The sequence below is a fragment of the Streptomyces sp. NPDC002701 genome, from assembly GCF_042889045.1.
Lineage (GTDB): Bacteria > Actinomycetota > Actinomycetes > Streptomycetales > Streptomycetaceae > Streptomyces.
In genome coordinates this window covers 56,194-111,279 of record NZ_JBIAQL010000020.1, presented here as the reverse complement: position 1 = coordinate 111,279, position 55,086 = coordinate 56,194, and the positions used below count along the sequence as shown (strand labels likewise).

General features: G+C 67.6%; 47 protein-coding genes and 9 pseudogenes (1 of these 56 only partly in view). 23 read left to right on the top strand and 33 right to left on the bottom strand.

Translation table 11 applies throughout. The features are described from left to right. Nucleotides 1–401: 401 nt before the first annotated feature. Nucleotides 402–614 (bottom strand): hypothetical protein, encoded by a 213-nt coding sequence (locus ACFYXC_RS34195; RefSeq protein ID WP_389556127.1) that lies wholly within the window; start codon nt 612–614, stop codon nt 402–404. Between the two features lie 79 nt (nt 615–693). Then, entirely contained in the window at nt 694–1,005 is a 312-nt protein-coding gene (locus ACFYXC_RS34190; RefSeq protein ID WP_389556125.1) for a DUF6233 domain-containing protein, read from the bottom strand. Between the two features lie 379 nt (nt 1,006–1,384). On the opposite strand from ACFYXC_RS34190, the gene ACFYXC_RS34185 reads away from it, so the two are divergent. Then, nucleotides 1,385–1,849: a hypothetical protein gene (locus tag ACFYXC_RS34185; RefSeq protein ID WP_389556123.1), complete on the top strand. Its 465-nt coding sequence runs from the start codon at nt 1,385–1,387 to the stop codon at nt 1,847–1,849. Nucleotides 1,850–2,687: 838 nt separating this feature from the next. Here the strand turns inward: ACFYXC_RS34185 and ACFYXC_RS34180 are convergent. The 5 genes and pseudogenes from ACFYXC_RS34180 to ACFYXC_RS34160 all read right to left on the bottom strand — a co-directional run bounded on the left by ACFYXC_RS34180 (nt 2,688) and on the right by ACFYXC_RS34160 (nt 6,244). Continuing rightward, nucleotides 2,688–3,233 (bottom strand): hypothetical protein, encoded by a 546-nt coding sequence (locus ACFYXC_RS34180; RefSeq protein WP_389556121.1) that lies wholly within the window; start codon nt 3,231–3,233, stop codon nt 2,688–2,690. Between the two features lie 40 nt (nt 3,234–3,273). Next, a pseudogene (locus tag ACFYXC_RS34175) lies at nt 3,274–3,351 on the bottom strand (hypothetical protein); the annotation flags it as partial. Nucleotides 3,352–3,534: 183 nt separating this feature from the next. Next, the gene (locus ACFYXC_RS34170; protein WP_329826216.1) at nt 3,535–3,996 is read right to left on the bottom strand and encodes a cupin domain-containing protein; all 462 of its coding nucleotides are present in this window, start codon (nt 3,994–3,996) and stop codon (nt 3,535–3,537) included. Nucleotides 3,997–4,013: 17 nt separating this feature from the next. Next, the gene (locus ACFYXC_RS34165) at nt 4,014–4,970 is read right to left on the bottom strand and encodes a helix-turn-helix domain-containing protein (RefSeq protein WP_389556119.1); all 957 of its coding nucleotides are present in this window, start codon (nt 4,968–4,970) and stop codon (nt 4,014–4,016) included. 341 nt (nt 4,971–5,311) lie between these two features. Further along, complete coding sequence (locus ACFYXC_RS34160; protein WP_389556117.1) at nt 5,312–6,244, bottom strand: NAD(P)/FAD-dependent oxidoreductase; 933 nt, start codon at nt 6,242–6,244, stop codon at nt 5,312–5,314. Between the two features lie 95 nt (nt 6,245–6,339). Between ACFYXC_RS34160 and ACFYXC_RS34155 the strand changes: the two genes are divergently transcribed. After that, nucleotides 6,340–7,245, top strand: coding sequence for an AraC family transcriptional regulator (locus ACFYXC_RS34155; RefSeq protein ID WP_389556136.1), 906 nt, complete (start codon nt 6,340–6,342; stop codon nt 7,243–7,245). 1,145 nt (nt 7,246–8,390) lie between these two features. Here ACFYXC_RS34155 and ACFYXC_RS34150 read toward each other — a convergent pair. The 9 genes from ACFYXC_RS34150 to ACFYXC_RS34110 all read right to left on the bottom strand — a co-directional run bounded on the left by ACFYXC_RS34150 (nt 8,391) and on the right by ACFYXC_RS34110 (nt 16,205). Beyond that, nucleotides 8,391–8,849 carry an ester cyclase gene (locus ACFYXC_RS34150; protein WP_389556115.1) on the bottom strand — a complete coding sequence of 153 codons (459 nt, stop codon included), beginning with the start codon at nt 8,847–8,849 and terminating at the stop codon, nt 8,391–8,393. Next, on the bottom strand, nt 8,846–10,321 hold the full coding sequence (locus tag ACFYXC_RS34145; RefSeq protein ID WP_389556113.1) for an FAD-dependent oxidoreductase: 1,476 nt from the start codon (nt 10,319–10,321) through the stop codon (nt 8,846–8,848). The genes ACFYXC_RS34150 and ACFYXC_RS34145 overlap by 4 nt, the downstream gene beginning before the upstream one ends. A 71-nt stretch (nt 10,322–10,392) precedes the next feature. Then, complete coding sequence (gene dmpG, locus ACFYXC_RS34140; RefSeq protein WP_389556111.1) at nt 10,393–11,406, bottom strand: 4-hydroxy-2-oxovalerate aldolase; 1,014 nt, start codon at nt 11,404–11,406, stop codon at nt 10,393–10,395. Next, nucleotides 11,403–12,335, bottom strand: a complete 933-nt coding sequence (locus ACFYXC_RS34135; protein WP_389556109.1) for an acetaldehyde dehydrogenase (acetylating) — start codon at nt 12,333–12,335, stop codon at nt 11,403–11,405. The genes dmpG and ACFYXC_RS34135 overlap by 4 nt, the downstream gene beginning before the upstream one ends. After that, the gene (locus ACFYXC_RS34130) at nt 12,332–13,138 is read right to left on the bottom strand and encodes a 2-keto-4-pentenoate hydratase (RefSeq protein WP_389556107.1); all 807 of its coding nucleotides are present in this window, start codon (nt 13,136–13,138) and stop codon (nt 12,332–12,334) included. The genes ACFYXC_RS34135 and ACFYXC_RS34130 overlap by 4 nt, the downstream gene beginning before the upstream one ends. Before the next feature lies 1 nt (nt 13,139). Beyond that, nucleotides 13,140–14,075, bottom strand: coding sequence for a 2,3-dihydroxyphenylpropionate 1,2-dioxygenase (locus ACFYXC_RS34125; RefSeq protein WP_388923680.1), 936 nt, complete (start codon nt 14,073–14,075; stop codon nt 13,140–13,142). Then, the gene (locus ACFYXC_RS34120; RefSeq protein ID WP_389556106.1) at nt 14,072–14,950 is read right to left on the bottom strand and encodes an alpha/beta fold hydrolase; all 879 of its coding nucleotides are present in this window, start codon (nt 14,948–14,950) and stop codon (nt 14,072–14,074) included. Before ACFYXC_RS34120 ends, ACFYXC_RS34125 begins: the two co-directional genes overlap by 4 nt. Further along, a complete protein-coding gene (locus ACFYXC_RS34115) occupies nt 14,947–15,321 on the bottom strand; it encodes a cupin domain-containing protein (protein WP_388923686.1) in 375 nt (124 codons plus the stop codon). The genes ACFYXC_RS34120 and ACFYXC_RS34115 overlap by 4 nt, the downstream gene beginning before the upstream one ends. A 128-nt stretch (nt 15,322–15,449) precedes the next feature. Further along, nucleotides 15,450–16,205: an SDR family oxidoreductase gene (locus tag ACFYXC_RS34110; protein ID WP_389556104.1), complete on the bottom strand. Its 756-nt coding sequence runs from the start codon at nt 16,203–16,205 to the stop codon at nt 15,450–15,452. Between the two features lie 201 nt (nt 16,206–16,406). Here ACFYXC_RS34110 and ACFYXC_RS34105 point away from each other — a divergent pair, with 201 nt between their 5' ends. The 4 genes and pseudogenes from ACFYXC_RS34105 to ACFYXC_RS34090 form a co-directional block, all read left to right on the top strand. Beyond that, on the top strand, nt 16,407–17,174 hold the full coding sequence (locus ACFYXC_RS34105; RefSeq protein WP_389556102.1) for an IclR family transcriptional regulator: 768 nt from the start codon (nt 16,407–16,409) through the stop codon (nt 17,172–17,174). 125 nt (nt 17,175–17,299) lie between these two features. Beyond that, the gene (locus tag ACFYXC_RS34100) at nt 17,300–17,764 is read left to right on the top strand and encodes a cupin domain-containing protein (protein ID WP_389556100.1); all 465 of its coding nucleotides are present in this window, start codon (nt 17,300–17,302) and stop codon (nt 17,762–17,764) included. Nucleotides 17,765–17,767: 3 nt separating this feature from the next. Next, nucleotides 17,768–19,330 (top strand): flavin-containing monooxygenase, encoded by a 1,563-nt coding sequence (locus tag ACFYXC_RS34095; RefSeq protein ID WP_389556098.1) that lies wholly within the window; start codon nt 17,768–17,770, stop codon nt 19,328–19,330. Between the two features lie 141 nt (nt 19,331–19,471). Beyond that, nucleotides 19,472–20,030 (top strand): annotated as a pseudogene (locus tag ACFYXC_RS34090) (IS5 family transposase); the annotation flags it as partial. A gap of 19 nt (nt 20,031–20,049) precedes the next feature. Here the strand turns inward: ACFYXC_RS34090 and ACFYXC_RS34085 are convergent. Together ACFYXC_RS34085 and ACFYXC_RS34080 are read right to left on the bottom strand one after the other, a co-directional pair. Further along, on the bottom strand, nt 20,050–20,547 hold the full coding sequence (locus tag ACFYXC_RS34085; protein WP_389556096.1) for a hypothetical protein: 498 nt from the start codon (nt 20,545–20,547) through the stop codon (nt 20,050–20,052). Nucleotides 20,548–21,090: 543 nt separating this feature from the next. Beyond that, entirely contained in the window at nt 21,091–22,089 is a 999-nt protein-coding gene (locus ACFYXC_RS34080) for an STM4015 family protein (protein WP_389556094.1), read from the bottom strand. Between the two features lie 940 nt (nt 22,090–23,029). Here ACFYXC_RS34080 and ACFYXC_RS34075 point away from each other — a divergent pair. Then, the gene (locus ACFYXC_RS34075) at nt 23,030–23,392 is read left to right on the top strand and encodes a hypothetical protein (protein ID WP_389556092.1); all 363 of its coding nucleotides are present in this window, start codon (nt 23,030–23,032) and stop codon (nt 23,390–23,392) included. Between the two features lie 441 nt (nt 23,393–23,833). Here ACFYXC_RS34075 and ACFYXC_RS34070 read toward each other — a convergent pair whose 3' ends face one another. Continuing rightward, nucleotides 23,834–24,355 (bottom strand): hypothetical protein, encoded by a 522-nt coding sequence (locus ACFYXC_RS34070; RefSeq protein ID WP_389556091.1) that lies wholly within the window; start codon nt 24,353–24,355, stop codon nt 23,834–23,836. Nucleotides 24,356–24,449: 94 nt separating this feature from the next. Further along, nucleotides 24,450–25,424 (bottom strand): alpha/beta hydrolase family protein, encoded by a 975-nt coding sequence (locus ACFYXC_RS34065; RefSeq protein ID WP_389556089.1) that lies wholly within the window; start codon nt 25,422–25,424, stop codon nt 24,450–24,452. 492 nt (nt 25,425–25,916) lie between these two features. Here ACFYXC_RS34065 and ACFYXC_RS34060 point away from each other — a divergent pair, with 492 nt between their 5' ends. Further along, on the top strand, nt 25,917–26,537 hold the full coding sequence (locus ACFYXC_RS34060) for a helix-turn-helix domain-containing protein (RefSeq protein WP_389556088.1): 621 nt from the start codon (nt 25,917–25,919) through the stop codon (nt 26,535–26,537). A 91-nt stretch (nt 26,538–26,628) separates the two neighbouring features. Here ACFYXC_RS34060 and ACFYXC_RS34055 read toward each other — a convergent pair. The 4 genes and pseudogenes from ACFYXC_RS34055 to ACFYXC_RS34040 form a co-directional block, all read right to left on the bottom strand. Beyond that, nucleotides 26,629–26,754, bottom strand: a pseudogene (locus tag ACFYXC_RS34055) (IS5/IS1182 family transposase); the annotation flags it as partial. A gap of 105 nt (nt 26,755–26,859) precedes the next feature. Further along, nucleotides 26,860–27,036: a hypothetical protein gene (locus ACFYXC_RS34050; RefSeq protein ID WP_389556087.1), complete on the bottom strand. Its 177-nt coding sequence runs from the start codon at nt 27,034–27,036 to the stop codon at nt 26,860–26,862. Between the two features lie 672 nt (nt 27,037–27,708). Continuing rightward, complete coding sequence (locus ACFYXC_RS34045) at nt 27,709–29,787, bottom strand: NPCBM/NEW2 domain-containing protein (protein WP_389556085.1); 2,079 nt, start codon at nt 29,785–29,787, stop codon at nt 27,709–27,711. Between the two features lie 258 nt (nt 29,788–30,045). Next, a pseudogene (locus ACFYXC_RS34040) lies at nt 30,046–30,282 on the bottom strand (transposase); the annotation flags it as partial. A gap of 112 nt (nt 30,283–30,394) precedes the next feature. Here ACFYXC_RS34040 and ACFYXC_RS34035 point away from each other — a divergent pair. Further along, nucleotides 30,395–31,668: pseudogene (locus tag ACFYXC_RS34035) on the top strand (IS701 family transposase). Nucleotides 31,669–32,453: 785 nt separating this feature from the next. Here ACFYXC_RS34035 and ACFYXC_RS34030 read toward each other — a convergent pair. From ACFYXC_RS34030 to ACFYXC_RS34020, 3 genes are all read right to left on the bottom strand, one after another. Next, nucleotides 32,454–32,819 (bottom strand): hypothetical protein, encoded by a 366-nt coding sequence (locus tag ACFYXC_RS34030; RefSeq protein WP_389556084.1) that lies wholly within the window; start codon nt 32,817–32,819, stop codon nt 32,454–32,456. Next, nucleotides 32,816–33,079, bottom strand: coding sequence for a hypothetical protein (locus ACFYXC_RS34025; protein ID WP_389556082.1), 264 nt, complete (start codon nt 33,077–33,079; stop codon nt 32,816–32,818). The genes ACFYXC_RS34030 and ACFYXC_RS34025 overlap by 4 nt, the downstream gene beginning before the upstream one ends. A 694-nt stretch (nt 33,080–33,773) precedes the next feature. Next, nucleotides 33,774–34,802, bottom strand: coding sequence for a helix-turn-helix domain-containing protein (locus tag ACFYXC_RS34020; protein WP_389556080.1), 1,029 nt, complete (start codon nt 34,800–34,802; stop codon nt 33,774–33,776). A gap of 124 nt (nt 34,803–34,926) precedes the next feature. Between ACFYXC_RS34020 and ACFYXC_RS34015 the strand changes: the two genes are divergently transcribed. Both ACFYXC_RS34015 and ACFYXC_RS34010 read left to right on the top strand, forming a co-directional pair. Further along, nucleotides 34,927–35,991, top strand: a complete 1,065-nt coding sequence (locus ACFYXC_RS34015; RefSeq protein ID WP_389556078.1) for a methyltransferase — start codon at nt 34,927–34,929, stop codon at nt 35,989–35,991. 280 nt (nt 35,992–36,271) lie between these two features. After that, nucleotides 36,272–36,439, top strand: coding sequence for a hypothetical protein (locus tag ACFYXC_RS34010; protein WP_389556077.1), 168 nt, complete (start codon nt 36,272–36,274; stop codon nt 36,437–36,439). Nucleotides 36,440–36,523: 84 nt separating this feature from the next. Here the strand turns inward: ACFYXC_RS34010 and ACFYXC_RS34005 are convergent, their stop codons facing one another. Next, nucleotides 36,524–38,923: a right-handed parallel beta-helix repeat-containing protein gene (locus tag ACFYXC_RS34005; protein WP_389556076.1), complete on the bottom strand. Its 2,400-nt coding sequence runs from the start codon at nt 38,921–38,923 to the stop codon at nt 36,524–36,526. 355 nt (nt 38,924–39,278) lie between these two features. Continuing rightward, the gene (locus ACFYXC_RS34000) at nt 39,279–40,274 is read right to left on the bottom strand and encodes an aldo/keto reductase (RefSeq protein ID WP_389556134.1); all 996 of its coding nucleotides are present in this window, start codon (nt 40,272–40,274) and stop codon (nt 39,279–39,281) included. A gap of 141 nt (nt 40,275–40,415) precedes the next feature. Between ACFYXC_RS34000 and ACFYXC_RS33995 the strand changes: the two genes are divergently transcribed. From ACFYXC_RS33995 to ACFYXC_RS33960, 8 genes are all read left to right on the top strand, one after another. Then, a complete protein-coding gene (locus ACFYXC_RS33995; RefSeq protein WP_389556074.1) occupies nt 40,416–41,435 on the top strand; it encodes a zinc-binding dehydrogenase in 1,020 nt (339 codons plus the stop codon). Continuing rightward, the gene (locus ACFYXC_RS33990) at nt 41,432–42,193 is read left to right on the top strand and encodes an SDR family oxidoreductase (protein ID WP_389556072.1); all 762 of its coding nucleotides are present in this window, start codon (nt 41,432–41,434) and stop codon (nt 42,191–42,193) included. The genes ACFYXC_RS33995 and ACFYXC_RS33990 overlap by 4 nt, the downstream gene beginning before the upstream one ends. Nucleotides 42,194–43,087: 894 nt before the next feature. After that, nucleotides 43,088–44,458, top strand: coding sequence for an ABC transporter substrate-binding protein (locus ACFYXC_RS33985; protein ID WP_389556071.1), 1,371 nt, complete (start codon nt 43,088–43,090; stop codon nt 44,456–44,458). A gap of 1 nt (nt 44,459) precedes the next feature. Next, the gene (locus tag ACFYXC_RS33980; RefSeq protein ID WP_389556069.1) at nt 44,460–45,413 is read left to right on the top strand and encodes a carbohydrate ABC transporter permease; all 954 of its coding nucleotides are present in this window, start codon (nt 44,460–44,462) and stop codon (nt 45,411–45,413) included. Between the two features lie 2 nt (nt 45,414–45,415). Beyond that, entirely contained in the window at nt 45,416–46,318 is a 903-nt protein-coding gene (locus tag ACFYXC_RS33975; RefSeq protein ID WP_389556067.1) for a carbohydrate ABC transporter permease, read from the top strand. Between the two features lie 10 nt (nt 46,319–46,328). Next, the gene (locus tag ACFYXC_RS33970; RefSeq protein WP_389556065.1) at nt 46,329–47,543 is read left to right on the top strand and encodes a mandelate racemase/muconate lactonizing enzyme family protein; all 1,215 of its coding nucleotides are present in this window, start codon (nt 46,329–46,331) and stop codon (nt 47,541–47,543) included. Further along, the gene (locus ACFYXC_RS33965) at nt 47,527–47,865 is read left to right on the top strand and encodes an L-rhamnose mutarotase (protein WP_389556063.1); all 339 of its coding nucleotides are present in this window, start codon (nt 47,527–47,529) and stop codon (nt 47,863–47,865) included. The genes ACFYXC_RS33970 and ACFYXC_RS33965 overlap by 17 nt, the downstream gene beginning before the upstream one ends. 41 nt (nt 47,866–47,906) lie before the next feature. Further along, nucleotides 47,907–48,698, top strand: a complete 792-nt coding sequence (locus ACFYXC_RS33960; RefSeq protein WP_389556062.1) for an amidohydrolase family protein — start codon at nt 47,907–47,909, stop codon at nt 48,696–48,698. Here ACFYXC_RS33960 and ACFYXC_RS33955 read toward each other — a convergent pair. Then, nucleotides 48,683–49,465 (bottom strand): FadR/GntR family transcriptional regulator, encoded by a 783-nt coding sequence (locus tag ACFYXC_RS33955; protein WP_389556060.1) that lies wholly within the window; start codon nt 49,463–49,465, stop codon nt 48,683–48,685. The two genes, ACFYXC_RS33960 and ACFYXC_RS33955, sit on opposite strands and share 16 nt — an antisense overlap. 9 nt (nt 49,466–49,474) lie before the next feature. On the opposite strand from ACFYXC_RS33955, the pseudogene ACFYXC_RS33950 reads away from it, so the two are divergent. Next, nucleotides 49,475–50,023: pseudogene (locus tag ACFYXC_RS33950) on the top strand (IS110 family transposase); the annotation flags it as partial. A 179-nt stretch (nt 50,024–50,202) separates the two neighbouring features. On the opposite strand, the pseudogene ACFYXC_RS33945 reads toward ACFYXC_RS33950, so the two are convergent. Both ACFYXC_RS33945 and ACFYXC_RS33940 read right to left on the bottom strand, forming a co-directional pair. Beyond that, nucleotides 50,203–50,316: pseudogene (locus ACFYXC_RS33945) on the bottom strand (transposase family protein); the annotation flags it as partial. Between the two features lie 268 nt (nt 50,317–50,584). Next, nucleotides 50,585–51,109 (bottom strand): GrpB family protein, encoded by a 525-nt coding sequence (locus ACFYXC_RS33940; RefSeq protein WP_389556132.1) that lies wholly within the window; start codon nt 51,107–51,109, stop codon nt 50,585–50,587. Nucleotides 51,110–51,199: 90 nt separating this feature from the next. On the opposite strand from ACFYXC_RS33940, the pseudogene ACFYXC_RS33935 reads away from it, so the two are divergent. Further along, nucleotides 51,200–51,547, top strand: a pseudogene (locus tag ACFYXC_RS33935) (transposase family protein); the annotation flags it as partial. Here the strand turns inward: ACFYXC_RS33935 and ACFYXC_RS33930 are convergent. Beyond that, a pseudogene (locus ACFYXC_RS33930) lies at nt 51,546–52,028 on the bottom strand (alpha-L-fucosidase); the annotation flags it as partial. The pseudogenes ACFYXC_RS33935 and ACFYXC_RS33930 sit on opposite strands and share 2 nt — an antisense overlap. 530 nt (nt 52,029–52,558) lie before the next feature. Between ACFYXC_RS33930 and ACFYXC_RS33925 the strand changes: the two are divergent. Both ACFYXC_RS33925 and ACFYXC_RS33920 read left to right on the top strand, forming a co-directional pair. Next, entirely contained in the window at nt 52,559–53,623 is a 1,065-nt protein-coding gene (locus ACFYXC_RS33925; RefSeq protein WP_389556059.1) for a sugar ABC transporter substrate-binding protein, read from the top strand. Nucleotides 53,624–53,670: 47 nt separating this feature from the next. Then, a protein-coding gene (locus tag ACFYXC_RS33920; RefSeq protein ID WP_389556058.1) for a sugar ABC transporter ATP-binding protein crosses the window boundary here: on the top strand, nt 53,671–55,086 show its 5' portion. It continues 150 nt past the right edge of the window; only the first 1,416 of its 1,566 coding nucleotides appear in the window; its start codon is at nt 53,671–53,673; its stop codon lies beyond the right edge, outside the window.

Here is a 55,086-nt window from a genome sequence, read left to right as displayed (position 1 = left end):
CCCGGTACGACAAACTCGCCGTCCGCTACGAAGCGACCGTGCTGGTCGCAGCCATCAACGAGTGGCTATGACCAGCACTTTCGCAACAGGCCCTAGTGGCAGTCCATCAACCCGACGGAGCCGCAGCCATCGACGGCCGACTCGATGCGCAACTGCTGGAGAGGGTGCTCAGGGGCCTCAGGAGATTCTGACCGACATGCGGTTTGCAGGCGTCGACGTACAGCGCGCCCCCTACCTGCATGACGAGCGAGAGCATCATGGACCCACGCGGCGGAAACCGTGAGCAGCAGGCGTGAGGCAGCTCTTGGCGGCCCGTGGCGTATGTGCGCGATCGTTTCAGTACGCGTCACCGCGTGACGCCTGCCCATCACGCACATACGACCAGACGACGGCTCGGCCCGTCACCGCGGCAGTGCGCGGGTGTTGTGGAAGTGCACGGTCGACTCCCAGTTCTCGCGGGCAGCGGCGAGGCGCCACTGACACAGGGGCAGTCCGCCGGGGCCGTACTTCGAGGTCGGCCGTTGGCAGCCGGAGCAGGGGCCGGTGTAGCTGCTGGAGGTGGTGATGGTGGAGGGGGCGGGTTCGCTGATCGGCGGCGGGGGAGTACTGGTCATCACAGGGCGACCTGTCCGAGCGAGGAAGGGGGGGGCGGACGCCGCGGTGCGAGGCGGGCAGGTGCAGTGCAGGGAGCCGTCAACACGACGCGGTGGCAGGGGCCGGGCTGCTGGGTAACGGGATGTCGAGTGTGGTGTCGGGGGTGCTGTGGCTGCGTGCGCGTATGCCCGTGGCCAGGAGCCGGCGGGCTTCGTCCTGGCTGACGGGGCGCCGTCGTTTGCCGATGGTGTAGCAGTCACCGGCGTGGACCTCGATGGGGCGGCGCCCTTCCCCGATGCCGAGCGCGATCATCCCAGTGCGGCTGCGGGGGCCGACTCTGCCGGGCGCGTTCCTGTCCGGCTTCGTGCTGTTGTACGGCAGGACTTTCGCGTCGATGCGCTGAAGGCACATGGCGTGCCAGGTCCTCAATGTGAGCAGTCGTGCCAGGTCAGCAGGTAGGCCATCGAACACAGTCTCGCTCCTGATCCGGCAGGCGGCACGGCCCCGTCACTCGCATAATCGAATTTTGGTTCGTTACGGTGAGAGCAGGTAGCCCGGACCCTTCCCGCGCGACCTCATCCAGCTGCAAGCGGCCTTCAACCGCACCTACGACGCCCTCGCCGCACTGCGCCCCGCCGCACACCGCGCATGTGGAGCTCCGGCGGCGTCTTCTGGCTCCCCGAGGCGGTTCCATGCGGCGGCACTTCACCACAACCGCGTCCTGCTCCTGCGCGTCCTACTACTGAGCGCCGACAGGAGTCGGCTACCCCGGGGGATCAGGACGTGAGTCATGCAGAAGCACACGATCGGCCGGCACATCTCACCGTTCTTTTGGCTCCCGCGTGGTGCGAGGCGACAGCCACCCACGTCCGTCCGGCGCCTGGTGAGGTTCTGGCTGTTCGTGCTTGCCTCCGGGGCCGGGCTCACCGCGCTCGACTGGGACGATGATTTCGGCGGCAGCCACCTCATGGCACTGCTGCTCCTCTTCCATATCGTCGACGACATCGGCGACGGGGTACGGCACCGCTGGCCGGCCGCACTGGCTGCGGTAGCGGTCTTGTGGGGCGCCACCCGGCTCACCAGCGCCGTCCTGCCCGGCTCCCTCGACGATACCTGGGCGCAGAGTGTCGCCGCCGCTGTCGGTGTCACGCTCGGGCTGGCAGCGAGCGCCGCGATCACACGGCTTCCGGAACGCCGACTACATCGGCCCGCTGGGGGACACGACTCCGGGGTCGGCGGACAGGACTCTCGGTAAAGGACATGGCAGCTGACCTCGGTGACAACACATCTGCCTTTGTGACACCTAGCGCGCTTCAGCTCAGGACCGGAGGTGGCGTCTTCGGGTCGATGTCATTGGCCGTGAGTCGCTGACCATGAACGCCACGGCGAGGGCGGGAGCGAAACACCGCTCGCCCTGCATCGCGTAGCACTTCGGGCATGTGCCCTGGTGCCTGGGATCGGGCGGCTGCACAGGCATCCGGTATGTGACCATCGGCGTTCCGTACTTACCGCGCACTGTGTCCTCCAGGCTCAGCCACGCTCATCGCGTCAAGTGATCAACGCGGGCGCAACGACGTCACGTTCGGGCCGATCCCATTCGGTCGCCCGGTCGAACTATCCGCGAGGGAAGTAATGCCGCGCCCGACCATTTGATGCATCTGATGCAATTAAGCGCGTTTCAGGCAGGTCTGCGGAACCTGACCGCCGCGAACGACGCGCCACAGACTTCCCTCCCGCTCGCGATATGCCGGCCCGTTCTGCGTTCGGCCGACCGCGACGACGCAGGACCGCACGACATCGCTGCGCTTGAGGTGGTGATGGACGGGCGAGTTCATTGTCGCCACCGTCCCGTCGTACGGGCCCGGGCGTCGGACCGCGATCCGCTGCACCGCCCGCCACTTGCTTGCGCACGGCGCAGCAGCGGACGCGAGTACGGAAGCCACGCTCGGGATGCCAGCCTGTGCGGGGGTGGCCATGGAGAAACCGGAGAGGGGCGCGGCCACCAGTATCAATCGTCGGATCAGGCTGCTCAGCTTCGGCCAACGTGATGATCAGTTTGCTGCCCTTCGGGCGCTGCTCGCGCTCCAGCTCCGTCAGGGCGGGAATCGCCTCGGCCAACGGACCGTACGGGCGATGGGCAGGCGCAGGGTCCGGGCCACCTCCTCCAGGTCGGCGGTCACCGGTCGGCCCGTCATCGCCCGGAACGGGCCGGGCAGTGCGCTTCTGATCATTTTGGCCGGGGTCGGGACGATGTCGATGATGGTTCCGTCGGCCTTCAGCAGCGTTCGGGCTGTAGCGAAGGGAAGCATGCCGGGCGTGTCGAAGACGAGAGCGAAGCGTTCCGCGAGGACGGCCGGGTCGAAGCCGAAACCCACGACCGGCTCGACGCCGAGCTCGCGGGCCTCGTCGGCCGCAGGGTTGCGGCAGCTGCCGACGACCGAGACTCCCCGCGCCCGGGCGAACCGGACGGCGGCCCGGCCCACCCTGCCCAGGCACCCGTTGACGAAAACCGTCTGCCTGGGCCGGACGTCCGCCGTGGCCTGGCAGGCAGTCACGCCCGCGGTCGGCAGCGCGGCGGCCTGCTGCTCCGAAAGGTCCACCGGTTTGAGCACGACCGCCTTTTCCGTGGCCGTCACCATCTCGGGCAACGTCCCCGCGTGCCGGAACCGAGCGTGGGGCGAGTACCGCGTCGCCGGCCTTCGGGCGGGTGACGCCTGCGTCGACCGCCTGGACGGCTCCGGCGAGGTCGTGCCCCATCGCCCGAGGGAAAGGAGCGGCCGGTCATCAGCTTCATCTCGCCGTTGCGCATCTTCCAGTCCAGCGCGTTGGAAGCCGCCGCTCGGACGCGGACGAGAACCTCATCCGGACCCGGGCGTGCTGGCTCGAACTCAGCGAGCCGCATCACCTCCGGGCCGCCGTAGCGGTCGTACTGAAGGCGCTTCACGAGGCGTATTCGTCCGAGATCTCGGTCGCGTAGTTCTTCCAGAGCGGTTGCATGGTCTCGGCGTTGACCGGCTGCCCGGAATCGATCATGGCCTTGAAGTCGCGGAAGTACTGCACATACAGGTCCGGCGTGAAGGTGTTCAGCATGACCGCGTTCTCGTCGCCGACGTTGGCGAACGTGTGCGGCGCGCCGGTCGGCACGATGACCCAGGTACCCGGCCCGGCGTCGTAGTGGTCCTCGCCGACGGTGAACCGGAAAGTTCCCGCCAGCACGTAGAAACCCTCGTCATGCTGAGCGTGGCGATGCTGCAACGGGCTCGGAGTGCCCGGCGGAATGGTCACCTCGGCGAACCCCAGCCGGTGATCGGTGTGCTCACCGTTCTCCAGGATGCGGATCTGCTGCGCCCCGCTGCCGAGGATCTCGCCCTCACCGGGGCGGACGATGTTTACCTTCGCCACGACTTCTCCTATTGCTCTTACCTGCCTTGGTCACCACCATCCTTGTCCGGGCCGGCTGTGCGCGTCTTGGTCGTCCGTGCACGGTTGCTGGTCACCAGTGCGCGGGCGTTGTAGCCGTACGTCGCTTTGAAGAGCTTGCTGAAATGGGTGGGATCGGAGAATCCCCACCGGGCGGCCACGGCGGTGACCGTACGGCCGCTTCCGGTCAGCTCGGCCCGGCAGCGCTCCAGGCGGCGACGGCGGATCAGGGCCGCGACGGTGAGCGGCTGGTCCTCGAACAGCTTGTGCAGCCGGCGTAGGGATATGTGGTGGGCGGCGGCGATGCCGGGCGGGGACAGATCGGGATCGGCCAGCCGGGCCTCGATGTAGCCGACGATCCGGTCCCGCAGCCACTCGTCCGGGACCAGTTGTTCGTCGCCCAGCCGGGCCTCCAGTGCGACCGCGATCAGCTCGACGACGGCCGCCGCCGACCGCAGCGCCTCCGCCTCGCGGAACTCGGTCGCCGACCGCGCCAACTCCTGGGCCAGCACGGAGACGAGAGCGCCCGGGCCGTGGCTGCCGTCGATGCGTACGCCGATGAGCCGGTCGATCTGCGCGGGCCGGATCCGAAGCTCCCGGCGCGGAACCAGGATGGTGACGTGCGCCGCAGCCGTGCTCTCGAACCGGAGCGTACGCGTGGGATCGAGCAGTACCAGGTCGGCCGGCCCCAGTTCGGCGTCGCCGCGCCCCTGCTCGATCCGCGTCCGGCCCCTGGTCATCACCTTGACCGCCAGGTTCACGCCATCCGAGGCGTCGCGCTCGCGCCCGATGCAGGCGCTCTCGGGCGTGTCGAGGGAGACCAGCCGCAGCGGCCCGAGGTCACAGGCGGCGATCCCGCCCCGGAAGCCAGCCCCAGCCCCGGCCAGCTTGTTGACCAGCGGCGGAAACCCGCTGGCGGCCAGCTCGGCCTGGAACGCCTCAAGGTTGCCGGTCACCGGTCAATGATAGATGGCGACACTTCTGCTCGGGACCGGACCGCGCGTCGATCTACGTTCAGGCGTTACGCGCCCGGCCGGCCTGGACGTCACGATCCGGTCCTCGAACATCCCGGGGGAGCCATCGCTCCCTCGGGATGCCCCTGCCAAGGGATCAGCTGTGTCGGTTCCTGAGATGACAAGGTGAGCGCACCTTCGGAGCAGGCCAGCGTGTGGAACGTCCGCCCCTACTTCGAGCGCCCCGGACGTGATCGCCGAACTCGCTGGTGTGTTCGCCGTGCTACTGGTGGAGATGATCGGCAAGACTGGTCTGGACAGGGCGGTAACCGGGGAAGTGGGCTTCAGTGGCCTGCGGCAAGTTGCACAGCGGCGGCGGCGCCGGCCAGGTAGCCCGACGCGATGGCAGCCGCCATTGACGGCGGGACCGAGGTGGCCGCGTCCCCGGCCGCGTACAACCCCGAGACACCGGTCCGGGACATCACGTCCACCTTGATCGCCTCGACGCTGAGCATTTCGTCCGGTTCGGTCAGGGCTGCTCCGAGGTCGCGGGCCAGCGAGGAGCGCTGGTAGAGAGTCGTCTTGACCAACAGGGCCCCGATGGGGAGTTCTGTGCCGTCGGCGAATATCGCGGCCCGCAACTCGGCCCCCGGCCCGTCGAGGCCGGTGATCGGCCGCTCTTCCAGGCCCACTCCGCCGACGGCCAACTGCTCGCGCTGCTCGTCGGACAGCTCGCCGCCGTTGGTCAGCAATGTGATCTGATCACTCCAAGCACGGAGGTTCAGAGCTCCGTGCACGCCGACCGCGCCGGCGGCGACAACGCCCATGGGGCGGTCGCGGACTTCCCAGCCGTGGCAGAACGGACAGTGGAAGACCGACTTGCCCCATCGCTCGTCCATGCCGGGCAGCCGTGGGTAGCGGTAGTCCATTCCGGGGGCCAGGACCATGCTTCGGGCTCGCTCGCGACGGCCGTCGCTGAAAGTCACAGCGAAGCTTCCGTCGTCCTCCTGCACTCCGTGGGCGACTACGCCCCGGTGTACCTCGACGGACGGGTAGGCCGTCAGTTCCGCGCGCCCTGCGGCATAGAACGCAGCGGGAGAGCGTCGATCGTGTCCGAGCAGACCTCCGATGCCCGAGGCGGGGAGGTTGCTCTGCTGGCCGGCGTCGATAACCAGTGTCCTTAGCCGGGCCCGGCCGAGTGTGAGCGCGGCACTCATTCCGGCGGCCCCCGCGCCGACCACGATGCACTCCCTCGTACCGGTGTCGTCTTCTGTCATGACACCCACTGAACCAGCCGCTGACGTGCGCGGACATACACAGGTGGCGCGGCTGAATACGAGCTTGTACGGCGCATAGAATCGAGCGGGTGGACATGATCAGTCAGGCGATCTCCAGCCTCCGGGTCGGACGTGGGACCGTCCGACGATTTCGGCAATCGGGTTCGTGGGGTATGCGGTACTCCGGCTTGACCGGGAGCGGTTTCCACGTGGTCCTCCGGGGCAGCGGATGGCTCATCGCCGCCGACGCGCCGCCCGTCGCCTTGCAGCCGGGCGATGCCGTCCTGATCACGTCCGGAGCGGACCACGGGCTCAGCCACGCGCCGTGTGCACTTCACGACCTGCCACAGGTGGCGCTGAGCCTGGACCAGCCGACCTCCGGCCCCGCCGACTTCGAATTCCTCTGCGGCGCCTACCGGTTGGACCACGGCCGGGTGCACCCCTACCTCGCGGTGATGCCGGACCTGCTCGTGGTGTCTCCCGATCACGAGCGGTTCCCGGCGTTACGCCCGGTCGTCAGCCTGCTGGACGACGACGCGTCACAAGCGCAGACAGGTACAGGAGTGGCCCGGACGGCGATACTCGATCTGATGCTCTTTCACGTCCTGCGTCAGTGGATGGAGGACGAGGGCTCGAAGGACCTGCCCGCGATGTCCGATCCGGCGATCACCGCCGTGCTGCGCACCATCCACAACAGTCCGCAGACCCAGTGGACGGCTTCGAGACTCGGCGAGAGCGTGGGCATGTCCCGGGTGGCGTTCACGAGACGCTTCACCTCAGTGGTCGGCAAGCCACCCATGACGTATCTGAGGGACTGGCGACTGGGCTGTGCCGCGCGGCTGCTCCGGGAAACCGACGCATCGTTGGCCGCGATAGCCCGGCAGATCGGATACTCGACCGAATTCGCTTTCGCAGGGGCGTTCCGTCGCGAGTACGGCGTCTCACCGGGGCGGTTCCGGCAGGTGAACAAGGCACAGCATCAGCAGGGCGGCCGGAGATGACGGCAAGCATCACGCAGACTCACGCTGCGGCCTCGACCTGCCGCTCAACTTTTGGCACCATCCGGACCAAGCGGCTCGTGAGATGCGGCTCTGCACCGATGCGCCGGACAAACCCCACCTCCGGCATCCGCACAACGCCACCGGTGCGCCTGTCCGAACGGGAGACCTCGCAAGGAACCGACCTTGGCCAGCTGCCGGAGCATCCCGCCCTCGCCGGTTAGCGCAAACCCTGGGCCTGGGCGCGGTCGGCCAACTTGCACATGAGCTGGTTGTCCACCCCGTTCGCCTGCTGCGGCTCAGCAGCCTTGACGGACTGGTTCCTCGGTCACGTTGCTGCTGGTCATCGATGCATCTTCCTTGATCAGGAGTTATCACGACGTTACAGTCCCACCGGCTGGGCTGCCGTTTCAGGTCAGGAGAAGGTCCAGGGTGCGGCTCCTTTCGTTGCGCTTGACGTTCAACATCAGGCGTCGAACGAGACTTGAGCTTGGTCGACGTTGTCCCCTTTCATCGGAGGTGTAGGGGGTGTGGCTCGATCCTGTGCTCAGCGATAACGCAGCACGGAGGCGCGGATCGTGGGACTGGTCGAGCACGAGGCTCAGTGAGGCGCGCTGACGGTGGTGGCGGAGTTCCGGTCGGAGCTGTACGCATGCCTGCTTTCCCGTAGCGACGCGCTGTTGTGTATGGAGGGTCCAGTTCGCTCTCTCGTGGACCTGTCGCTCGCTCCGGAACACCGGCGCGGCCACGGGGCCCTGTACGCCGGGATCAACGGGAGCTGGATGGATGTCGTCCGACTGCGGCGGGCGGCTCACGGAGTGCACGAGCCGGACGTTCGCCGACGCCCGCCACCGGGCGGGTGTGTTGCCGAGCACGAGCGCCGTCAGCAGCTCAGCGGACGACACGCCGGCCAAGTCCTGCAACACCACCCACGAGCGAGAGGCGCTCCAGGGGCGCAATATCCGGGCCCCACGGTCTGGGCGGACCAGCGCGACGGGTCAAGCCCTCGCCGGCAGCTGCTCCGAGCCCTCGCGCACGAGCCGCCGAAACCTCTCGAAGTCCGGGCGGCTGCCGATCGCACAGGTGCTCAGCTCTGAAGCCGTCCGGCGTCAGGCCGAGGCGCCGGGCTGCTGCTGTCGCATGGCGCGTCATGCGTCGGAGATGCCGGACTCCTTGACGAACGCCAGCTCATCGCCGACGAACCACCCTTCGACGGCCTGTCCGTCACGGAACCGCAGGAAGCCAGCTTCCTCGAAGGCGAACCGGCGGCCGTTGGGCTCGATCCCGAGGAACGGCTGACTTCCGGTGAACGAACCGTTCACGGTGAAAGCACCGGCCACCAGCTCTCCATCGGCGACGCAGTGGTGGACGGTGCAGGTCCAGTCCGGGAAGGACGCCTTGATTCCGCTCAGGCCCCGCAGGAACATGCGTTTTCCCGAGAGCGCCGCGTTCGGCGGGGGCGGCGGTCCGCCGAGGAGCGCGAACGACGTGTTCAGACCTGTCCGGTGTACGACGAAGTCGTCGGCGAACAAGGCGTCGGCCAGTTCGAGGTCGGCGCGGCCGACGACGTCCTCGACGATCCTGCGGTACACTTGGGCGGGGGTCATCGCGAACTCCTGTCGGAGAAAGGGGGCTTGACGGGTCCCGTCCCGCCATGGGCGGCGACCCACCGGGTGTGAACGGCGCTCCATCGCTCGTCGGTCGAGTCACCGGCCCACGCCACGTACCCGTCGGGCCGGACCAGCAGGGCGGGGCCGTCCTTCTCACGGTGCACGACCCCCATCGAGGCCGGGACGCCCAGAGGTATGCCGACGCCTTGTTCGAGGACCAGCAGAAACCCGGGCGTGCGCAGCGCTGTGAAGAGCCTGTCCCCGTCATGGAGGGGAAGGTCCGGGGCGCGGGTCCCGGTGAGCCGGTGCTCTCCGCGTCGACGCCCGTAGGCGATGCCTATGCCGGAGAAGGTCTGCGCCGCCTTGGAGGCCGTCGGCCGTAGGCCAAGGATCAGCCGGAGCAGTCCGGTGCGCAGCAGCCGCAGGGGAAGAGGCCGTACCGTCATCGCACGGATCATCGCGCCGCTGCTGCGCAGTACGGTTCGGCCGACCGGGTGGCGTTCGGCCTGGTAGGTGTCGAGGATCTTCGGGTCGGCCCCGTCGAGGGCGGCGGCGAGTTTCCATCCGAGGTTGGCGGCATCCTGAATGCCTGTGTTCATGCCCTGGCCCCCGGCGGGGGAGTGCGCGTGCGCCGCGTCTCCGCAGAAGAAGACCCGTCCGTCGCGATAGGACGGCAGTTGGCGCTCGTCGCAGTGGAACCTCGAGGTCCACGCGACCTTCCGAAGTCCGAAGGAGGTGCCCATGACGCGCCGCAGCACTCGGCGGATCGCCTCCGGATCGACGGGTGCGTCCTTGTCCTGCTGGTCGTGCCGGTCCCATGTGATGACCCGGTACATCCCGTCGCCGAACGGTGCGAGGAACGCGAAGCAGTCCTTGGCCGCGTTCACCGTCACCAGGCTCTGCGGCGGGGTGTCGAGGTAGGCGTCGGCGAGCACCACCGAGCGCAGGAGGGAGCGGCCCGGGAACGGCTGTCCGGTGATCCGGCGTACGGGACTGTGGACCCCGTCGGCGGCGACCAGGTAGCGGCACGTCCACTCCTCGGTGACATCGCTGCGGCGCCCCACCACCCGGACCGTGTCTGCTTGTTGTGCCACGTCCGTGACCTCGACTCCGCGCTCCACGACCGCGCCTTGGGCGTGCGCGTACCGTTCGAGGAGCCGGTCGACGTTCGACTGCGGGGTGACCAGGATGCAGGGGTAAGGCGACTGCAGCCGCCTCAGGTCGATCTCTGTCTTCCCGAGCAGCCGCAGGCCGGGAGCGCAGACACCGGTCGTGGTCAGTTCCTCGGCGAGGCCGCGCTGGTCCAGGAATTCCAGTGTGCGGGCATGCACACCGAAGGCGCGGCTCAGGTCGGACGGCTGTCCTCGTTTCTCCAAGACCGTTACCGAGCGGCCCGCGCGGGCTATCTCGGCGGCAGCCGTGAGGCCGGCGGGGCCTGCTCCCACGACGACGACGTCGAAGTGCTGCACTGTGTCCTCCCGTGACATTGGACGTTGGACAGGGGTGAAGGTCGCGCGCGGTCGGCGCCGCGGGGCCGGCCTCAGTCGCCGTTGCGGGCCAGGTCGAGGGCTATGTCGGCGAGCATGTCCTCCTGGCCGCCGACCAGGCATCGCCTGCCTGCTTCGATCAGCAGCGCGCGGGCGTCGACGTGGTATCGCTCGGCCATGGTTTCCGCGTGCCTGAGGAAACTGGAGTAGACGCCGGCGTATCCGAGAGTGAGCGTTTCCCGGTCGACGCGTACCGGCCGGTCCTGCAGGGGGCGGACGAGCCGCTCGGCGGCATCCTGGAGCGCGAACAGGTCGCAGCCGTGTTCCCAGCCCTCGACGGTGGCGACGGCGATGAACGGCTCGATGGGGCAGTTGCCGGCTCCGGCGCCATGACCTGCCAGGGAGGCGTCGACGCGGACCGCGCCCTCCTCGGCGGCGCTCAGCGAGTTGGCCACCGAGAGCGAGAGGTTCTCGTGGGCGTGGACACCGATCTCGGTGCCGGGATCGAGCAGATCGCGGTAGGCCCGGATCCGCTCGCGGACACCACTCATGGTGAGCCGCCCCCCGGAGTCGGTCACGTAGACACAGTGTGCGCCGTACGACTCCATCACGCGTGCCTGCACCGCCAGTTCGGCCGCCGGCAGCATATGAGCCATCATCAGGAAACCCGAGACGTCCATGCCGAGTTCGCGCGCGGTCGTGATGTGCTGGGCCGAGAGGTCGGCCTCGCTGCAGTGTGTGGCCACCCGCACCGACCGGACGCCCAGAGCGAAGGCCCGCTTGAGATCCGCGATTGTTCCGATGCCCGGCAGCAGCAGTGTGGTGAGCCGGGCTCGGGAGATGCTCGCGGCCGCCGCCTCGATCCATTCCCAGTCGGTGTTGCTGCCGGGTCCGTAGGTGAGAGTGCCGCCGGCGAGGCCGTCGCCGTGGGCGACCTCGATGCCGTCGACACCGGCGGCGTCCAGGGCGGCGGCGATATTGGCCACCTGTTCAGGGGTGATCAGGTGCCGCATCGCGTGCATGCCGTCCCGGAGTGTCACATCCTGGACGAACAGCCGGCGGCTCATCGGACTCCCGCCAGAGGTTGGGCGGCGATCCGTTCCGCGACCGCCAGAGCCGCGGACGTCATGATGTCGAGGTTGCCGGCGTAGGCCGGGAGGTAGTGCCCCGCCCCCTCGACCTGGAGGAACACGCTCACCCGGTGCGTGACATCGGCGCTGCCGACCAGGGTGCGCACCTGCTCGGTGACCGGATGGATCTGCACCCGCTGCTTGAGCCGGTAGCCGGGCACGTACGCTGCGACCTCGGCCGCCATCTGCTCGACGGAGGCGACGACCCGTTCGTGCAGGGCGGGATCCGGATCCCCGATCAGGCACAGCACCGTGTCGCGCATGACCGGCGGTGGTTCCGCCGGGTTGAGGACGATGACCGCTCTGCCGCGCCCGGCACCGCCGACGGTCCTGATCGCGGTCGCCGTGGTCTCGGTGAACTCGTCGATGTTGGCGCGAGTGCCCGGCCCGGCCGACCGTGACGCGATGGACGCGACGATCTCCGCATACGGTACGGGCGTCACCCGTGAGACCGCGGCGACGACCGGGATGGTGGCCTGGCCCCCGCAGGTGACCATGTTGAGGTTCGGCTCTCCCAGATGCTGCTCGAGGTTCACCGCGGGCACGACGAACGGACCCGGCGCCGCCGGGGTGAGATCGATGAGACGCTTGCCGTACGGCCCCAGCGCACGCGCGTTGGCCAGGTGTGCCTTGGCCGATGTGGCGTCGAAGACGATGTCGATCTCGTCGAACGAGGGCAGCGAGATCAGTCCGGCGACGCCCTCGGCCGTCGTGGTCACGCCGAATCGCTCGGCGAGCGCCAGCCCGTCCGACGCGGGGTCGATGCCGATCATCGCGGCCATCTCCAGACGCTCGGACAGACGGAGCACCTTGATCATCAGGTCGGTGCCGATGTTGCCGGAACCGATCACGGCCACCTTTGTCATGAGGGTCCTCCGGTGAACGTGGTGCCGACGGTGCCGAGTCCGGTGATCTCAGCCTGGAAGGTGTCGCCCGCGGTCACTTCGGCCATGGGGCCGAGGGCGCCGGACATGACGATGTCGCCCGCCCGCAACGGCCTGCCGTGTGCACGGGCGGTGGTAGCCAGCCAGGCCACGGCCCGGAGCGGGTCGCCCAGACAGTCGGCGCCGGTGCCGGTGGAGACGACGTGGCCGTCCCGTCGCATCGTCATCGCGCACCCGCGCAGATCGAGTCCGTCGAGCGCACGCGGCTGCGAGCCGAGCACGAAAAGGCCGGACGAGGCGTTGTCGGCGATCGTGTCGACGATGGATATGTCCCAGCCCCGGATCCGGCTGTCCACGATCTCCAGTGCGGCGACCACATGGCCGGTTGCGGCCCTGACCTCGTCCGGCCCGACGGCGGGAATGTCCAGATCACGGGCGAGTACGAACGCGATCTCGGCCTCGATCTTCGGCTGCATCAGGCGGGTGATGTCGAGGAGTTCCCCGTCGCGGCGCGCCATGTCGTCGAACAGGACGCCGAAGTCGGGTTGGTCGACACCGAGTTGCACCTGGACCAGCGGGTTGGTGAGGCCGATCTTGCGACCGATCACACGGGCGCCTGTCCCCTCGTGCGCGGCCGCCCACGCGGACTGCACGGCGTACGCGGCGTCGAGGTCCCCCGGAGGCAGCAGGCCGCGCACCGGTGGACCGGGGCGGCCCGATATCCAAGCTCTGAGCAGTTGACGCAGCGCGTCCAGCACGTCGTGGTCGTCGGTGGAAACAGTCATCTCACATCACCTCGAAGGTGGTACCGATGCCCATACCCGTGATCCATTCCGGCACCGGCTCGTACGAGGTCCACAGCAGCGGCTTGCCGACAGCGGCCAGACCCGCCAGCCAGCAGCGGATCTCGTGGCCGCCGCTGCCTGCGTGACGCTCCAGTCCCTCGTGGCCGAGTGCGGTGACCGACGTGAGTGCGAGCGCACTGAGCTGCCTGAGGAACCAGGCGTCCCATTCGGCGTTGACCCGGGCGGACGGGTCGCCGCCCATCGCACGGACCCGGGGTTCACGGGCCGCCGCGAAGGCGTGGACGTTCTGGCGGCCGTGGATCAGCGATCGGCGCTTGTCCTCGGCGACCGATGCGTCACGGGGATCGTTGGAGGGCAACCAGTGGGACAGCCCGCCGCTCGCGGCGACGAGTACCCGGCCGGGAAAGTCGGAGCCGCGGATCGCCGCGCCCAGGGCGACGCCCAGGGCGACACAGCGGTCCATGCTGGGCAGGGGCGGGGCTGCGGTGTTGACGACCACAGGCACCATGGGGATCCTGGCGCCTGTTGTCATCATCTCGTAGCTCTGCACGATGCCGTGGTCGACGGTCAGTGCGTACGACAGCGACATGTCGAAGTTCGCCGAGGTCAGCCCTTCGAGGATCGACCAGGCGAGCGGTGAGGCCACTGGCAGGGAACCCGCCGTGCCCCCGAAGTCGCCGAATGCCTCGGCCGACTCGACACCCAGGACGAACGGCGGCATCACGTCGTAGAAGTTCGCGTGGAAGTGGTCGGGGCCGATGACGACGATCGCGTCCGGCGCCAGATCGGCCACGGCGGCCGCAACCCTCGCGCTGTCGGCGAGGAAACTACCCCCCGGCCCGGAGGCCGATGCCGGCGGGAGGAGAGTGACGAAGGGGGAATGGGACATCCCCACGAAACCGATGATCTGGCTCATGCCGGGTCCTGGTGCAGGAGGAGGAAGTCACGATGGGCGCGCAGGTAGTCGTCGACCTTCTCCCATTGCGGCCAGTGCCCGGCGTCCTCGATGACGTGCAGACGGCCGTCGGAGAGCCACCGGAGGAGCATCTCGGCCTCGTCGAGCCCGCCCGTGGGGTCGTGGTCGGTCCACAGCAGCAAGGTCGGGGCGCTGATCGCGGAGACCCACTCCGGCGACCAGGCGAAGTCCTCGCGGATACGGGGGTCCTGCAGCACCAGGGTGTTGGTGATCGCCTGGACGAAGCCGGGGCGACTGTAGACGGCGCGCCGCAGATTCACCAGCTCCTCGGTCACCATCTCCTTGTGGTGGAACAGGAACTCCACGCGGCGGCGGACCGTCTCCGGGCCCGGGTCCCGGACGGCGGCCAGGGTGCTGTCGCGCAACGCGGCCATCACCTCGGGCTTGTTGGCGATGTTGCCCGGTGTGTTCAGCACCAGCCGGTCCACCCGCCCGGGGTGGTGTGCCGCGGCCCAGGCCGCTACCCAGCCGCCGAGTGACTCGCCGGACAGGTGCGCGCTGGGCATGTCCAGCGCGTCCATGACCCCCAGCAGGTGGTCGCAGAGAACATCGACCGTGTACGGGCGGTCCGGCAGGTCGGACCAGCCATGGCCGACCATGTCGTAGGCCGTCACCCGGAAGTCGGCGGCCAGCCCCGCGAGGTCGCGGGCGTACGCCTCCAGATGCCCACCGGTGCCGTGCAGCAGGACCAGGTCGGGTCCGGAGCCGGCCCGCAACACCCGCGTGCGGACACCGTCGACGTCGACGTGCAGCACCTCGTGGTCCACGTCGGCCAGCTCGCCCCAGATGCTGATGTGCGGGGGCAGGCCGGTCATGCTGTGTCCTCCGTGAACCGGGCGCGGGCTTCGGCCATGGTGACGAGGCCCGCGCTCTGCCGGCGGGCGACGCCTAGCATCCCGAGCAGGCGGGAGTTCTCGATGGTCAGGAACTCCACCGGATGTTCCGCCGAATCGTTGTAGTGACGGTGCCAGGTCCAGGGCGGGGTGTAGACGAAGTCCCCGGTCGACCACGTGCAGGTGTCGTCCTCCACCTCGCTGTGCCCGTCACCGGCGATGACGTAGTGCACTGTCTCGTGGTGGTGCCGCTGCATGTCGGAGCTGAGGCCCGGCGGGATGGTCTGCCGGAAGATCTCAAACGTCGCGGTCGGCAGCCGGCCGGCGATGGCCAGCTCGGTCGGGTTGTGCACCTCCCCAGGTGGAAGCCGTTCAAGTTCCGCCGCATGGACCACGATCGGCCGTGCCTCACTGGGAGGCACGGTGCTGGAGATCGCTCCGAGGAAGTCCGTCATGCTGAAGCCAGGACCCGACAACGCCATCAGATGGTCTCCGTTCGTCCGCCGTCAACGGTGAGTACGGTTCCGTTGACGTAACCTGCGTCGGCTGAGGCGAGGAATGCCACAGCCGCTGCGATCTCTTCCGGACGGGCCGCACGCCCGACCGGGACATTCGCCGCGTCCTGGGCGTCGAGGTCGTCGTAACCACGGCCGGTCGCCCGCGCGCGGCTGGTCAGAATCTGTTTGCGCCGCCCGGTGGCGGTCGGGCCGGGTGCCACACAGTTGACGGTGACGCCGTGCGTCGCGAACTCCAGGGACAGCAGTTTGGCCGCCGCCGTCACCGCCGAGCGCAGCACGACGGAGGCCGCGAGGTCGGGCTGCGGCTGCCGGACCGCGGTCGAGGTCACGAACACCACCCGGCCGAACCCGCGCGCCGCCATTCCGGGCAGCACCTGTCGGGCCAGTCGCAGAGGGCCCGACAGCAGAAGCTCGAACGACGACTGCCACTGCTTGTCGTCGACCTCCAGAATACGTCCCGGGGGTGGACCGCCCGCGTTCAACACCAGGACGTCGAGGGCATCGTGCCGCCGTTCGACCTCGCTGATCGTGGCCGCCGCCGAGTCCGGCTCTGCCACGTCGCTCACCAGCCAGTCGACGGCCCCCGCGGTGCTCCGGCCCAGCCCGGCCGCCGCGTCGCGCAGAACGGCTTCGCGTCGTCCGGTGATGACCACGCGGTGTCCGGTGCGTGCGAGATGCGCGGCGGTGGCGTGCCCGATACCGGTGGCCCCACCACCCACAAGTGCTGTCCGATCAGTGATGACGGCCTCCGTGGAACATAGGGCGTGATCACTGCGGACGCGATCACGGAGATCAGAGAAGGGAAGAAGCGAAAAAGAGAAGAGAAAAGAAGAAGTTGGAGAAGAAGACAGCGGCGCGAGGGAACGGGAAGCGTCGCGTCGCAGGGATAGCCTGACCCCTACGACAACCGGGAGCCAACCATGAGTCCCACGGAGCGGGACACCGGCGTCGTCGCGGCGGGGGCTCTGAAGCGCGCGGCGGCCATCCTGGGTGCCTTCGACGCGGAGCACCGGGAACTGACACTCGCATCGCTGTCCCGGCGCAGCGGCCTACCGCGTTCTACCACGCACCGCACCGCAGACACCATGATCGAACTCGGCTGGCTGGACAAGCCGGAGCACCACTACCGGATCGGCAACCGGCTCTTCGAGCTCTCGGGCCTGGCGCCGATCCGGCACGAACTGCGTGAGGCCGTGCTGCCGTACCTCCACGACCTTCACCACGCCACCCGTACCACCGTGCAGCTGGGAGTGCTCGACGGACCACGGGTGCTGGTCGTCGAGAAGATCACCGGGCACCGGCCGATGCCGATGCTGTCCCAAGTGGGCGGTACGCTCCCGGCCTACTGCTCCGCCCTCGGACGGGCGATCCTCGCGTGGTCGGACAAGGAGACGATCGACGCCGTCATCGCGGCGGGGCTTCCGGCGCGCACCTCGCGCACCGTCACCGATCCGGTGGCGCTGCGCCGCGAACTGGCCGCTGTCCCGGCCCGCGGGTGGGCGGCGGAGCGCGAGGAGGGCAACATCGGCGTGAGCTGCGTGGGCGCCCCCGTCTTCGGCCCGCTGGGCGATGTCGTTGCCGCGCTTTCGGTCACCGGACCAACCAAACTGGTCCGGGCCGACCGCGCCGGCCCGGCCGTGCGGATGGCCGCCGCTGCCGCCTCACGCGCCTACGCTCCTCGGCGCTGACACCCGCTCCCGGAAGGTGTCCCACCCCGTGGGACACCTTCTTGGTGGAGCACCGTGTGCCCATCACGCTGTGGTCCAGGACACGCCGACCACTTGTCGGTGGGGCGACCTCGAAGGAGACGACGATGACTCTGGGCGGTGGCTACCTGCTCCCCTCGCGTGACGGCACACCCATTCCCGCGATCGGGCTCGGCATCACCATGAAGACCGATGGCAAATCCACGCGTGACGCCTATTCGCTGTTCGAGTACGCGATCCCGCCCGAGACCGACGGGCCGCCGCTGCACACGCACACCCGTGAGGACGAATCGTTCATCTGTCTGACCGGAAGACTTGACGTGACGCTCGGCGACCGGGAGTTCGTTCTGGAGCTGGGCGACTACCTGTACCTCCCGCGTGATGTGCCGCACGCCTTCCGCAACCCCTACGCCGAGGAGTCACGGGTGATCTCCGTGGTCTCGCCGGCGGGGCTGGAACGCTACTACCAGGCACTGGCCGAGCTGCCCCCGGGACCTATGGACCTGTCGAAGGTCAAGGGGATCATGGACGACTTCGGGATCCTGCTGCACGTCCAGCCCGGAGAGCGGTGAGGCATGAGGATCGGCATCATCGGCGCGGGCGTCGCCGGGCTGACCACCGCGAAAGTGCTCAAGCAGACGGGCCACGACGTCGTGGTCTTCGACACGACACCGGACGTAGGCGGAGTGTGGAGCGTGACGCGGCGCTATCCCGGCGTGTCCACACAGAGCCCGAAGCAGCAGTACTCGCTGTCCGACTTCCCCATGCCGGACGACTATCCCGAGTGGCCCAGCGGGCCGCAGGTCCAGGCATACCTCGCATCCTACGCCGAGCACTTCGGCCTCTCGCCCCACCTGCGGCTGAACACCACCGTCACCCGCGCGCGACAGATCGAGAGGGGCTGGACCCTCGAGGCCCGCGGCGCCGACGGCACGGAGGTGCTGGAGAGCGTCGACCGGCTGGTGGTCGCCAACGGCGTGTTCTGTGAACCTGCCGTCCCGGCGTACCCCGGGCTGGACGAGTTCACCGCGGCCGGCGGCCGGCTCTGCGCCGGCACCGCCTTCCACGACGTCGAAGAGGCCCGGGGCAGACATGTACTGGTGGTGGGCTACGGAAAGTCCGCCTGTGACGTGGCTGTACAGATCAGCAGGACCGCAGCCGGCACCGACGTGATCGCACGGCAACTGCTGTGGAAAGTGCCCCGCAGGATCGGCGGAGTCCTCAACTTCAAGATGCTGTTGCTGACACGGCTGGGAGAGGCCCTCTTCCGCTATCTGCGGCCGGGTGGCTTCGAACGGTTCCTGCACGGGCCGGCCAACGGGCTCCGCCGCCGCATGCTCAATTCCGTCGGTTCGGTCTCTGTCCGGCAGTACCGGCTGCGGAAGCTGGGGCTGGTGCCGCGGGGGCATATGGAAGACATCGTGAAGGGCGCCATCGGGCTGAGCACCGAAGGGTTCTTCGAGGGTGTGGCCGGAGGTGCGATCACCGTGCACCGCGATCGGACCATCACTCGCCTGCTGGCCGTGTCGGGCCGACCGCACGCACAACTCGACGACGAGACCCTCCTGCCGGCCGACCTCGTCGTCTGTGCCACAGGCTTCAAGCAAGGTGTGCCCTTCCTCGACGAGCACCTGCAGAAGCAACTCCTCGACGAGCGCGGCAACTTCATGCTCTACCGGCAGATCCTGCCGCTCGACGTCCCCGGTCTCTACTTCAACGGCTACAACTCGTCCTTCTTCAGTCCTCTGAACGCCGAGATGGCGGCGGTATGGATCGCGGCCGATCTCGCCGACCTGGTCCCGCTCCCCGACCCGCAGACCCGCCGGGACAGGGTCATCGAGCAGATCGCGTTCATGGACGGTGCCACCGACGCGCACCACTGCCGAAACACGAAGATCATCCCCTTCTCCCTGCACCACGCCGACGAAGTACTCGACGACCTTGGCCTCAACATCAGTCGACGCGTCCGCGCCGCCCACTGGCTCGCGCCTGCCGATCCCGCGGCGTACCGGCAGGTGACACCAGCACTCCTCGAACGCCTCGGCGAACGGTCGAGCGAACCCGAACCGCCGCCGACGACGGAGCGCCTCCTGTCCGACGAACCGCCGGACAAGGTACGGACCGAGGCCAAGCCCTGAGTCCGGCCTCGAAGCCACATTCGCGGCCTCCGGAACACGCAGGCTGCGGACGACACACGCTCCCTGGCGGGCCGGAAGGACCAGCATTTCACTGACCACACCCGATTGAGCGGGGCCGGGTCGCGGAGGACGTGCACTGTGTACGGTCGGGAAGAGCGGCGGCACGTCAGGCGACGGCGCAAGCTCCGTCCGAAGGAAGCCCTGCTCGGCAGGCCCCGTGGCGGGCTGACGAGCAAGGCCCATCTCGCCGCGGACCGCAAGTGCCGTCCGTTGTCGTTCGTCCTGACCGCAGGACAGGCCGCCGACAGCCCGCAGTTCGTCCCCGAGCTGCAGAGGGTGCGGGTCCGACTGCCTGTCGGCCGTCCCCGGACCCGGCCCGGACGCTGTCGCCGCGAACAAGGCATACTCATCCCGCGCCGACCGTTCCTACCTGCGTAAACGCAACATCAAGGTAGTCATCCCGGAGAAGAAGGATCAGGCAGCCAACCGGAAGAAGAAGGGCAGCCGGGGCGGCCGGCCCACAGGTCACGACGCCGGTCTCTACAAGGAACGGAACACCGTCAAGCGCCTGATCAACAAACTGAAGGCATGGCGGGGCATCGCGACTCGATACGGCAAGACGCCCGAGAGCTACCTCGCCGGCCTGCACCTCCGCGCCTCGATGATCTGGATCAACGACCTGCTGAAGGCCACTGGTTGATCACGACATCACACAGGCCCTAGTCGGGGATTCCTGGCATGCCCCATTGGGCGGCCCTGTCGCTGACTGTGGCTTGCGGGCATGAATGGCGCCATGCCGTGAGGCCCGGGGGGCGGCCCGAGCGTCCGAAGAGGAGCTGTCTGCCGTGCAGGCTCAGGCGGAGTTTCGCCAGGTCGTGCACGTTGTCGTGGATGAGGACGACGCGGACTACGTGGTGGGGGTCGTGTTCGGTGATCTGTCCGCCGACGCGGCGGAGGCGGAGTCTGGCAGGGCCGTCGGCTTCGCCCGGGACGATGCGCGCCTCGACCAGACGCCGTCGGTCCCACGCCCAGTACGCGATCTCCCCGAGTAGGTAGAAGGCACCTGCGTAGAGGACCCATGTGGCGTCCGAGTCTGTCCACAGCGCCAGGCCGAGGAAACCGAAGCAGCCAGCCGTCACCCCGATGCGCCGGAGCCGCGGAACCATCTGCATACTCTTGTCGTCCGCGTCCCAGAGCAGGTCTTCGCTGGCAGCCATGCCGCCATCATGGGGCCTGCCCGTCACCGTGGAAAGCCTGGAGTGTGCCCCAAGGACAGCTTGGCCCAAGAGACTTCGACTCAGACTGTGCTGCGTGTTGGTCCGGTCCGTGGGCTGCGCCGTGACCCCTCCAGCATCGGGGTCGATGCGGCGGATCGTGGAAGGCCGACCGCAGCGAGCAGGAACCGGTGAACCAGCCACTGACGGGCGATCCTCTGCAATTGCACCCCTGTTGCGTTTCTCGAAAAAGACTCCCCATCTCTCCGCCCAGCAGCCGATTGATCACGACATCACACAGGCCCTAGCTGGGCACGCCGCCATTGAAGCCCTGTACGGCATCGGTGCGTGGCCGGCCGCTGTGCTGCGGGACTGCACTGCATCGTGCACTGCGCGGACCTGCGCGCCGCGATCCCGACGGAGACCTGCAGCATCCGGTGGGCGGCCGCCCGAGCCGGCTGGCGATCGGCGGGCGTGCCCGGACTGGCCAGAACGCCAGGGCGGCGCCGTACGGATCCGGACCGGCAGCGCGCCCCAGCGGGATGGTCAGTAAGTGAGCGGGCCCACACTGATGCTGGGCACCGGCATGCCGTTCTCGTCCTTCTCCGCCTCGGCGTCGGACGGGTCGAGGTTGACTTCGACGCCGGCCGGTTCGAGCGCGTCCCGGACACGCTGTCTCATCGGCTCGCTCAGGTAGTTGTGGTGCAGGTCGAGCTTCCTGAGATGGGTCAGTGGTTGCCCGCTGAGCAGCGCCTCGGCGCCGGTGTCGGTCAGTGTGCCGAGCGACAGGTCGAGCACGTCGAGGTTGGCGACGATGGGCGCGGCCCCCATGGCCGCCGCGACCTCGTCCTGCATCTCGCTGTTACGCAGGGCGAGGCTCCGCAGCCGCGGCAGCCGGTTTCCGGACAGGATCCCCGCGAGGTCGGCGATCTCGCCGTCGCCCCCGTCCTCGCGCGCCCCCAGCCACAGTTCGAGATGCTCCAGCGCGGGCAGCTCGCTCTCGCCCACCCCGCGCAGGACGTGGCCGCGCAGCCCAGCGCTCTCGACGACGAGCCTGCGTAGCGCGTCGTGGCGTATGCGGGGGAACCTGAGCGGATGCAGCCCTTTCATGTCGTAGGACTCGCCAGCCCGGACCGAGAACTCCTCCAGCGTCGGATAGCTCGCGAGCAACGGCGTGACGTCGGTCTGGCCGATCCGGGAGATCCGGCACTCCTCGTCGGTGATGTCGCCGAAATAGAGGGATCGCAGCCCGGTCAGCCGGTCCCGCGCGTCCAGGAACGCCTCCATGACCTCGTCGGGTTCGGTGTCCTCCGGGTCTCCCCAGATGCCGATGATCAGCGCGCGGATGCGCGCGCTGTCCACGGCCGCGCACAGCCGCTCGAAGGTGTCCTTCCACAGCTCGCCGGAGGTCCATCGCGCGTATCCGATCCGCCAGGCCACGGCGTCGGCCTCGGGCAGCACGACGCCGGCCGCGTCCCGCTCCTCGGGGAACGTGAAGGCGGGGAGCCCGTAGAGCTCGGTGAGGTGGTCGTCCTTGACTCGCATGTGCCTGCCTGCTCCCGCCGTACGAGGTATCCGACGCGTCCAACGCCCTGGACCTACACGGCAGTTCTACCAGCCGCGAGTGACAACGCCGAGGCTCACCCTTCCGGCGGGCGCGGCTGTTGAACCGGAGCTGTCAGCCTGCCACCAGCACGGTCGGGCCTGTACTCCTAGTCAGTAGCGGCTCTTGTGGTGCGGTTGTCTGTAAGCGGTGCCGGGTCTCTCCGGTGAAGAACGTGACGAAGGGTTTCTGGCAATCGCAGTAAGTCGCCTTCCCTGAAGCCGAGTTGGGGCTGTTACCGCTGGGGGAGTACCTGTTCGCCGTGCCTCCACATGCGCATGAGTGCGAAGGGGACTGGCTGCGAACCTGTGCGTGCCACGAGCAGACGACAGGACGAGGAGAGCAGCTTGCTTAACAAGAGACGACTGGGTGTCGCCACAGCGCTGGCCATCGCGGCACTCGCAGGCCCGAGTGCCCTGGCGGACGATACGCCTCCCGACACTGAGGAGGAGTCCCCGGAGCCTGCGCCCGGGCAGCTGATCGACGCTGAACCCGCCGGGCCCGGGCTCTCCAGCCTCATGGCTGGCGCTATGTGGCTGAGGCTGAGGCCAGGGTGATCGGTGTTGTCCGAGGTACCGCTTCGTAGGTGATGCCGGTGCTGCGCGACCGCGTCCGCCCTGTGCGGGTCGATGACCACTGCCGCAGTGGTGTGCGGCCGGGGTGTGCCCGAGGGGATCGACGGCACCTCTGCCCGCACCTGGCGGCGATCCGCTGTGCGGAGGATCCGGTGCGTAGGGGTGGCGCGAGAGCGGGGTGGACACCGGCAAACGCCGTTTTTCGGTGATATGGGCCGACCCGAAAGTTACTGTTCGACGCGTTCATGCCACGTGAGAATGATGTCCGCACGGCCATGATCACCGCTCATCATCACTGGGAGACCTCATGAATGCTGCACGGAACATCCTGATGGTCCTTGCTGCGGCCGGTGCCGCTGTCACCCTGACCGCGGCTCCCGCGTCAGCCGCCCCGGGTGACACTCTGAGCATCTGTCACAGCCAGCTCACGCCGAGCGGCTGGGCCGACGTCTCGTGGTCGAGCAGTTCCCAGTGCGGCGGCTTCGAGCCCAATCGCAAGCAGATCAAGCAGTTGGACGGCTACCCGATCGGCACCGAGGTTGCGATCTGTGCCTCGACGTTCCAGCCGGCGGGCTGGATCCAGATCCGCGAGTACTACAGCCAGAGCTGCCGCTACTCCTCGGTGCCCAGCCTGAACAACAACGCCTGGACCGTCAGACGGGTCTCTTGAGTCCGGGCCGGTGCCGGGGCGGCAACAGGTCCGCGCACAATGCCGCCTCGGTACCGGCGCCGTCGTCACGCCGCTGCCACGGGAACGATTCGCCGAAGCCGCGGCCATGTTCGGCGGCCGTGTGGACCGGGCTCTCAGTGTCTGATCACATCACATACTCTGTCACTTGCCGCATGAAACCCGGTGTCCACTCCCGGGGATCAACTTCGGCGATACTCATGGATCCTCCCGTCACCACCCCGCGCACCGCACGGGGAACGGGAATATCCCGGGGCCGAGCCGAAACCCGGACCGTCTCCCGCCGTCCGCCACATCCTCGATGACCAGGGCCGACAACCCCGAGAGCATCTTCCTGCAAACGTGTTCGCATCATGCACGCTCAATGATCACGGGCGAGCACTCACCGTCACAGTCCTGCTCCGCTTCACTGTGTGGGGCCGGTCAGGCGGCTGGCACGGTGCCGGGCTGGTCATGCACGTTTGCTACCGCGTTGATCTGATCTGTGCCCGCCTGGGTGAGGAAGACCCATGTCCCGTAGACGCCCCACATGAGGCCGAGCAGCGAACTCGCGGCGTAGAAGCCCATTCCGTTGGCGGAGCCGAGGGTGGCGAACAGCCCGGCGGCGGCGATACCTGCCGCGAACACGACGAGCGCGACGACGAGGATGGGTCGCGCATGCTCGGACGTGCCACGGCGGGCTGCGTGGTCGAGCACCGAGAGCAGACTTGCGCTTGCTGCTGCGGCGACCAACAGTTCGACCCCGAGCGCCCAGGTCGGTTGCGGCAGGGTGACCAGCGATGCGGTGACTGTGGTGGTCAGGAACAGGGAGACGGTTTGCGCGGCGCGGTTGCGGTATTCCTGGGAGGTGGCGACGACGTCGAAGCGGAAGGCGACAACGATGAAGGTGAGGCCGGTGAGGCCGGCGGCGCTTCCGCCGACGGTTGCAGCGAACGTGGTCCACATGGCGGTTGCTCCTGTGCGATCCGTGCTGGGGTGGAAGGTCTCGGTGCGATGAAGTGTGGTGGGCGGCGGCCGTCGCGCCGCCCACCTCGCGGAACTACCTCGTTTCGACCTTGGCCATCGGGTCTTCACCGTTCTCCAGGGCGTTCACCGCCTTCTTCCAGGACGGGTCGGCCGAGTAGAGCTGGCTGCGCAGGTAGGCCCACACGAGAGCCCGCAGAGTCGCCACGCGCTCGGGATTTTCGTCGTCCGTCTCTGCCGCGTCGTATCCGGATATGCCACCGAAGATGTGACCAGCGCCGTACATGGTCACCATGGTTTTGTTGCCGCCGGGGCTGGCCGAGTAAGCGTCAGCACGGTAGCTGAGCCTATTGGAGAAGTTGGGGTTGAGGTCCTGATCGCCTACGACGATCAGGCTGGTGCCTGTCATCTGCTCGAAGTCGGTGTAATAGAGCACCGGGTAGTTCGTCTTCGCCCACTCGGCGAAGTGCTCGTCGTTGCCGATGCCTGGAGCTCCGATGAGCACTCCCGCCTTGACGCGGGAGTCGGAGAGGTCCTTCAGCCGGTCGTCGCCCGGGTCCAGCATCCGGGCTCCGAGGAGGAGGGAAACGGTGTTGCCGCCCAGGGAGTGTCCTACGGCACCGACACGGTCCCTGTCGATCCGTCGTTCGGCAAGACCAGGGACGGCGGCCTCGATGTCGTCGAGGCGGTCGAGGATGTTGTGCATGTCGGTGGCGCGGTCACGCCAGAAAAGGGGCGCGTCCTTGAGGCCGGTGTCGCGCAGGCCGAGGGCCGTCGAGTCCAGGTGGGTCGGTTGGATGACCGCGAACCCGTGGGCGGCGAAGAAGTTCGCCAGCGGCCCGTAGCCGTTGTAGGAGGACAGGAAGTTCGCCAGCCCGTGCCCGTGGGACAGGAGGATGAGCGGCAAGTCGGTGCCGGTCGCGGGAATCGACACCTTGACCTCCAGCGGCACGGGCCGGCCGGGAACGTCGAGGGTGACCGGATGGTAGGTGAGGACGGATTGCGCCGCGTTGACCGGGATGTTGGCGGCGTCGCTGTACGGCTTGCTCATCGGAGCCCTTTCGAGATCGGTGTTGACAGCGCTTGTCGTAACTGGTGGTAGGCATGGAACTGGCGGTCGTGGCCGCGAGCCTGATGGGCCAGGAACGGCCGCCCGGCACCTGGATCGGTGTGGACGGTGATCTCCGCAGCGGTGCACAGAGCTCGTCAGGTGTTCGTCCCGCGGTCTGACGGCAGGGGGAGAGCGACTGGCTCGACCATCGACTGTCAAGCCTCCCTAGCTCGACGGATGCACTTGTCTTACCGGGAACTGTAAGATCAACCGAACAAACCGAACTAGGGCGAAAGTGCCATGACTGAGTCCGCAATCGATGGGCGTCACAGAAGAGCACGGTTCGGAGTCGAGAGCCTGGTTGTGCGCGTTGCCGATGGTGACTTTCCGACCGTTGTGAACAGTGGGTACACTGTCAAGATCGCGCATGGCGGCTCTGCACCCCCTTTTCAGTACCTCGGGCGAACCCAGGGTCCCCCTGTTCCTGGCGCGGTGACGGTGATCGAGCCCCATGAGGTCGTGAGCTGCCTCGAGCAGGACAAAGTCGCCGCTGACGGCCAGGCCATTGTGCAACTGATGTTCATCGACGCCGGTCTCATGCCAGTCGGCACAGGCCGGCCGCGCTTTCATGAGGTGAGCTATCCAGACCGCAGCCTCTTCAACGGCATTGCTGCGCTGCACAGGGGTATGGCGCACGACGAGGACGAGTTTTATCTCGAGTCGTCGCTGATCCGCTTGCTGACCGTCCTGCTCGCCAGGCATGCGGATGCTCCCGGCGCAGCGAGTCCGACACTTCGTCCTCGAGCGCTTCGTCAAGTACGGGAGATGCTCCACAGCCAACTGAACTCCAACATCAAGCTCGACGACCTCGCGGCAGTCGCCGGTTGCAGCAAACGCCATTTGATCAGGAGTTTCCGGCAGGCTTACGGGGTTCCACCGCACCATTACCGGACCCTGTTGCGCTTGGCACGCGCCAAGTCCATGCTGGCAGCGGGACGATCCGTGGCAGAGACCGCCGCCGAGCTTGGTTACTGTGACCAGAGCCAGCTCAATCGGCACTTCCGGCGGGAGTTCGGCATGAGCGCAGGTGGCTATGCCAGGACCGTGCGGTAGGAGACCAGAAACCTCGCGGCCGAACTCACCGGTCAGGGGCATGGTAAGCGCGGACACGGTCGGGGACCTGCTGCGTGAGGAGGGCTTCAGCCAGGGCCTGACGGCCCGCGCTCAGGTGCTGCCACGCGTGCCGAGAATGTGCCGATTCCTTCAGGCAAGCGGCGAGGAAGCGGAGGGCAGAGCTGGACACGTCGACGCCGGACGGGTAGGCAAACATGCGAAGCCTCTGGTGGAGACGGTTCTCTTGGTCGCAACCCATTCACCAGGGGATTCATCCATCTGTCAGGCCAACTGCCCGGCTGGCGCGGGAGGTTGGAAAAGATCAGTGGGGACTGCCCGTCGACGAGTTGTCGTAGGTGCCGTTGGGCTTGGCACGGTATGGGTAGCGGCCGAGTTTCCGGCCGCGCCGCACTCGGTGGCCACCAAGAAGCACCACGGTGACGATGATCAAGATGAGCAGCGTGACCCCGCTGCCGGCGAGTATCAGTGCCGTCTCCATCGGCTGAGTGTATGAGACAAGGGACAGAGGGGCAGCCGAGATTCAGCCCGAAGGGGCGGCCAGCCCTCACCGCGCGCGATGTTCAGGGTGAAACCGCTCAGCGGTGTCACCGAACTCGTATGATCTCGCGGTGAAAATCTGGACGGATCGCCCTGCCAACACCGACGTCGAAGGGGTCGTTCGCCGCTCCTTCAGCCTGCTCCGAGCCGGGAGGATCCCTGAGGCGGAGCACTCATCGATCACTGCCCGGTCCGGTATGTGCTCAAGTCGTTGTGGACCGGTTCCGTTGAAGGAGTGCCGATCAGGACGAGGCGAGCGGCAGCCCTTCTGCCGACGAGTGGGAGCAGGACCTGTCCTGGCTCGGCGAACTCGATCTCGCGGACTTTCACGGGGGCTACACCGGCAGCCATGTCAACATTGAGATCACCTACCGCGCGCAGATAATCAGTGTGGCATTGGGCCTCTGGGTCAGGCCCACCGACGCCGGATGGGTCGTCACGGGACCGGCCACCTACTGGTAGAACGCACGAAAGAGCAAGCCCGAGCACCCCGCCCCTTCCCACGCCAGCCCCCCGACCTGCAGCTTCAGGTTGGAAAAGGCTGGGTGATGTGTGGGAGGGGAGGGGCGTCGCCGTGCAGCTCCCCGCCCCCTTGCGGGCGCGGGGAGCGCCGTCAGCAGGTGAGCCGGGCGTCCGCCCAGTCGCCGTGATCGGAGTTGATGCCGTCACCGGCGTCCGTGACGACGAGACGTATCGTCTGAGCACCGCTCACATCGGCCGAGAGGGACTGCGCCGCATCGGCGTTGGTCAGGACGCCGGTGGTGGCCACCTTCGTGCCATCGGCCCGGATCTCGAAGACGACGGACCCGTCGGCGCCCTCCTCGTCGTCGACACCGACCTGTGCCGTGACGGTCCGGCAGGCCCCGCCCGTGTAGAACTCGACGGTGCTGTCTGCGTGGACGCCGAGTCCGGAGGTGTACACGGTTCCGCCGATCGTGAGGGGCGTGCCATCACCCGCGGCGGCCTCGCCGTTGCTGGTGTCGCGTTCGACGGGCCCCCAGCCGTTGGTGGCCGACAGCCAGGGAAGACCGCCGAGTTTCGAAGTGCCGGAGGGTGGGGCCACCACGACAGTCGTCGTCACCGGCAGTACGTTCTCGGCCCGCTCCCCGGCCGGAGAGCGGTAGCCCGCTTTCAGTGTCAGATCGTACGACCCCGGAGGTGTGCCCGCGGGCGCGGTCACCCGCCATCCAGTGCGCAGCACCCTGCCGGTCGCCAGGACGTTCGCTCTGGTCGGTGACGTGGCCCGCACGGTCCAGCCCCTGGGCCCGGTAAGGGAGACGGAGACGTGCTTCGCCGGTGTGCGCCCCAGGTCGGTGATCGACGCCGTCAGCGCGGCGGGACGCCCCGCTTCGAGCAACGTGCCTCCGCCCAAGGCGAGTTCGACGGCCGGAGGGTTCTCGGCCCAATCTCCGCTGGCTGAGACGCGCACAAGGACTGTGCCATGGGCGGGGACGGTCGCCGAGATCGTGCCCGCCGTGTTGTAGCTCTTGTGCCGCCATAGGTCGCGTAGCGTGTAGGCATCCGCCTCGGGCAGCCCGACGGCCTTTGCGCTCGTGGCGATGCGCTGAGGGCTGCCGGTCTCATTGAAGAGGGCGACGGCGCGGCTGCCGTCCGCCAGTTCCTTGGCCACGACCCAGCGGCCGTCCTCGGAGGAGAGCACGGTGCCCTGCTTTCCGAGCGGGTCCTGGTCGACCGCTATGACCTCCTCGTTGCCGAGGATCTCGAAGGTCTCGTCGGAGGCGGACCGCAGATCCGAGCCGATGAGCAGGGGAGCGGCCATGACCGACCACATCGAGAAGTGCGTGCGGTATTCCGTGTTCGTCATGCCGCCGTTGCCGACCTCCAGCATGTCGGGGTCGTTCCAGTGCCCGGGACCCGCATATCGCGCGAGCGGGAGGTTCTGCTTCATGATCGAGAGCATCGAGCCCCAGTTGTCACTGATGTCCCCGGTGGTGCGCCACAGTTGACCGATGTCCGCCGCCCACTCCCAGGGCTTGTTCTCACCCCACTCGCAGATGCTGTATACGATGGGGCGACCGGTGGTCGCGGAGGCGGCCTTCAGGGCGTCGCGCATCGTCGTGTAGCGCTGTCTGGCGTCCACGCCCTGGTTGTTGCAGTTGTCGTACTTGAGGTAGTCGACACCCCAGTCCGCGAACTGCCGGGCGTCGCTGTACTCGTGGCCGAGCCCTCCGGGAAATCCCGCGTCGTTGCAGGTCTTCGTGCCCGCGCTGGTGTAGATGCCCAGCTTGAGCCCCTTGGCGTGCACATAATCCGCGACCGCCTTGATCCCGCTGGGGAAGCGGGCCGGGTCCGGCACCAGCTTCCCGTCGGCGTCGCGGGCGGGCAGTGCCCAGCAGTCGTCGAGGTTGACGTACTCGTACCCGGCGTCCTTGAGCCCCTTGTCGACGAAGATGTCCGCGATCCCCTTGACCATCTCCTCGTCGAACTCCGCGCGGCACTGCGTGGAGTTCCAGTTGTTGAAGCCCATGGGAGGGGTGAGGGCGAGACTGTCGTCCGGGGTCGGGTCGGCGGACGTGGCCGGTGAGGCGGACGCGAGGGCCGGTGCCCGGGCCGGTGTCTCCGGGCCGGCGGCCAGGGCGGGCCCGGCCGGCCCCAGGCCGGCGAGCAGCCCCGCGGCCAGTATTCCGGCCGCTCTTCGGTGAGTTGTACGGGTGGGAAGATGCCGCGTCATTACGTTCCTCCGTACTCGCAACAGGGTGGATGTCCGCGTTTTTACATGTCCGCGTCACTCATGCCATGTGCGTTCACGGTAGGTCCTGTCGCAGTGTGGTGGAAGAGGTGCGGTAGCGCGTGTTCGGTGTTCCGTCATGTCTCGGGATCTGCGTACTCCTGTCGGAACGTGCGTGCTCCCTCGTCCTGCGGGACGAACCCGTCGAGACCATCGCGGCGGTCACGACCGGCGCGATCGGTGTCATCCGGTGTATCGGGACCATCCGGCCAGGCGGCGCCAGCATGTCATGCCCGAGCCGAAGCCAAGTTCCTGCGACAGATGTTCCCAGGCGATCCCGGTAGGCAGCACGAATAGGATGCCCTGGAACACCAGCCGGTCCGGATGGCGCTTGCACCCTGGATGCCGGGTCCGGCGCTCGATCTTGGGCAGCAGCGGTTCGACCACTGCCCACAGCTCGTCGTCGACCTCCCCGGCTTCGGCCGTGCCACCCCGCACCCCCTCGTCGATCCTGGAGCGACCCAATCACCTCGAAGATCATTTCGTTAGGACTTCTTGATGGGACTCCGTTAGGTCTTCCATTAGTGCTGATCACGGGCTTGTTGGATGTGTGGACGCACATGAACTGAACCACGTCCGGGCGAAGTTGGCGTTGTACGTGGCGGATGTGTTCGCGTCGGTGCCGCGCAAGGACCAGCGGGCCAAGGGTGACTGCTACGTACGGGGACTGATGCTGGACGGCCGCCGCAAGTCGATCTAGGCCATGGCCTCGCGGCTGCCGGACGGCAACGAACAGAACCTGCAGCAGTTCGTGAACCAGTCGACCTGGGATCCGGTGCCGGTGCAGCGGCGTGTCGCAGAGCGCATGCTGCCGCTCATCGCCCCTGCGGCCTGGGTGATCGACGATGTGTCGGTGCCCAAGGACGGCCAGATGTCGGTCGCTGTGGCCCCCCAGTACTGCGGGACCCTGGGCAAACGGGCCAACTGCCAGGTCACGGTCAGTGTCCACGCCGCCAGTTACACCGCCTCCTGCCCGCTGCAGTGGCGGCTGTTCCTGCCCAAGGAGTGGGCGTCGGATACCGGCCGCCGCACCGCCACCCGCATTCCGCCCGAGATCACCCACCGGGAGAAGTGGCGGCTGGCGCTGGACATGCCCGATGAGCTGGCCGGCTGGGGCATGCGCCCGCCGGTCGTGGTGGCCGATGCCGCCTACGGCACCAATGCCCGCCTGCGAGCCGGCCTGGCCCATCGGGGCATCGACTACGTGCTGGCCGTCCGAGCGGACGTGAGTGCCCACTCCTTCGACACGAAGCCGGTCGCTAGGGACCGCAACGGCTCCGTCGGCTGCTGGCCCCAGCCCCGTTATCGCCGCCCCGCACCCCCGGTGGCAGCCCTTGCCGCCGGCTGGGGCAGGGAGCGTTCACTTCCCTCACCTGGCGGCAGGGCTCGCGCGGCCAGTTACGTTCCCGCTTCGCAGCCGTGCGTGTCCGTCCCGCGGGCAAGGCTGTCGAGCGTCCCATCCGGGCCGCCGCCTCGGCCGGACAGAGCTGGTGGGACGGCGTTCTGCCCGACTGCTGGCTGCTGGCCGAGTGGCCCCAAGGCGCCGAGGCGCCCACCGGTTACTGGCTGTCCAGCCTGCCGGCCGACACCCCGATCGCCGACCTGGTCCGTCTGGCCAAGGTCCGCTGGCGCATCGAGCACGACCACCGCGAACTCAAGCACGGCCTGGGCCACTTCGAGGGCCGGTCCTGGCCCGGCTGGCACCACCACGTCACTCTCGTGAGTGCCGCCCACGCGTTTCTCACCGAACAGCGTCTGGCCCCAAAAGCACCCACACCGGGCTCACTCTCTACCAGACCCTCGACGCCCTCCAGGACATCCTGAGGTGCTGGACCGGCATCTGCACCACCTGCCACCAGCCCTTGCCCAGCACGCCACACACGACATCAAGATCGAGACGGACCTAACGGAGTCCTGTCAAAGTCCGAGTGTGCGTGACATGGCAGCTGTGAGTGCGGAGGCCGCCTGGCTGCTCCTGTGGTCGGTCTGGCGGTGGTTTGATGGTGACCCTCGCCGACGGACGCCTACGTTGGTGTGCGCGGGGTCTGCTGCAGTGGTGCATGGTCATCGCTCGGGCGCAGGGGCCGTACGGAATGCTCCTGGCCAGAGGGTTGTTCCCGTAGGCCGAGACCCCGGCTGTCCGCATCGTGATGCTGCAGGAACGTGGATCGCTGCTGTCGGATTCGCGGTTTGTAAGGGCAGGCAAGCCGTGCTCGGCAGATGGGCCGGTCAAGAGCTCGTCCGTATCCTGGGCACCCTCAACGTGCTGACCCGGATTGCCGCGCTGCATCGCCGCGCCGAGGGCGCGGATGCCAGGCAGCTCCCTTTGCGGCAGGCCCGGACCGCCTTGGGCCGTCGCCGCGGCCGCGCGGCCTGTCCTTCCAAAAGGTGCTTGAACAGATGGAGGCGGAGCCCCGATCCACCGAGGAGTGGTCCGAGCTCCGTTCCCGGATCGGCGCGATGGTCACGAACTTCGTCGGCAGACCACAGAACGACCAGGCGCCTCCTGGCGGTGACCGATCTTGCGCGATGCGTCGATCGCAAAAGCTTTGGTCAATGACCAAACGCGTGTCGATGGCCGGGCGATGCTCGCCCATGGTCATGCCCGATCAGCTCGTCCAGGTCTTGATCTGCGCGGCGACCTCACGCACCGGGAGCCCGTCCCGGGCGGCGCGGGCCAAGGGGATCACGGTGTCCAGCCCAGGGCTGACTGGGAGGCCGCATGCCGACAGGTAGGCCGCCGTCACCGTGGCTGCGAACAAGAGGTTGCGCACCTCAAGGCTGGGGTTCCTCGCCAGTTCACACAGTAGCGCGGCGGCTTTGTGATGGGGCTCGGGATAGACCTCGCGGTCCAGGACCTCCGCGCGATGGCGTGCTTCGGCTGCTATTGGCACGCCGTAGTCGACGACCTGGGGGTCCCCCGGGATCTGCTGCGCCACTGCCAAGATCCAGGCGAGATCGACACGGAGATTCACGCGGCGTCCCTCGGCGCGCGATCGGCCAGCCCTTCCGTAAGTCCGGGATACCGGTCTTCACCGACCTCCTCCTCGAACGCGTCCGCGTACTGGGCCAGGAACGTCGCGGCGCCGGCCATGAAGGCGGCACGCGCCTGATTCACATCGGCCTCGATCAAGTCAGCCACGTACCCCTGCAGGGTCAGGCCGCGGCGCTTGGCCCGGTCCTCGGCTGCCGCCTTGACGGCGTCGTCCAGTCGGATATTCGTCTGCTTTGCCATACCCACCACTATAGCTAGTCACCGATACCAGCGGCTAGCAGTCGGTATCGCAGGTTCTCGCTGCCCCCCGCAAGCGAAGATCGTCTATCGCGCGACCTGGTAGACCACCGGACGCTGGGAAAACCGCCCACCGGCATGGTCGCCCTGGAATGGTGAATCACCACATCGCACCAGATCACCGGCGATAGATCAGGTTTCGCGTTCGTGCATCACGGGCTTGGACTTTGCGCTGCTCAAAGTCGGCGTATGCGCTGGTGCCGCGCCTGCTGACCGGTCCCTTACCCGCCCCCCACCCCGCCGGTCCCGCCTCCGTCCGGCCCGGGAACCCAGGCGCCCGCCACCGACGGCAGGGTCGATGCCGCGGGCACCGGCGCAGAACACGGCCCGGCCAGGGATCTGTCGGGCTCGAACCTGAGGGTGCGCACGCTGGACTGTCTGTTGGGACACGCCGCCGCTCGGCCCGCACAGCCCGATGGCGTCCTGGACCTGGTCGCCGAGGTGCTGGCCGCGTGCGCCGGCAAGGAGGCGGTCGCCACCGTGATCGGCGTGCACCTGCCGCTCCTGCTCCGCCACGTCGGTGCTCACGCTGAGCTGTACGCCCGCCACCCCAACGCCCCTCGTCGGGCGCAGCGTGGCAGGAGCGAGGGCCTGTGCTCACGGCACCCCGTCGGCCCCGTCCCATGGGCGCGTTCCGCTACTCGGCGGTGCCCCTGCCCCCGCCCCTGCCCTTGCCCGTTCCGCTGGAGCGGATGAAGTGGGTGGGCGTCTCCTTGTACCGCGCCCTGAACGCCCGGACGAAATGGCTGCTGTCCGCGAACTGCCAGCGGGCGGCGACCTCCGCCACGGTCGGGCGGCCGATTGGCGCGGCCAATTCGAGCCGGGCCTGTTCGAGGCGTCTGCGGCGGATGTACGCCGCCACTGAATCGCCCACCGAGGCGAAGGCCCGGTGCAAAGTGCGCAAGGAGACGTTGAGCTCGCTCGCCAGCGCCGACGGCGACAGCTCCGGATCGGCGAGGTGGCGGTCCGCGAGTTCCATCGCCGCCCGGGCCAGCGCGGGAGCCAATCGCGGCTCGACGTCGTCGAACTCCTGCCTGAGGGCTCCCCTGGCAAGCTCGATCAGGGCCTCGCCGGCACTCCGGGCGCCCGCCGGGGAGAGGTCGGCGGCAGTCTCGGCGACCGTGTTCGCATGGGCCATGAGCACCCGCATCTCGGCCGAGCCGACCGAGCCGAGGATCTGCCGGCCACCCAGCAGCGGTAAGAGGGCCGGGGCCGGCAGATTCAACACCTTCGCCCTCGCTCCCGGGTCCACATCGAAGGAGGCGGGCGGACCTTCGTGCCGCGCGATGAAGGACCCGGCGTCTACAAGGACGGTCTCACCACGCCCGTCAGGCCGCCCGAAGCGCCAAGCGCCGTGCGCCATCAGGTGTATCAGTACGCGCTCGCCGGCGTCGCCCTTCCCCGTGGTTTGGCCGACGTACGACTCGTTGTGGAAATCCGCGATCACCACGTCGTGTGCCTTGACGGCTTGCACGCTGATCCGGAAGTCGACCGAATTGTCGATGTCGAGGTCCTGCAAGGGCAACTCCTCGCCCACCTGTGTGTCCCATTCCTGCCGGAAGGCGGCATAGCCCTCCCGTGCAGAGCCCGGGGCGGTGACGTCGGCGGAGAAGGTCCGCCCTGGCCGACGCGCCGTCGATCCGATGGCCGACCCGTTGCTTGTCATCGTCCACTCCTCCATGGCACGGAGATCCCACAAGATGGCTCCGGGATACCTGAATCCGCCGTGACCAGCTCAGCAGAATTGGCCTGGTCACCGACAAGACGTGTGGAAGGCTTACTCAGTTCCCATGGCAGACAAGACGCAAAGCAGCGAAGTAGACGAAATCGGCGATGTCGCCGTCGATCCCGCGGCGGATGCTGCGGGCCTCATGGACATGCTCCTGGGCGTGGTCAGGATCCAGGTCCTGCACGCGTTCGCCTCACTGCGAGTCGCCGATCACGTGGCCGACGGTGCGCGCACGGCGCAGGAGGTGGCCGAACGCGAGGGCAGCCATGTGCGGGCCACGTACCGTCTGATGCGCGCGGCAGCGTCCCTGGGCGTGCTGAGTTACGAGGGAGAGGGCCGCTTCGGCCTGACCGGCCGTGGCCGGCTGCTGCGTTCCGATGTGCCGGGCTCGCTGCGCGCTTTCGTGCTGGTACAGGCCGGGCATGCGCACTGGCAGAGCTGGGGGTTGTTCCCCGACGCGGTGCGGGAAGGGGCCAGCCAGGCGAAGAAGGCGCTCGGTGCGGACATCTTCGACTACCTCGCGCGGCCGGACAACGCAGAAGAGGCAGCGCTTTTCGCCGAGTCGATGGCCGACCTGTCCAGCCTGACCATCAAGGGCGCGGTGCACGAGGCCGACACCGCGGGAGTCTCGACCGTGGTCGACGTCGGGGGAGCCAACGGGCAGTTCGTCCTGGAGCTGATGACCGCTCACCCCCACCTGCACGGTCAGGTGCTCGACCTGCCGCACGCCGTCGAGGGCGCCCGCGCTGAAGCGGCCAAGCGCGGTCTGTCCGACCGGTTCTCTGCCGTGGGGGGCGACTTCTTCGTCGGTGTTCCCGCCGCGGACCTGTACCTCTTGAAGACGGTGCTGCACGACTGGGATGACGACCGGTGCACGACCATCCTCCGCAACTGCCGGGCCGCGGTGAACGACGGCGGGCGCGTGCTGGTCGTCGAGACCCTGGTCGGTGAGATCGGCAAGCCCGACTTCGCTGTCCTGTCGGACATGGGCATGCTGGCCGTGACGAACGGGATCGAACGGGACCAGGAAGAGTTCGACGCCCTCTTCGCCGCCTCGGGATGGCGCCGCAGCAGGACCCACCCCGTGGGCCCTGGCTACTTCGCTCTGGAACTCGAAGCTGTCTGACGCCCGGGCGCCCTCCTCAAAGAGGGCGCCCGCAGCGATTTCACCTCCGCCGGGCTTCCCCCTGCACACTGGGGACCTTGACGTGGAACTTCCTCAGGGGAACCAAGTGAGCGTGAACACCCAAGGGTTGGATTGACCGGCCGGGGACAGCACAGCGGCGAAGACCGACAGGCCGGGCGGGGCGTTCTTCGTGGACTCCACCGATCCGGGTGCCGTACCCGGTGTCGTATGAGGTGCTGGACGAGGTGCGGTACCGGGAGGTTCGGACGCTCTGCCGTCCGTGTGGAACGCGCGGCTCGGCGACGTCTTTCCCCTGCCGCGCTTCAGTCGGGCCACGATCAGTGACTTCCGGGTCAGGACCCGTGCGGCCAGGGTGCGTGGCGTGGTGTTCACCGACATCCACGGCGCGTCGGCCATGCGGACCGACAGCAGCCCGGACGGCATCTAGGGCCTCGTGCGGGGCGAGCGTACGCCCCGCACGACCGGTCGGCCGCACCTGCCGCGACCTGAGGGATTGGCCGCTACGGCCTGGTCACGGTGTGACGGTGACCGCGTCGAACTGGTTGATCGTTGACTGGCTCACGTCGTGGGACGTGGAGAAGATGCCGGCGTCCTGCTTGGCTGCGGCCGAGGACAGTGTCACGGGCTGACCGATCCCGACAAAGTTCGCACCGTCGTAGGAGTACGAGGCGCCGAACGAGGTTCCGGACCGGGTGAGTTTCACCCAGACGGGGCGGAAGACGTCGACAGCGGCTCGGGTGTCGGCGTCCAGATACCCGTCGCCGTCGGTGTCCCACTGGAAGACGATGCCGTTGCGAGCGGTCACTGCGACCATGGCATACCCGGCGGACCCTCCCGCCTTGGTCATGTCGTTGCGGACCATGACACCGGACTTGGCCCAGGGGTTGGCGTCGTTGACCGCGACAACTCGGGTTGAGACGCTCGAGCCGGCCCTCAAGGCGGCGGCCCGGTAGACCGAACCGAACTGATCGTCGCGCTGACCGCCCGCACCCCATACGTCGGCACCGGCCGCCGCGATCCCGAATGCGTCCCCGCTCTGGCCGAAGTAAGGGCTGACAGCCGAACCACCGGCGGTGTCGAAGCCGGCTGCCACTGGTGCGTCGACCTCGCATCCGCTGAAGCCGAACTGGTTCGCGTTGAGCGATGTCCGGTACCGCGGCGCGACGCCCGCCTGGCAGATGACCTCGCGTGCGCCCGCGGGCCAGTTGTCCCCGGAGACCTTGACGTTGTTGATCAGTTTGTTGTTGTGCGCCTCGGCGTTCGGCGTCGAGGCTCCACCCGAGTTGTACCAGTTGTTCTGGATGACGTTGTCGCTGGTGTTGTTGCGGAGGCTGTATGCGTTGGTGAAAAGGAAGGATCCGTCCTGGACCACGTTGTTCTCATACGTCATCGAGCGCGAGCCCTCGTCGAGGTAGAGGCCGACTCCTGAGATGTTGAACAGGTAGTTCTTGGCCACCACGGTTCCCGGGCTTGCGGAGAGGTTGTAGATCGACCCGCCGTCGGCGAAACGTGCCTTGGTGTTGTGCACGAGGTTGCCCTGGACGCGGTTGTTCTTGAGTGTGGTCGGCGTCGTGTACAGCGTGTTCCACTTGTAGTAGCCACGGTCGACGTAGTCGTTCGATCCTCCGGCGTCGTTGATGCCCCAGCCGTAACCGGTGTCGATACCGTCATAGGGGACGTTGGAGACCTCGTTGTGCAGGATGCGGGCGTCCGTGACGTAGGTGCTGAGGATGCCGCTGTTGTCCTTGTAGTCCACCGCCACGCGGTTGATCGTGTTGTCGGCGATCAGGACGTCCCGGTTGGTCATTCTCGGGTCGCCAGGGTGATGCGCGTCGGGCAGTACGCCGCCGACCGCTATGCCGTGACCACTGTTCTCCGTGAACCGGTTGCCGATGATGTCGATGTCGCTGGCGCCCAGTCCGACGCCGGTCAGCGTGGCGTTGGCGTCATTTCCAATGCCCAGCGCAGACTGGCCCAGGTTGGTGAACGTGTTGCCGATGAGCGAGATGCGGCTGGCGGCGGAGACCTGCACGGCGGCGGGCTCCTGGTACCAGCTGGTGCGGGCTCGTTCGAACATCTCGCAGCCGCGTGAGCAGCTGGTGAAGGCGTCGGCGGGCCTGTACTTGTAGGTGCCTTTGATGAAGAGGCCGTTCTGCTGGACCGCGTACCCGTCGGTTGATGGGCCGAGCCAGGAGGTCCCGGAGAACTGGATGCCGTCGAAGGCAAGACCAGTCACCGGCCTGTCGTACGTCCCGCCGATGCTGATCAGTGTCTCCAGGCGGGGAAGTTCGATGTCGAGCCGGTTGGGGTCGACCCCGTCCGCCGGCTTGTAGTAGAGCTTCCCGGCACCCGGATCCACGTACCACTGGCCGACCTGGGTGAGGAACTTCAGCGAGTTGTCGAGGTACCAGCTCGGTCCGGCCAGGAACGAGTTCTGGACGGTGTCCCAGCCCCACGTGTTGTTGTCCCACGCTGGTTGGGCCATCGTGATTTCGGTGCCGCTGATGCTCTGAACGGGCGAGTAGCGGTTTGTGAAGTCGCCAAGGGACTCGAACTCGATGCGTCCTTGGTCCGGGAGGGTGGCGAGGTAGTTCAGCGCCGGGTTCTTGATGGTGAGTCCGGTTGCGGTGGGAGTGACGTCCGTGTTGGCGAGGCGGATGGCGGCGCGAGGTGCGATCACGCCGTTCACGTAGAGCTGGCGGGTGTCGAGGCCGCGGGGGGTGTCCGCCTCCCAGATGCCCGGGCCTGCCTCGGACCTGGACCAGCCGGTGACCTTCTTGGCGCCGGTGATGACGGGGTGGGCGTCCGAGGCGGCGGTCCAGTGGATGGTGTGCTTGCCGCCGCCGTCGCCGGGTCCGAACCGGAGGGGTTCGGAAAGGCGGTAGGTGCCGTCGGCGAGCTGAACGCTCACGTCACCCCGCTTGGCCGCCGGGCGGGCAACGCGCTGGGCCCGCTCGAGCGAGCACGGCTGCGGCAGGCTGCAGTGACCGGAGTCCTTCCCGTCCGGCGCCGCGAAGTACACCGTCCGGGGCGCGGCTTGCGCCTGGAGGGGAATGAGCGCTGATGCGATGACGGCGCAGGTGCCGAGCGTCGCGAGGAGCCCCGCCCTACGCCTCCATCGAGCGCTCACCGAGCGTGTCGAGTCTGACGTCGATGTCATGTTCGATCGCTTCCTGTGACTGGGGCCTTGAGGCCCGTCACAGGGTTAGCATACGTATGATGTTTGCGACAAGATTCGTACGATGTTTGCTCAGGGCCCTGGAGTTCTAGCTCATGCGAGCGGGGTCCGGAGCGAGCCCCGTGACGTGCAGTTCCTCCCACAGCGCCTGCGGGATGACTGCCTGATACCGCGCGACATTGCTGCGCACGTGCTCGGCGGTGCGCATGCCCGTCACCACCGAGGTGACCGCGGGATGGCGCAGCGGGTAATGGATGGCGGCGGCGGGAAGCTCGACGCCGTGCCGCTCGCAGACGGCTGCGATGCGGGCGGCACGTTCGACGACGGACCGCGGCGCTGCCCCGTAGTCGTAGTACGCCGAGCCGTCCACGGCCGTAGTGCTCAGCAGCCCGGAGTTGTAGACCGCTGCGGCGACGACGCCGACGCCGCGCTGGTGGGCGGCGGGCAACAGGTCGTCCAGGGCCGATTGATCGAGAAGGGTGAACCGCCCGGCGACCATGACCACATCGACGTCGGTCCGTCTCACGAACTCGGCCAGCATGGCCGCCTGGTTCATGCCGGCGCCGATGGCACCGACGACGCCCTGGTCCCGAAGCTCGGTCAGTGCGGCGATCCCGCTTGACGACGCCGGCCCCCAATGGTCGTCCGGATCGTGCAGATAGGCGATGTCGAGCCGGTCGGTCCCGAGTCGCGCAAGCGAGTCCTCCACGGAACGAAAGACCCCGTCGCGGCTGAAGTCCCAGACCCGTCTCATCGTCGCCGGTACGACGAATCCGTCGTCGTCGAGCCGGTCGGCTGTGTCCGGGCTGTCGACGAGCAGACGCCCGACCTTTGAGGAGATGACCACGTCTTGCCTGGGGGTCGCACGCAGGGCGTCCCCCAGGCGCCGTTCGGACAGTCCGAGGCCGTAGTGCGGCGCTGTGTCGAGGTAGTGAATTCCCTCTTCGGTTGCGGTCCTGACGGCGTGAGACGACTCCTCGTCGGTCGTTTCGGTGAACAGATTGCCGAACTGGGCAGAGCCCAGCCCCAGTTCCGTGAGCCGGTGCCCGGTGCGCAGGCTCCGGGTGGACAGCGTCTTTTCCATGGGTGCGTGGGCGCGCGGCGGTTGTTTGCTGGTCACGAGGTCGGTTCTACCATGACAGCATACGTATGATGTTTCGTGTTAGGCTGCGTCGCCCCTGTGGGCCGGTGCGGCCTGCGACATGGCGAGAGGGAGTCGATCGGTATGTTGGCGGCAAGCTACGCGGGCGCCCGCAAAATGACGATCGAGGAGCAGGAACCGGTCGAGCCGAGCGTGGGGGAGGTGCGCATCGCCGTTGCCTACGTCGGAATCTGCGGCACGGACCTTCACGTGTTCCATGGGGACATGGACGCTCGGGTCAGCAGGCCGGCGACGATCGGACACGAGATGTCGGGCACGATCGCCGCCCTCGGCGCCGGCGTGGAGGGCTGGTCGGTGGGCGATGCGGTGACCGTCATGCCACTGGCCTGGGACGGAACCTGCCCAGCCTGCCGCGCGGGGAACGAGCACATCTGCCAGAACCTGGACTTCATGGGCATCGACAGCCCGGGAGCCCTTCAGGAGTACTGGAACGTGCCGGCATCGACACTCGTGCGGCTGCCCTCGGACATCTCGCTGCGCAACGCCGCGCTCGTGGAGCCCGTCGCGGTGGCCGTCCACGACGTACGACGATCCGAACTAGCCGCCGGAGACAAGGCGGTCGTCATCGGTGCGGGCCCGATCGGCGTGCTGATCGCGACGGTCGCCGCGGCGTTCGGTGCCGAGGTCGTACTCGTCGAGATCGACGCGACCCGACGGGCCGCCGCCGAGGAGATGGGGCTGACGACGCTGGACCCCTCGTCGGTCGATCAGGTCGCCTGGGTGGAGGAGTGGACGGACAGCGCCGGAGCGGACGTCGTATTCGAAGTCTCCGGCTCAGCCGCCGCCGTACTCGCCGCCACCGGCTTGGCGAAGGTCCGCGGCACGCTTGTGGTGGTGGCCATCCACTCCCAACCGCGGCCCATCGACCTGCAACGCGTGTTCTGGCGGGAGCTGAGATTGCTCGGTGCACGGGTTTACGAGCGCCATGACTTCGAGCGTGCCATCGAGCTCTTGGCCGAGGGCGCTGTCCCGGTCGAGAAGCTCATCACGGGCATCATGCCCCTGAGCGAGGTTGCATCGGCCTTCGGCCTCCTCGAGACCGGACAGGCGATGAAGCTGCTAATCGAGGTGAATGCGTCATGAACCTGTTCGACCTGACCGGGCGCCTCGCTGTGGTGACGGGGGCCAAGCGTGGAATCGGCTTCGCCGTCGCCGAGGCCCTGGCCGCTGCCGGTGCCGACATCGTCGGAGTCTCCGCCACCCTCGATCCTGCGGCATCGGCGATCGGCGACCACGTGCGCCGGCTCGGCCGCGAGTTCTCCGGGCACCGCGTTGACTTTGCGGACCGGCGGCAGGTGACCCGCTTCGCCGAGGAACTCGCCGCAGGTGAGCGGCCGGTGGACATCCTGGTCAACAACGCCGGGACCATCCGTCGCGCTCCCGCCACCGAGCACCCCCTGGGGTGGTTCGACGAGGTACTCGAAGTCGATCTCACCAGCACCTTCGTGCTCAGCCAGGTTCTCGGGCGGAGGATGCTGGAGGCGCGGCACGGGCGCATCGTCTTTACCGCCTCACTGCTCTCGTTCCAGGGCGGGATCAACGTGCCGGGCTATGCGGCGGCCAAGTCCGGCGTGGCGGGACTGGTCCGGGCGCTCTCGAACGAGTGGGCCGGACACGGTGTGACCGTCAACGGCATCGCCCCGGGTTACATCGCGACCGACAACACCCAGGCTCTTCAGGACGACCCCGACCGGTCCCGGGCGCTCCTTGAGCGGATCCCGGCAGGGCGGTGGGGAACGGCGGAGGACATCGCCGGTGCGGCTGTCTTCTTGGCGTCGGACGCCGCGCGCTACGTCTCCGGCGCGATCCTGCCGGTCGACGGTGGTTGGCTCGCCCGATGAGGCCCTGAGCCACGGGAGTGCGGTTCCACCGGTCCGAAACGTCGGCGGCCTCCGAACCGTGGAGGACGCCGACGCTTCGGCGCCGGTGGGCCGCGAGGCGGCCCGCCGAGAACCTGGCGTGCGCCGGCGCGTCGGATGGGCGCGGGCAGACGGCCACTGCATGGCAGCGTCGTCACCCACCCCAAGGGATCATCAGGCCCTCGCGTCGCAGCCGTCCGGCGTTGCGGACGGCGGGTGACGCAGGTGTCGACAGGGTCGCGCAGCGCGTAACAGGCCGTGGAGCGGCTCGGGTAGGGCGTCGGTGCTCAGCTGGTGTCACGTACTCCGTGCCCGTTGCCGTGTGCGGTGCGTCCCGAGCGAGGTGGGCCGGGGGCTGGCCTCCGACGAGCGAGGGCGGGAGACCGACGGCTGTAATCGTGCCGATGCGCAGGGCGCGCAGCGCGTTCCGGGCCGTGGCTGCTGCACCCGCAGGCGTGCCGCCCGCAACCGGGTGCCGCGGACGTGCAGGTGTGATCCGCCCCTGCAATAGGGGTGGGCCACCTGCAGGGGAGCGGACACCAGCCCCGGACACCCGTGCCCGGCCACTTCTCCTGCCCTGGGAGCGGCCGGCGCCACTGACGGCGACCGGCCACGGATCACTCTGTCCGTCATGAGCGGCTCGATCCCGCATGGGGAGCGGAGTCGGGCCCCCTGCTGATCGCGGGTCGGCTTCAGCAGCCCTTGGTTGCCGAGAGGCAACTGCCTCCCTGCCCTCAGCCGACGGCGATCACGAGGACCGCGCCGACCACAGCAGCGTGCAGGAAGACGTACCGTGCTCGTGACAAACATAATACGTATGCTCTAAAGTCCTCGGCGCGGAGTCGTCAATGAAGTCGACAGGACAAGGGACATCTCATGGTCGGAATCCACACCGGGGCGCGTTCACGCCGCAGGGCGTCGACCGTCGCCGTGACGGGCGTAGCAACGGCCCTCCTCGCCCTCGCCGGTTGCGGCAGCGGAGGAAGCTCGGCGAACGGGAAGTACGGCTTTCCCGAGGCCAGGCAGGAGGCATCCTCGACGATCGCCGTCTGGGTGGACGCAGACCGACAGGCTGCCGCAAAGGCGTTCCAGGCGGCAAACCCTGACACGAGGATCAAAGTCGTCACCTATGACGGGTCGGCCAACGGCTCCAACTCCTTCCGGACGAAGATGCAGCTCTTCGATCGCGCCGGCGACGGCTGGCCGGACGTCGTCTTCTCCAGCCAGAACAACGACGCGGCGTGGGCCAGCCAGAAGAGCGCCGGCAAGCAGGCGTTCGCGGCTGTGTTGGACAAGGGCCTGGTCCCGAAGGAGACGCTCGGCAATTTCACCAAGGGCTCGCTCGATCCCTGCACGGTGAACGGCCGCGTGTACTGCCTGCGCAACGACCTCGCCCAGACGGTGCTCTGGTACAACAAGCCCCTGCTGGAGAAGTTCGGCTACGCCCTCCCGGCCACGTGGGAGGAGTACCAGGCGCTCGGGGAGAAGGTCGCCGACGAACACCCCGGCTACGTCATCGGAACGGCCGGCGATGCCTGGACGCCCGAGGTCTACATGTGGGCGAGCAAGTGCCAGGCCAACGACGTAACCGGTCCCAAGTCCGTCACCGTGAACACCGGTTCGGCCGAATGCAAGCGTGCGGCCTCAATGCTGGACAGCCTCCGCGACAAGGGGACCGTACCGGTGGTCAGCGTGTTCACCCCTGAGTTCTTGAAGAAGTACTCCGGCAAGGTGCTGATGATGCCGGGGCCGGCGTGGTATGCCGGTGCGATCTTCCACAACCCTGAATCGCTCGACGTTCCGGCCGGACAGCTCGGCGTTGCCGCGCCGTTGACGTGGAAGGGCGAGAGCGAGGCTGTGACGGGGAACGTGGGTGGCGGAACCTGGTTCATCTCCAGCCATTCGAAGAACCTCAAGGCTGCCCAGAAGTTCGTGCGGTTCGTCACCACCGCCGACGAGTACCAGGTGGATGCCGCACCGGGTTACCCGGCGTACGCCCCCGCCGCCGAGAAGTGGATCGCCAAGCAGGAGGCGAGCAAGTACTACGCCACCTCGCTGCAGCCGGTGGCGACCGCTGCGTCGCGGGTCTGGGGTGGCTGGGGCTACCCCACCTTCAGCCAGGAGGCAATCTGGGCGAAGACGATCACCCCGGGTGTCACCGGCGGCAAGTCGATCGTGGATCTGCTCCCGACGTGGCAGACGGCGATCGGGAACCAAGCCAAGGTCAACGGATACGTGGTGAAGTGAGATGACCCTCGCTCCACCGAGTGACCAGGTGACCACCGACGCCTCAGAGGGTCGGCGGTCACGCCGGGGCGGCGGCAGGCCGGCCGGTCGCGCCGCCGCCCACAGTCCGATCGGCTATGTCTTCGTCTCGCCTTACGCGTTGCTCACGATCGCCTTCGGAGTCGTTCCCTCGCTGTACGCGGTGCTGCTGGCCTTCACCGACGCCGAAGGCGGCTTCGCGGGGCTCGACAACTTCACCAAGGTCATCGACGACTTCCGGTTCTGGCCGGCTGTGCTGCACGTGACCATCTATCTCGTCATCTGGCTCCTCGGACTGGTCGTCTTCGTCGTCGGCCTGGCGTTGATGGTCCATGCCATCGGCGTCCGGCGGGTGAGCACGACCCTTCGCTTCGTCTACTACCTGCCCGGCGCGCTCGCGGGCGCCTCCAGCGTCCTGTTGTGGCTCTTCGTCCTGGATCCGACTGCGAGCCCGGTCAGCGGGCTGCTCAGTGCGATGGGGTTCGACAGCTTCGTGCAGGTGATTCAACCGGGCCATCTACCGGCCATCTTCGCCATCATCGCGTTCTGGACCGGAGCCGGCGGGTGGATCATCATCATGTACGGCGCCCTCAACAACATCAGTACCGAGGTGATCGAGGCCGCCCGTATCGACGGTGCCAACGCCGTCCAGATCGCGTTGCGTATCCAGCTGCCGATGCTGCGCAAGTGGGTCGCGTACATGGGCGTCATGTCGCTCGCGGCCGGCACCCAGCTGTTCGTCGAGCCACAGCTGCTCAGCCAGGCCAGTAATGCGGTGGTGCCCAATGACTACTCGCTGAACCAGCTGGCCTATCAGTACGCGTTCCAGCAGAACGACTTCAACGGCGCGGCCGCGATCTCGTTGATCCTGCTGGTCGTCGCACTTCTGCTGTCCTGGGTGTTCGTGACCCGTGGCGGCCTTTTCGAGAAGGAATGACCATGGCAGCACTCTCCACCGAACGGCGTCGGTCGAGCCTGAGCGGCTGGAGCGGGCGCTCCATCATCGGCGTCCTGCTCGTCGTCTTCATTCTGTTCTTCGCCGTCCCGATCGTCTGGCTGCTCCTCGCCGTCACGAAGTCTTCGAAGGCGCTCGTGGTTGACCACCCGTTCTCTCCGGGGTCCTGGTCGGCCTTCACCGCGAACTGGCATCAGCTCTTCGACTTCCAGGACGGCGCGGTGACGACGTGGATCGGGAACTCCGCGCTGTACGCGATCGGCGCTCTGGTGATCACGCTCCTCGTCAGCATCCCCGCCGGCTACGCACTCGCCCTCACGGAGTTCAAGTTTCGGCAGGCGTTGCTCGTGCTGACACTCGTCGTGATGCTGATCCCCAGCACCGCCTTGGTGCTGCCCATCTTCCTCGAGCTGAACAGTGTCGGTCTCATCGGCAGCCCGTTGTCGGTGATCCTGCCCATGTCGTTCTTCCCGTTCGGCGTCTACCTCACCTATATCTACTTCTCGACGAGTATTCCCCGAGATATCCTCGCCGCCGCCCGCATCGACGGCTGCACCGGCGTCCAGGTATTCACCCGCGTCGCCCTTCCACTGGCCTCCCCGATCGTCGCGCTGGTGGCGTTCTTCAGTTTCGTGCAGAACTGGAACAACTTTTTCCTCCCGTTCGTGATGCTCCCCTCCAGCGACGGCTACCCGATCCAGGTCGGACTCACCTCACTCCTGGCCGCCACCCCGGCCTTCAACCCCAGCTCCGCAGGATCCGACTCCGTTCAGCTGCCCACCTTGGCGCTCGGGACGATCGTGTCGATCCTGCCCGTCCTGATCGTCTTCCTGTTCTCCCAGCGATTCCTGGTCGCGGGCATGACAGCCGGAGGAACCAAGGAATGACCACCAGCGCATGCAAGGAGAAACACGGCCGATGAAGATCACTGGGTACCGCAGCGTGAGCACCGTCCATGACTGGGGCAGAGTCACCGGAGACGTCAACGGTGTCCAGTCCAGCCATGCGACGTCGGTCCCTGTCCTCATCATCGAGACCGACACAGGGATCGAGGGGGTCGGACTCGGGTCCCACGCTGACATCGCGCGTGTCTTTCCCGCGATCGAGGGTGACGACCCGCGGTCGGTCGTGGCGCTCTACGACCGGATGCTCGCCTGGGTGTTCAAAGCCGGACACTCGGGATCCACGTTCGGCACCATCGGTGCCGTCGACATGGCCCTCTGGGACATCAAGGCCAAGGCAGCCGATGAGCCGCTGTGGCGGACCCTGGGGGCTCGCTCGCGCTTCGTGCCCGGGTACGCGTCCGGACTCGAATACGGCCTGCCCGACGAACAAATCGCTGAACTCTACGGTCGGTTCGCGGATCGCGGCTTCAAGGCCGGCAAGCTCAAAGGCGGCCGCGACCTCGACTGCGATCTGCCTCGACTGGAGATCATGCGCGACGTTCTCAGCCGTAACTCGCGCCGGCCGGCGCTCATGTTCGACGCCAACGAGTCGTGGAACCACGCCCAGGCCACCCGGTACGTCGCCGCCATTGAGGACCGCATGGACCTCACCTGGGTGGAGGAGCCACTACGCCGGTGGGACGCGGCCGGAATGGCCGCGCTGCGCGGAAAGGTGCGCGCGGCGATCGCAAGCGGCGAGAACCTGACCGGGCTGGAGCAGTACCGCCCCCTGTTGGACGCCAACGCGGTCGACATCGTCCAGATCGGCAACGTGTGGGGCATCACCCACTTCCTTCGCGTGGCGACACTCGCCCACGCCCACGACCTGCCGGTGAGCCCCGTCGCGTACAACGCCAACCCGGTGGCGCACGCGGCCGCCGCCGTGCCGAACCTCCTGACCTGCGAAGTCCAAGATCTTCGCTTTCCGATCGGTCTTGACGTTGACCAGCAGTTCGAAGACGGAGGTATCGTCCTGGGTGACCGTCCAGGGATCGGGATCGTGGTCGACGAGTCCCAGATGTCACCGGTCGGCGCCACCGCGCCCCAACCCGCGGCGAGCGGACCGCACATCCGACCCGAACGCGCTGCCCTGCGGCTGGTGGCCGAACCGGACCGGATGGACGCCGCGTCGCACCCCGGGGGAGGCCGTTGTGACCCTTCGACCTGAGCGCCGGGTCCTGGTGGCGGGTGTGCGCCCCGAGAAGCGCGAGGAGTACCTGGCGCTGCACCGCGCCGTGTGGCCGAGCGTCGAGCGCAAGCTCACCGAATGCAACGTGCGCAACTACAGCATCTTCATTTTCGGAGACATCCTGTTCGCCTATTACGAGTACATGGGAGAGGACCACGAGGCCGACATGCGTCTGGTCGCCGAGGACCCGGCTACGCGGGAATGGTGGACGCACACCGACCCGTGTCAGCTGAGAATCGCCGAGGAGCGTGTGCCCCGGGCGCTGTGGCAGCCCATCGACGAAGTCTGGCACCTCGCATGAGTGCCGGTGTCGACGCCCATATACACCTGTGGGACCGCTCCGTGGACCCGCAGGACTGGATCGACGCGGAGACCATGGCCCCGATCGCCCGCGACTTCGACGCCTCCGATCTGAGCGGGATGCTGGCTTCGACCGGACTCGACCGTGCCGTGGTCGTGCAGTCGAGCAACAGCCTCGAAGAGAGCATCCGGCTTGCCGGGCTGGACTCACCGGTCGTCGCCGGTCTCGTGGCGTGGGTCGACCTCGCATCGGAGGTGGGACCCCAGCTCGACCGGATCCGCAGGAACGCCGCCGTTCCCGTTGTCGGGGTGCGGCATCTGGCGCACATCGACCCGGACCCGCAGTGGATGATGCGCGAGGAGGTCAGTGCGGGTCTCTCCGTGCTCGAGCGTGAGAACCTCTGCTTCGACCTCGTCGTGCGCGAGTGGCAGCTTCCTCAGGCGATCCACCTGGCAACGCGCCACAACGGACTCCGCTTCGTGCTGGATCATCTGGGGGGCCCGCCCGCACCCGGTCAGGACAGGAGTGGGTGGGCGTCGCGGCTGCGGGAAATCGCACGGCGACCGAACGTCGTCGCGAAGGTCTCGGGACTCACCTCGGGCCTCACTCCCGGGTCATGGCGTGCGGCCGACCTTGCGGCCTCGGTGACGGTAGCCGTGGAATCCTTCGGCCCTGAGCGTCTTCTGTATGGCTCCGACTGGCCGTTGGCCGAGCTCGGCGGGGGAGCGGCGCCCTGGAAGTTCGCTGTAGAGGCGCTGCTCGACGGGCTCTCTGCGGTGGAGCGGGCGCGGGTGTTCGGCGGCAATGCTGCGGACGTCTACTCGCTTTCCTGACCGCGTGCCCGACTGCGTGCCCGTGGCGCGTGGTCGGGCAGCCGACGGCGCTCCCACGAAACGTGGATGTGATCATGCATCGCCTTTTGCGCCGCGGCGACGTCCTGCCGTGAGATGGCATCAACGATCGCAGCGTGTTCCTTCAGCGTCAGCTCGAACGCGTCAGGAGGATCGATCCCCTGGTAGCGGCTGGACTCCACGGCGCGCTTGTACAGTTGCTTGGCGATGTTCTCCGCCAGCCGGTTGCCGGAGATCTCCATGAGTGCGTAGTGGAACACCACATCTGCTTGCCGGAAGGAGTCCGTCTCGGACGCGCTTTCACGCATCGTGGTCAGCGCGTTCTCCAGCCTCCTCAGCCCGTCTGCGCTGCGAGATCCGGCGACAGCGCCCGCCATCGCCGACTCGAGGCTCGCCCGCACGACCGTCAGTTCGTCGAGGACGCCGAGCGTCTCGTCGTTGTCGATCAACGCGGACAGCACCACCGGATCAAGCATGTTCCAGTAGCCCGGCGCCCGCACCTGAGTTCCGCGACCCTGAGAGACGATCACCAAACCCTTCTCTTCCAGTCGCTTCACCGATTCACGCAGGACCGTGCGACTCACGCCGAAGTGCTCGCTCAGCGGACCCTCGGGGGGCAGCAACTCGCCTTCCTGCAACTGGCCCGTCACGATGAGGTCGACGAGTTCGGAAACGACGGCAACACCCAGGCGGCCGGCGGGCAGGCGTCGCGGGAACAGGCGGGTTGCGGGCTGCGACTCAGTTGGCATACGTATGACCTTACCGCTCAACGCCGCTACGACCTGACCGCCGACCGCACCCGGGCGATCAACAGGCTCTGTGCCCAGATGCCGGAGTACTTCCCGGCTCTGGAACGGGCCTTCGACCGCAGCGTCTCCAAGGCCGCGCTGGTCCTGCTCACCGGCTACCAAACCCCGGCCGCCCTGCGCAGGATCGGCAAGAACCGCCTGGCCGTGTGGTTGAAGTACCGCAAGGTCCGCAGCTCCGAGAGTGTCGCGGCCACGGCGATCGACGCCGCCGAAGCCCAGCACACTGCTGTCCGCGGAGAGAGGCTGACTGCTGTCATGGTGGCCAAGCTGGCGAAGGAGGTGATGGCCCTCGATGCGGAGATCGCCGAGACCGACAAGCTCATCGAGGGCCGATTTCGCGAGCACCGTCACGCTGAAGTGATCACCAGTCTGCCCGGCATCGGCACACTGCTTGGCGCCGAGTTCATTCGCAAGAGAGCCGTAGGCAAGGGCCACAAACAGGCGATCCTCGCCTCCGCCAGGCGCCGGCTCAACGTGCTGTGGGCCCTCATACGCGATGGACGCAACTTCGAAGTGGGACCTCTCGCACAACCACAGCGGGATAACGCACTCGCGGACAGCTGCCAATGCTCGACGACCTCGGCCAGGGTCCGCAACCGCACGTCGATGCTGACCGTGCAGCCTCGCTCGGCGAGCAGCGGCCGCACTTCACCGATCGCCCGGGCGGTGATGGAGCGATCCACGCCGAACCAGCAGGCCAGTACATCGTGAGTGGCCCCGTGACGAAGATGGACGAGAGTTGCCAGCAGCCGATCGACGAAGACCAACTGGTGTTTCGGCCCACCGCCCACGCCCGCTTCCGTGGTCGGGACGCGAGCTTGGCCTGGTGACGCGTATGCCACAACGGACCAATCTCGGCTACGAGTTCAGCGATCACCTCGCCCGTCAGGCCCGTGATGCGACGATTGCCAATGATCACTGCACGAGTCCTGTTCCCCACCACCCGGCCATGATCAACCATCACGGGCTCGACGCCTCACTGCCTGTCGTGCACCAGCTTGTAAGGGCTGTCCCGTAACTCCGCTGATCTCGGCTCCATCTGTGTCCTGGAGGGGAGGTTCAGGCGTCACTGGGACTGGGGATCCAACCGGTGCGCTGGGCCCAGGCGTCAGCACGTCGGATGATGTCCCATACGAAGGCGTCCTTCGCTTGGACGTAGCCGGGCCGGTCGTTACGGAACTGGGCCGCGCAGAGCCGTTTGGCTGCTGCGTATTCGGTCGCGGCAGACGTGTGGCAGCGGAGGTAGTCGCGAAACAGTAGTGGGAACTGTTGGGAAAAACTGCCCAGCTGTCGCACGTGCACGTGTGTGCGGTGCTGACCTGGACGTTCCCGGAAGTACCGCTTGGTCCGTTCGGGGTTGTCCGCCCGGTACACCAAGCCCATGCCAGTGAGCGGGCCCAGGAATTCGTCCGTCGGCTCCAGCGATGTCACTGAGATCTGGATGTCGATCACCGGCTTGGCTGCCAGTCCTGGCACCGAGGTGGACCCGATGTGGTCGATACGAGCCGCAGTATCACCGAGGGCCGCACGTAGGTCCACGCCCCACTTGGCGAACATAGCTGGCCAAGCAGGGTGGTACGGCATGATCTCAACTGGCTCTCCCACACTGAGGAGTGTTCCACGGCTTGCCGCAGCCGTACCCGGAACCGTTGGGCGGAGTGAAATGATCACGATGTGGCTGGTGTGATCAGGGCGTCGGAGCCGTCCTGGATATCCCCGTTCACTGGGCTGAGCCCGCGTCAGTTCGACAAGCTGATCACCACCCTGCGGCGTGAAGGCGCGGATATGGCCCGCAAGGGCCGGCCTTGGAGCCTGCCGATGGAGGACAGGGGTCTGTCGGTCGCCGCGCACTGGCGCACGAACCTCACCCTGCGGCAGCTCGCCCTGCTGTCCGGCATTTCGAAGTCGGCCGCCGACCGCGTCGTCGACCACCTTGGGCCATTGCTGGCACTGCGGCCCCGCTGGCGGGGCTGCAGGGACACCGTGATGATCGTGGACGGCACCCTGGTACCCACGCGCGACTGGTCAGCAGTTCGGTGATCTGCCTGAGGATGAAGGTCATGTCGGCGGACTGGCTGGCGTCGGTGATCTCGAGCCCGGACACCTTGAGCCGGCTCTCCCACGCCTCGACGCCGAAGGTCCGGTCCCAGATCGATTAGTAGAACCCGACCCTCAGCCCTCTCGCCCGGAAGGCGTCGCAGTACGCCTTCACCACGTCCTGCTTGTAGGAGCTGTTCGCGACGTTCTGGGTGCCATAGGCGCTCGGCCACAGGGCGAAGCCGTCGTGGTGCTTGGTCGTGAGGATGCCGTAGCTCAACTTCGCCGCCGCGGCGGCGGCCGCCCACTGGGCACAGTCCACGGCCGTGGGGGAGAACAGAGCGGGGTCCCGGTTCGGGGCCGCCCACTCCTCGTTGGTGAACGTCCCCAGGCTGAAGTGGTTGAACATGCCGAACCGCATGTTCGCCAGGTTGGTCTGAGGGTTCGCCGCGGCCGCCTGCGCCATCAGGGGCGACAGTGCGGGGATCACGGGCAGTGCGGTCGCGGCGGCAGCGGCTCCCGCGGCACCCGGCAGCGCGCGACGGGACAGTCTTCCTAGGCACTTGGACAAGGAGCAGAAGGTATGGGTTTATCCATCCGTGCGACTGTTCGTCCTGCTGTACACATGCCATGTTTGTGCGGAGAGCCGGAGCGCGATACCCAAGGCGCTGCCGCACGTCCGAGTGGCTGCGCCCCCCACTCGGCCGCCGACCGTCCACCGGCACGACTCATCGCGAGCGGATGTACGGGACACCGGAGCGAGCGCAGGCGTCAGCGCATCACGAGTGCGCTTTATTGATGGGATGGATCTGTCGCTCGGGAAGCTCAACGGTGACTCCGGCGAGATCGTCTAGTGGTCATCTTCAGTGTTTTTGCCGCTTCCACTGGACAACCTCGCTTCTTCCGCTCTATAAACATCCCATCTCTCCGTCGGTGGCACGCAGCTGTCGCATCGGCGTAACACTCCCGCTCCGGGACCAGCGCGAGGAAGTACCCATGAGACTGAGAACCGCCCTCGGCTCCACCGCCTCCGTCGTCTGCGCACTGACGCTGCTCAGCGCCTGCAGCAGCGGCTCCACCACCGCCGCCTCGTCGAGCGGCAAGCCGCTCGTGGGTGTCGACTACCCGCGGTCCGACACCGACTTCTGGAACTCGTACATCAAGTACACGCCTCAGTCGGCCAAGGAGTTGGGACTGGATTTGAAGACCACGAACTCCCAGAACGACGTCGCCAAGCTCACCGCCAACGCGCAGACGTTCATCAGCCAGGGCGTCAAGGGCATCGCGATGGCGCCGCAGGACACCGCCGCCATCGCGCCGACGCTGGCGCAGTTGGAGGCGAAGAAGATTCCGATCGTCACCGTCGACACCCGGCCCGACAGCGGCAAGGTGTTCATGGTGGTGCGGGCCGACAACCGGGCCTACGGCGAGAAGGCATGCCGGTACCTCGGCACCAAGCTCGGCGGCAAGGGCAAGGTCGTGATGCTGGAGGGTGGCCTCGACTCCATCAACGGCCGGGATCGCACCGAGGCGTTCAACGACTGCATGAAGAAGAACTACCCCGGCATCAAGGTGTTCGGCGAGGCCACCAACTGGGACGGCGCGGTCGCCGCGCAGAAGCTCCAGACCGACCTGACCGCCAACCCGGACATCAAGGGCGTCTACATGCAGTCCAGCTTCGCCCTGGCCGGCACGCTCCAGGTGCTCAAGCAGCGCGGTCTGCTGGTCGACCCGAAGAACAAGAAGCACGTGTTCGTGGTCTCCAACGACGGCATCCCCGAGGAACTCAAGAGCATCGCCGCGGGCAAGATCGACGCCACCGTCTCCCAGCCGGCTGACGCGTACGCCAAGTACGCCCTGTACTACCTGAAGGCCGCGATAGACGGGAAGACGTTCAAGCCCGGCAAGACCGACCACGACAGCACCATCATCCAGGTCCGCGACGGCCTGCTGGAGGACCAGCTCTCCGCCCCGCTGGTCACGGCGGACGGCGGCACCTACGGCGGCGTGCCCAGCGTCAAGAGCGACGACACCTCCCTGTGGGGCAACAACCTCGGCTGACCGGCCCTCTCGGGCATCCAGCGGCTCACCACTACAAGGCGGTTGAAATGAGAGACGGGGAGCGAGCAGTCACCCCCGCACCCGCCCCGGCGGACGACGGGCGGGCCCCCGCGACACCGCCCGTCGTCGAGGCGACGGGCATAGTCAAACGATTCGGTCCGACCGTGGCCCTGAACGGTGCTCGGATCACCATCCGGTCAGGCGAGACACACGCGCTCGTCGGCCGCAACGGAGCCGGCAAGTCGACCCTGGTCTCCGTTCTGACGGGTCTGCACGCCCCCGACGAGGGAACGGTCACCTTCGGCGGTGGCCCCGCCCCCCGGCTCAGCGACCGCGACACCTGGCGTCAGCGCGTGGCCTGCGTCTACCAGAAGTCGACGATCATCCCCACGCTGACCGTCGCCGAGAACCTCTTCCTGAACCGTCACCACCACGGCCCCAACAGGCTGATCAGCTGGACCGGCGTACGCCGCCGGGCGCAGGAGCTGTTGTCGACCTGGTCGGTGGACGTCGACCCGCAGTCCCCGGCCGGTGAACTCAGCGTCGAGCAGCGGCAGTTCGTCGAGATCGCCCGGGCGCTGTCCTTCGGGGCCCGGTTCATCATCCTCGACGAGCCCACCGCACAGCTCGATGCGGCCGCGATCAATCGGCTCTTCGACCGCATCCGCGAGCTGCAACGCCAGGGCGTGACCTTCCTGTTCATCAGTCACCACCTGCAGGAGGTCTACGAGATCTGCGACATGGTGACGGTGTTCCGCGACGCCCGGCACATCGTCACCGCCCCCGTCGCGGACCTCCCCCGCACGGAGTTGGTCGCCGCCATGACCGGCGAGGCGGCCGCCGACCGGCAGCAGGTACGCTCGAGCACCCTCGACCCCGCCGCGGCCCCCGCGCTGTCCGTGCGGGATCTGGGCAGGGACGGCACCTACGAAGACGTCACCTTCCAAGTGGGCGCCGGCGAGATCGTCGGCCTCGCCGGTGCCGCCGCCAGCGGACGCACCGAGGTCGCCGAGACCGTCGTAGGGCTGTGGGCGGCCGCCACCGGCGAGGTGGAGATCGCCGGGCGGCGGCCCCGTCCGGGCAGCGTGCCCGCCGCGCTCGCCGCCGGCGCCGGGTTCGTCCCCCAGGACCGGCACCACCAGGGCTTCGTCCCCGGCATGTCGATCGCCGACAACGCCACCTTGTCCGTGCCCCACCGGCTCGGCAGGAACGGCCTCCTGAGCCGTGACCGACGCGACCGGCTCGCCGACAACATGATCGAGAAGCTGGCGATCAAGACGCCGGGCCCCGATCTGCCCGTCTCCTCCCTGTCCGGGGGCAACCAGCAGAAGGTCGTCATGGCCCGCGCCCTGGCCGACGACCCGCGGCTGCTGGTGCTGATCAACCCGACCGCGGGCGTGGACGTGCGATCCAAGGAATTCCTCCTCGGCAAGGTCGAGGAGACCGCCCGGACCGGCACCGGA

What these genes read in the sequence shown, in the direction of transcription:
- ACFYXC_RS34180 (WP_389556121.1), bottom strand. Translation starts at nt 3,233, where the DNA reads ATGGTGACGGCCACGGAAAAGGCGGTCGTGCTCAAACCGGTGGACCTT.
- ACFYXC_RS34070 (WP_389556091.1), bottom strand. Translation starts at nt 24,355, where the DNA reads ATGTGGACCACGTTCGCTGCAACCGTCGGCGGAAGCGCCGCCGGCCTC.
- ACFYXC_RS33970 (WP_389556065.1), top strand. Translation starts at nt 46,329, where the DNA reads ATGCAAGGAGAAACACGGCCGATGAAGATCACTGGGTACCGCAGCGTG.
- ACFYXC_RS34105 (WP_389556102.1), top strand. Translation starts at nt 16,407, where the DNA reads ATGAGTCCCACGGAGCGGGACACCGGCGTCGTCGCGGCGGGGGCTCTG.
- ACFYXC_RS34045 (WP_389556085.1), bottom strand. Translation starts at nt 29,787, where the DNA reads ATGACGCGGCATCTTCCCACCCGTACAACTCACCGAAGAGCGGCCGGA.
- ACFYXC_RS34050 (WP_389556087.1), bottom strand. Translation starts at nt 27,036, where the DNA reads ATGGAGACGGCACTGATACTCGCCGGCAGCGGGGTCACGCTGCTCATC.
- ACFYXC_RS34020 (WP_389556080.1), bottom strand. Translation starts at nt 34,802, where the DNA reads ATGACAAGCAACGGGTCGGCCATCGGATCGACGGCGCGTCGGCCAGGG.
- ACFYXC_RS33940 (WP_389556132.1), bottom strand. Translation starts at nt 51,109, where the DNA reads ATGCCGTACCACCCTGCTTGGCCAGCTATGTTCGCCAAGTGGGGCGTG.
- ACFYXC_RS34155 (WP_389556136.1), top strand. Translation starts at nt 6,340, where the DNA reads ATGATCAGTCAGGCGATCTCCAGCCTCCGGGTCGGACGTGGGACCGTC.
- ACFYXC_RS34015 (WP_389556078.1), top strand. Translation starts at nt 34,927, where the DNA reads ATGGCAGACAAGACGCAAAGCAGCGAAGTAGACGAAATCGGCGATGTC.
- ACFYXC_RS34125 (WP_388923680.1), bottom strand. Translation starts at nt 14,075, where the DNA reads ATGAGCCAGATCATCGGTTTCGTGGGGATGTCCCATTCCCCCTTCGTC.
- ACFYXC_RS34160 (WP_389556117.1), bottom strand. Translation starts at nt 6,244, where the DNA reads ATGACAGAAGACGACACCGGTACGAGGGAGTGCATCGTGGTCGGCGCG.
- ACFYXC_RS33955 (WP_389556060.1), bottom strand. Translation starts at nt 49,465, where the DNA reads ATGCCAACTGAGTCGCAGCCCGCAACCCGCCTGTTCCCGCGACGCCTG.
- ACFYXC_RS34065 (WP_389556089.1), bottom strand. Translation starts at nt 25,424, where the DNA reads ATGAGCAAGCCGTACAGCGACGCCGCCAACATCCCGGTCAACGCGGCG.
- ACFYXC_RS34185 (WP_389556123.1), top strand. Translation starts at nt 1,385, where the DNA reads ATGCAGAAGCACACGATCGGCCGGCACATCTCACCGTTCTTTTGGCTC.
- ACFYXC_RS33985 (WP_389556071.1), top strand. Translation starts at nt 43,088, where the DNA reads ATGGTCGGAATCCACACCGGGGCGCGTTCACGCCGCAGGGCGTCGACC.
- ACFYXC_RS34000 (WP_389556134.1), bottom strand. Translation starts at nt 40,274, where the DNA reads ATGGAAAAGACGCTGTCCACCCGGAGCCTGCGCACCGGGCACCGGCTC.
- ACFYXC_RS33925 (WP_389556059.1), top strand. Translation starts at nt 52,559, where the DNA reads ATGAGACTGAGAACCGCCCTCGGCTCCACCGCCTCCGTCGTCTGCGCA.
- ACFYXC_RS34075 (WP_389556092.1), top strand. Translation starts at nt 23,030, where the DNA reads ATGAATGCTGCACGGAACATCCTGATGGTCCTTGCTGCGGCCGGTGCC.
- ACFYXC_RS34100 (WP_389556100.1), top strand. Translation starts at nt 17,300, where the DNA reads ATGACTCTGGGCGGTGGCTACCTGCTCCCCTCGCGTGACGGCACACCC.
- ACFYXC_RS34195 (WP_389556127.1), bottom strand. Translation starts at nt 614, where the DNA reads ATGACCAGTACTCCCCCGCCGCCGATCAGCGAACCCGCCCCCTCCACC.
- ACFYXC_RS33995 (WP_389556074.1), top strand. Translation starts at nt 40,416, where the DNA reads ATGTTGGCGGCAAGCTACGCGGGCGCCCGCAAAATGACGATCGAGGAG.
- ACFYXC_RS34190 (WP_389556125.1), bottom strand. Translation starts at nt 1,005, where the DNA reads ATGTGCCTTCAGCGCATCGACGCGAAAGTCCTGCCGTACAACAGCACG.
- ACFYXC_RS34095 (WP_389556098.1), top strand. Translation starts at nt 17,768, where the DNA reads ATGAGGATCGGCATCATCGGCGCGGGCGTCGCCGGGCTGACCACCGCG.
- ACFYXC_RS34150 (WP_389556115.1), bottom strand. Translation starts at nt 8,849, where the DNA reads ATGACCCCCGCCCAAGTGTACCGCAGGATCGTCGAGGACGTCGTCGGC.
- ACFYXC_RS33990 (WP_389556072.1), top strand. Translation starts at nt 41,432, where the DNA reads ATGAACCTGTTCGACCTGACCGGGCGCCTCGCTGTGGTGACGGGGGCC.
- ACFYXC_RS33980 (WP_389556069.1), top strand. Translation starts at nt 44,460, where the DNA reads ATGACCCTCGCTCCACCGAGTGACCAGGTGACCACCGACGCCTCAGAG.
- ACFYXC_RS34135 (WP_389556109.1), bottom strand. Translation starts at nt 12,335, where the DNA reads ATGACAAAGGTGGCCGTGATCGGTTCCGGCAACATCGGCACCGACCTG.
- ACFYXC_RS34130 (WP_389556107.1), bottom strand. Translation starts at nt 13,138, where the DNA reads ATGACTGTTTCCACCGACGACCACGACGTGCTGGACGCGCTGCGTCAA.
- ACFYXC_RS34080 (WP_389556094.1), bottom strand. Translation starts at nt 22,089, where the DNA reads ATGCGAGTCAAGGACGACCACCTCACCGAGCTCTACGGGCTCCCCGCC.
- ACFYXC_RS34085 (WP_389556096.1), bottom strand. Translation starts at nt 20,547, where the DNA reads ATGGCTGCCAGCGAAGACCTGCTCTGGGACGCGGACGACAAGAGTATG.
- ACFYXC_RS34025 (WP_389556082.1), bottom strand. Translation starts at nt 33,079, where the DNA reads ATGGCAAAGCAGACGAATATCCGACTGGACGACGCCGTCAAGGCGGCA.
- ACFYXC_RS34120 (WP_389556106.1), bottom strand. Translation starts at nt 14,950, where the DNA reads ATGACCGGCCTGCCCCCGCACATCAGCATCTGGGGCGAGCTGGCCGAC.
- ACFYXC_RS33975 (WP_389556067.1), top strand. Translation starts at nt 45,416, where the DNA reads ATGGCAGCACTCTCCACCGAACGGCGTCGGTCGAGCCTGAGCGGCTGG.
- dmpG (WP_389556111.1), bottom strand. Translation starts at nt 11,406, where the DNA reads ATGAGCCGCCGGCTGTTCGTCCAGGATGTGACACTCCGGGACGGCATG.